The sequence below is a fragment of the Pantoea dispersa genome (assembly GCF_019890955.1).
Classification (GTDB): domain Bacteria; phylum Pseudomonadota; class Gammaproteobacteria; order Enterobacterales; family Enterobacteriaceae; genus Pantoea; species Pantoea dispersa.
On sequence record NZ_CP082346.1, the window covers coordinates 2,174,849 to 2,231,262 of the forward strand.

Here is a 56,414-nt window from a genome sequence, read left to right on the forward strand (position 1 = left end):
TCACCGACGCGAGGGTAAAGATGCTGCACAGCAGCCAGAACAGCGTGGGGGCCAGCGAATTCTGTGCGGTATGCTGTTGCGTGGCTTTTGGTCTGGATGGCGTGCGCGGCGCTGGCAGCGCATACAGGTAAGCCGGCAGCACCGCCAGGCACAGCAGCGCGGCAATGGCCAGACAGGCGCCGCGCCACTCCAGCCAGTGGATCAGCAGCGCGATGCCGGGCCACACCAGCGAGGTGCAGAATCCTGAAATCAGCGTAATACCGGTAATCGCGCCACGCGCCTGGCCGCCATATAAGGTGCCCAGTGTGGCGAACAGCGCGTCATACAGGCCCATCGCCATGCCCGCGCCGATAATCAGCCAGGCGAACAGAAACAGCGGCAAACTGTGACTCAGCGCCATGATCACCAGCCCGAGCGCCATCACCGCCCCGCTCGCCGCCAGCAGCCGGCGACCGTGTGCGCGGGCAATCAGCCGGCCGCACAGCGGTGCCAGCAGGCCGGAGACCAGAATGCCGAGCGAAAGTGCGCCATACACCCACTGCTGCGACCAGCCGGTTTCCGCGATGATCGGGTTAGCCATCACGGCCATCAGATAAAACGATCCGCCCCATGACAGGATCTGCACGGCGCCGAGCGTGACGATAGCGGGCGCGCCCGGTTTTGGCTGATACTCCACAGCTAATATCCGTTAACAGGTAAATCACGGTTATAACATGTTCATCCGACAGGAAAAATGCCCGCGCGCCCTGTTGAGCCGAATTCCACGCCGGGGTTTCAGCGATTGGATGGATAAACCTTATAATAGTATGTTGTAACTAGTATGCCTGCTTGCCCGCCGCATCATTAAGTGCCACCCTTAGGTATGTTGTAACTATGGAGAACCGCGATGGCTCGCTATGATTTGGTGGCTGATTTACACGAATGCGTGAATACGCTGGAGCGAGAACTCACTGCACTGCGCGCGTCGGTTGAACAGCAGCCGCTGTTGCTGGCGCGCGTATTCAGCCTGCCGGAGATCGAGAAAGGCAAAGAGCATGATGAAATCAACCGCATCGCGGTGACCCAGCATCTCGGTAAACGCGCGCGCGAAATGGCCCTCGCCCACTATTGTCGCCTGTTTATGCAGCATCAGTCAGAAAAACTCAGCACCAAAGCGGCGGTGCGTCTGCCTGGCGCCCTCTGTATTGAAGCGGATGAGGCGGCCAGCCAGCGACTGGAGCAGCAGGTCACGACCATCAACACCCTTAAACAGCGGCTGGAGCAATTGATTACCGTCGACTCCGGCCTGCCGAGCGAGGCGCGTTTTGAGTTTGTGCACCAGCATCTGCGTGGCCTGCTCACGCTCAACGCCTACCGCAGCGTCACGCTACTGCAGGCGCCGGATACGCTGCGTTTTGGCTGGGCGAATAAAAACATCATCAAGAAAGTGACGCGCGAGGCCATCGTCGAGCAACTGGAGCGCAGCCTGAAGGCGAACCGCGCGCAGGCGCCGTGGACGCGCGAACAGTGGGCAGAGAAAGTGCAGCAGGAGCTGGAGCGGGTGCGGTCATTGCCGGACGGCGCGCAGCTGAAGATCAAGCGGCCGGTCAAAGTGCAACCTATCGCGCGGCTGTGGCGCGCCAGCGAGAAAAAACAGCTGCAGCTGGCCTGCCCTTCGCCGCTGCTGGTGTTGTGCCGCGATCGTACGCAGGTGCCGACGCTGGGTGAACTGCTGGATTACGATGCTGAAAACATCACGCACCGTTACAAGCCGCTGGCGCAGCCGCTGCATCTGATCATCCCGCGGCTGCATTTATGGAGTGACCGTCTGTAAGGCAAAAAAAACAGCGCGACAGGTCGCGCTGTAGTGTCCGGCAGTAAAGCTATTGCTTCATGCTGCCAACCATCTCTTCCGGCCGCACCCATTCGTCAAACTGCGCTTCGGTCAGGTAGCCGAGCTGCAGCGCCGAGGCTTTCAGCGTCAGCCCCTGTTTGTGCGCCTGCTTGGCAATTTCCGCCGCTTTGTCATAGCCGATATGAGTATTCAGCGCGGTAACCAGCATCAGCGACTCGTTGAGCAGCTGATCGATGCGCTCGCGGTTGGGCTCAATGCCCACCGCGCAATGGTGATTGAAGCTGTCCATGCCGTCGGCCAGCAGCCGTACCGACTGCAGGAAGTTGTGGATCACCATTGGCCGGTAGACGTTGAGTTCGAAGTTACCGGATGCACCGCCCATGTTCACCGCCACGTCATTGCCCATCACCTGACAGCACAGCATGGTCAGCGCTTCACACTGGGTAGGATTGACTTTGCCTGGCATGATCGAGCTGCCGGGCTCATTTTCCGGAATGCTGATTTCACCGATGCCGCAGCGCGGACCGGACGACAGCCAGCGCACGTCGTTAGCGATTTTCATCAGCGAGGCGGCCAGGCCTTTCAGCGCGCCGTGCGCATGCACCAGCGCATCGCAGGTCGCCAGCGCTTCAAACTTGTTGGGCGCAGTGACAAAGGGTTGCTGCGTCAGGTCGGCCAGCGCTTTCGCCACGCGCACCGCATATTCCGGATGGGTATTCAGACCGGTACCGACCGCGGTGCCGCCCAGCGCCAGCTCGGCGACGTGCGGAATACTGTGTTCGATGTGCTTCAGATTGTGCTCCAGCATGGCAACCCAGCCGGAAATTTCCTGGCCGAGCGTCAGCGGTGTGGCGTCCTGCAGGTGGGTACGACCAATTTTAACGATGTCTTTAAACGCAGCCGACTTCTCGCTCAGGGTATTTTTCAGCACTTCAATTTGCGGGATCAGCTGTTCGCGCAGCGCAATCACCGCGGCAACGTGCATCGCCGTCGGGAACACATCGTTGGAGCTCTGGCTCTTGTTAACATCATCATTCGGATGCACTTTGCGCGACATGCCGCGCTCGCCGCCCAGCAGTTCGCTGGCGCGGTTCGCCAGCACTTCATTCATGTTCATGTTGGTCTGGGTGCCAGAGCCGGTCTGCCAGATGGCCAGCGGGAACTCGTCGCTGTGCTGGTCGGCCAGCACCTCGTCAGCGGCGTCGATAATCGCCCCGGCCCGTTCAGCCGGCAGCAGCCCCAGATCGCGGTTAACCTGGGCGGCGGCGCGCTTGGTCAGCGCCAGCGCATGCACCAGCGCCACGGGCATCTTCTCGGTGGAGATACGGAAGTGCTCCAGCGAACGCTGCGTTTGTGCGCCCCACAACTTATCTGCCGGAACTTCGATCGGACCCATTGAATCTTTTTCAATGCGGTTGGCTGCCATGACTACGTCTCCTTAGCTCAGATTTTGAGGTTTCCGCCTAAGTCGTCTTCCCGCGACGCCTTAGAGCGAGCAAGATTGTCACATACAAGAAATTAACATTATGCGAGCCCATCGCGTTTATTGCACTTGTTCGTGTATTTTCTATGGCACTTTCTGCTTTAATACGCTTATTTACTTACCGTTATTAAGGGTAAACGATGCAAAAATTGAACAATTCGCTGCAAAATTATGCATGGGGCAGCAAAACCGCGCTGACCGAACTCTACGGCATCGAAAACCCGCAGGGATTGCCGATGGCGGAATTATGGATGGGCGCGCACCCCAAAAGCCCCTCTACCGTTGAAGTGAATGGCATCACCCGTTCGCTGCGTGACGTGATCAATGACGATCAGGTCGCGACGCTGGGTGCCGCGGTAGCGCAGCGTTTCGGTGAGCTGCCGTTTCTGTTTAAAGTGCTGTGCGCCGATCAGCCGTTATCGATTCAGGTGCATCCCAGTAAAACTGCCGCAGAAGCCGGTTTCGCGCGTGAAAACGCGGCGGGCATTCCGCTCAGCGCCGCCGAGCGCAACTATAAAGATGCTAACCACAAGCCCGAACTGGTGTATGCCCTGACGCCGTTCCAGGCGATGAACGGCTTTCGCGAACTGCCTGAGATTGTCTCGCTGCTAAAGCCGGTCGCGGGCGCGCATCCGCAGATCGCCCATTTCCTCGAAAACGCCAGCGAAGCCGCGCTGGCTAAACTGTTCGCTACCCTGCTGTCGCTGAAAGACGAAAGCAAAACCCGCGCGCTCGGCGTACTGAAATCCGCGCTGAACGCGCGCGAAGGCGAACCGTGGCAGACCATCAAAACCATCGCCAGCGACTACCCGGACGATAATGGCCTGTTCTCACCGCTGCTGCTGAATGTCATCACCCTGCAACCGGGTGAGGCGATGTTCCTGTTCGCCGAAACGCCGCATGCCTATCTGAAAGGCGTGGCGCTGGAAGTGATGGCCAATTCGGATAACGTGCTGCGCGCCGGCCTGACGCCAAAATTCATTGATATTCCGGAACTGCTGGCCAACCTGAAGTTCGAGGCCAAACCGGCGGCAACGCTGCTCACGCAGCCGCAGACACAGGGTGACAGCCTGAACTTCCCGATTCCGGTAGAGGATTTTGCCTTCGCCATCCATACGCTTTCGGCCACGCCGCAAACGCTGGCACAGCACAGTGCCGCCCTGCTGTTCTGCATCGAAGGCCAGGCGGTGATTGAAAAGGCCGGGCAGCAGCTGGTACTGCAACCGGGCGAATCCTGCTTTGTCGCAGCCAGCGAGTCGCCGGTGAGCGCGGCGGGGACTGGTCGTCTGGCGCGGGTGTACAACGCGCTGACGTGAGGCGGCTGACGCCTGCAGCATTAACTGCTATTATTTCAAACTATTAATTAAAAAACGCCTGCGGGCGTTTTTCTTCACCCGTCGCGCGGCCCAACGGTATGCGCACGCAAGGATAAGGACGACTCAGCGATGAAAAAGACCAAGGTTGCCGTAGGTGTGATTGTGGCGCTCGGCGTAATCTGGACTGGCGCAGCGTGGTTTACCGGTAAACAGCTGGAAAGCCACATGGATGAGATGCTGCAAAATGCCAACAGCCAGATCAACGCGTACGCGCCGAATAGCCGTCTGACGCTCAGCTATCAGGATTACCAGCGTGGCGTATTCAGCAGCAAAACCAAACTGGTGATTCAGGCCAGTTCGCAGACCGAAGACAATCCGCTGCTGAAGCCGGGTCAAAGCATCGTGCTCAACGAAACCATCGACCACGGTCCTTTCCCGTTTGCTCAGCTGAAGCGCGGCAACCTGATCCCCAGCATGGCCTCGGTGCACACCGAACTGGAAAACACCGATGCGGTGAAGAAACTGTTTGAACTGACTCAGGGCAAATCGCTGGTTAATGCCGATACCCGCGTCGGGTACAGCGGCGCGACCGATACCGCGCTGCACCTGCTGCCGGTGGATTACAGCAATGCGCAGACCGGTGATCGCCTCGCCACTAACGGCGGCACGCTCAACGTCAGCGCGGACAGCAAAGGCGACAAAGTGAGTCTGCAGGGCGACTTCTCCAGCATCGCCGTCACCAGCAAAAACCAGCTGCAGCAACCGGTGCTGTTTACCCTTAACGGTCTGAAGCTGGGCGGTGACACCCACCTGAGTCCGGAAGGCGTGCGCGTCGGCGACCAGACCATCACGCTGGATAAGCTCGACGCCAGCATCAACGGTCAGGAAGGCCTGACGCTGGAGAAGCTGGACGGGAAGTCCTCGTTCGACAACAAAGACGGTAAGATTGGCGGCCAGATTGATTATCAGGTTGATAGCATCAGCCTGCAAAAACAGCCGTTCGGCGAAGCCAAACTGGCGATGAAATTTGCGCAGCTTGATGCTCAGGCGGTGAAAACCTTCTCTGACCAGTACAACGCGCAGATGCAGGATCTGCTGAACCAGCCTGGCGTGGTGGACGATCCTATCCGCTACCAGGCCAGCGTGCAGACCATTTTGAGAAATAACCTGCCGACCCTGCTGAAAGGCTCGCCGACCGTAAGCGTGGCGCCGCTGAGCTGGAAAAATGACAAAGGCGAGAGCACGTTCAACCTTAACGTCGGTTTTAACGATCCGGCGACCGTCACCGGTGAACCGCAGAGTCTGGGTGCCGCCGTGGATCGCGTGCTGAAAACGCTCGACGGCAAGCTGAGCATCAATATGCCGATGGCGACGGAAGTGATGCGTCACGTCGGGCTGGCGGAAGGTTATCAGGGTGATGATGCGCAGAAGCTGGCCGATCAGCAGGTGAAAGGTCTGGCGGCGATGGGCCAGATGTTCCGTCTGACCCAGCAGCAGGACGATAACATCACCACCAGCCTGCAATACGCTAACGGTCAGGTCACCATGAATGGCGACAAAATGACGCTGGAGCAGTTCCTGTCGCGCTACATGTTAGGCGCACCAACCAGCGAAGGCATGCCAGAGTAATCCCCGCGGCAGCCCGCTCCGGGCTGCCGTTTTTCCCCGGCAAATAAATTTCACCCTTTTCTGCATCCGTTCAGCCGCACCGTACGTATATCCCTTTGTGAGCACCCTTCTGCTCCTTCAATGAGGATATATGATGAAAAAGTTAATCAGTTATGCCGTCCTGTCTGCCGCCCTGCTTGGCGCGAACGCTGCGATGGCGGCCATGCACGCCAATTCGGTGATGGTAGGCGGCGCGGCAATGTATCCACAAAAAAACATTATTGAAAATGCCCTGAACTCGAAGGATCACACTACGCTGGTCGCCGCCGTTAAAGCCGCGGGTCTGGTCGATACCTTACAGGGCAAAGGCCCGTTTACGGTGTTTGCGCCGACTAACGCCGCCTTTGCCAAACTGCCTGCCGGCACCGTTGATGCACTACTCAAACCAGAAAACAAAGCCAAACTCACCAGCGTGCTGACCTACCATGTGGTCGCCGGTAAATATGATATGAAAGCGCTGGAGCAAAAAATTAAACAGGGTGGCGGTAAAGCCCAATTGAAAACGGTTAACGGTCAGCCGCTGTGGATTATGAGCAATGGGCCACATAATATTCAGCTGAAAGATGGTCAGGGTAATGTGGCAAATATCAGCACTTATGATGTAAACCAGAAAAATGGCGTCATTGACGTTATTGATACCGTCTTAATGCCTGAATAACTGTCTATACTCGGTAAGGTTAAACAAACCGGCCAGGAGTATTATGGACGCCTCTCAGGCTGAGCAACAAATAGCCTTAATACAGGCGGTCGCGAAGCGCGATCGCCTGGCTTTTGAACAGCTGTACCGGCTGACTTCCCCGCATCTGTTTGCGGTAGCGCTGCGCATGTTACGCCAGCGGGCGTGGGCGGAAGAGATTCTGCATGAATGCTACATCACGGTCTGGCACAACGCCGCGTCATTTAATAGCGCGCTCAGTTCTCCCCTGACCTGGATGACGCACATTGTACGCAACCGCTGTATTGACTGGCTGCGCAGCGGCTATGCCAGACAATTCCATGCCGATGAGGCCTGGCTCGACGATTTGAGCAGCACGCCGGGTGACGTCAGTCTGGATGAGCAGCACGATCGCCAGGTTGCCCGCCTGCACCACTGTCTGCAGCATTTGAGCAGTGAACAGCGCCAGTCGATCGCGCTGGCCTATTATCAGGGCTTATCACATAGCGACATTGCCGGGTGGCTGCAGCAGCCGGTCGGCTCGGTTAAAAGCTGGATTCGACGTGGCCTGGACCATCTGCGGGAGTGTGTTGGACGATGAGTGACAAGGTGCAGCGGGATGACGCCCTGGCGGCGGAGTACGCCCTCGGCACGCTGCGCGGCAGCGCGCGATTGCGCTTTCAGCGCAGACTGCAGGCCGAGCCGGTGCTGGCGGCGCAGGTCGCCCGCTGGCAGACGCTGCTGGCGGGTCTCGATCAGGCTCAGCCGCCCGTCACGCCGCCGGAAACGCTGTGGAAAAAAATTGCCCTTTCTCTGCCGCCCGACAAGCGCGTCGCCCCCGCACGCCGGACGCTGCCGTGGCTGGCTGCCGCCTGCGTCGCGCTGGGCTTAGCGCTGTCGGCTTACTGGCTGCGCGAGCCGGTTATGACACCGCTGGCGGTGCTGACCGATGCGCAACACAGTCAGCAATGGGTGGTGAGCGCCAGCCGCCGGCAGGACGTGATCAGTCTGGCGCCGCTGCAGGTTAGCGCGGTCAGGGCGGATCAGAGTCTGGAACTGTGGCTGATTCCGCCTGGCCGGGCGCCCGTTTCACTCGGTCTGGTCACCGGAAGTGCGCCGCAGCAGTATCCGATTGAGAAACAGCAGTCGCTGGTTAAGGCGACGCTGGCGATCAGTCTCGAGCCGCACGGCGGTTCGCCAACCGGACGTCCAACGGGCCCGGTGCTTTACAGTGTGAATTTATAATCGGTGATGGTCACGGGTGAAATTAGCGTTAACACGGCAGCGTTTATTATTTGTTGACGCCCAACGTGTTGCAGGCGGAGTGCTGTTAATCATTGCGGCGTGACTTAAGCTAAATTAACGGGCACTGAACGCTCAATTTCAGCAAACGGCAAAAACAATGAAAGTTTATTTATCCGCCGCCGAGCTTTACTGCCGCGGCCAGGCGAAATAACCCTCTTGTAAATTAATCTGGCATATCTTTGGGAAAGAAATATTTTATCGACGATTCATTTTCTTTTTCAGAATTCCCTGCCATGCTTAAAACGCTAAACCATAGTACGCGATATTATCGCGAACAATAAATAATAACGCTCGACACCATTGTGTCTTAAACGACACCGGGGAAACTCACCATGCAATTTCTTAAAAACTTCACCATTCGCCGGGTTGTGCAGTGCATCCTGGTCGCGGCGCTACTGATTGTGGCGCTGGCCGGGATCTATGGCAGCACGGTGCTGCGCGACATGCATCAGCGCGAACTGCATAACGCCACCCTGACCAGCCAACTGCTGTTTCTCAATCGCGCAAGTTTAGTGATGGCATCGGGAACCACGGCGGCGAAAGCGGCTGTAGCGGCCGATGCCCCGGCCGATAGCGACTGGGCGCCGCTGCGTACCGCCCTCACCGCATCGCCGGCTGACTTTGCGGTGCCTGCGGCTGAGCGCCTGCATTTCCTGCAGCGCGACATCGCAGCGAATAACCATGCCGACCAGTCCGATCGCCAGCGTCTGCAAATGGCCTTTGGCATTGCTGCACTGCTGATGCTCGCGCTGCTGCTGTTCTGTGACCGTTTTCTGGTCACGCATCTGGTACGGCCGCTGGGGGCGCTGCGGGAACATTTCCGCGGCATCGCCGCTGGCGATCTTACGCGGGAACCGCAGGATTTTGGCCGCAACTGTGTGGGTCAGCTGATTCCGCTGGTCAGGCTGATGCAGCAGAGCCTGCTGACCACGGTGCGTGCCGTGCATGACAACACCGACGTGCTACGCAAGGAGTCTGCGGATATCGCCAGCGGCAATGCCGATCTGTCCGACCGCACCACCCGCCAGGCGGCTGCGCTCGAGCAGACCTCGGCCAGCATGGAGCAGCTTAGCGCCACCGTAGAGAAAAATGCCCACAGCGCGGGCGAAGCGCGCGAGCTGGCTGAGGATGCGGCGCGCACCACGCGCGACGGCGAAGCGCTGGTGAAAAGCGTGTCAGCGATGATGGCCGATATCGCCGCCGAGGCCGATAAAATCCGTCAGTTCACCGCCACGGTTAACAGCATCGCATTTCAGACCAATATTCTGGCACTGAACGCGGCTGTTGAAGCCGCCCGCGCCGGCGAGCAGGGACGCGGCTTCGCCGTGGTGGCCGCTGAAGTGCGCACGCTGGCACAACGCAGCGCCAGCGCCGCGAAGGAGATCGAAGGGCTGATTAATGGCACCGTGACGCGCGTTGGCGAGGGCGCGCAGACCGCGCAGCGCGCCGGCGCCATCATGGACAGCGCCACGCAAAGCGTTTCCGCCGTTACGTCGCTGATTGGCCAGATTGCGCTGGCGTCAGACGAACAGAGCAAAGGCATTGCCCAGGTTACGCTGGCCGTGACCGATCTGGATCGCGTCACCCAGCAGAATGCCGCCCTGGTGAAAGAGATTGCCGCCTCGGCCGGCAGCCTGAATGGCCGTACCGGAACGCTGGCTGCGGTGATCAGTCATTTTAACTTTTCTGACAGCCCGCTGGACAGCGCTCAGCCCGCCGGCCAGCGCCCCGTTTCAGCCACCGGCAGCTTCGCGACAGAAAAGCTTGCCGTCTCTGACCCGGCATAGCTCGCAGCCGATAACCATACCGCCAGGGACAGGCCACAGAAAGAGAAGAACTTATGAGCCATCAATCATTGCAGCACATTGTTCCGGTTCAGACTGATGTGCGTGACTTACGCATCGCCACGGGCATGACCCAACTGCACGCGGCTGAACGCTTCGACCTCAGCCTGCGGGTCTGGCAGATGAAGGAGTCCGCAGCTAAACCGTCGCCGCTCAGTCAGGGAGAATATGAGTTTTTGCTGCTGCTGGCAGGAAAACATCCCTATTTTAGTCTGACGGCCAGAGCCCGCTAATGCCGTGCGCGCTGGCCGTTGCGTCAGCGCCACCGGCGATAACCGGGGATCCGCGTCCTCCACCCGGCGTGATTCATGCGTCAAATCTCTTTAGCGCTGACGCCCGGGGCACGATTCACCTGTGCTGTCTGCTGATAAAAGGCGTCGAGACGGGCGCGAAAGCGCGCCGGATCGTGCTGGTCTTTAATTCTTTGCAGCGCCCGCACCGAGCGGGTGCTGATCGCCTCGCGCTGCGCCATTATCTGTGTGATGATCTGTTTGAGCTGCGCAATAATCCTGTCCCTGATCGCCAGTTTCTCCTGCGCTGAAGCGATGTTGATTTCAAACATATCATTCAGCGGACAATCAATAATCCAGCCGGCCGAAGCCGGGTTTATTTCCGGCAGTGCGCGCACATTAGTGGTAATGACCGGACAGCCGCACGCCTGCATTTCCAGCACTGAAAAGCCGTAGGTATCCTGCCAGGTCGGTAATAATCCCACATCGGTCTGTTCGAGCATTTTCATCAGCCGATCATTTTGCAAAAATGTTTCATGCCTGAAGATTGCCTGCTGATTAATCAGGTCTTCAATCCGCTGATGAAATTGCGCGTCATCCTGCTGTGCGCCGTGCGCGATATTATAGCGATGCTTCAGGTTGCCCGTTAAATTCACCTGCACGCTGTCGGGGTGAATGATGCCTTCTGCCAGCAGCTCGCTAAACGCCAGCACCACTTCCGCCCCACCTTTACGATAAAACTCATTGCCGACAAAGCTGAACGTCAGCTTCGCCTGATTCACCAGTCTGGTCCGATCACAGATAATTGCCTGCGGCGGATGCAGTGTATGCAGTTTGGGCAAAATGGCTGCAGCCTGCTGCGGAAACGCCTGTAACAGCTTGATTTGAATCTTTTTCGTCGCGTCGGAAATGGCCAGCAGCGCCGTACACTGCGGTGCCGCGATCAGTTTGAGTTGTTTCTGCAATTGTGGATTATGCAGTTTGGCCATGCCCGGCACCGGCAGCACGCGCGGAATTTCGGTTTCAAATGTCGCTATCCAGCGTTTTTTTGTGCAGGCCACTTCATTAAAAAGATGGATGATTTGTGCATCGTCCGGCACCGAGAACGGTAGCGGCGCGAAAATAAACAACTTATTGGCTTTGCGGATTTTCTGCCTGACGGCGTTACGATAAAACCAGATATTTTTATATTTCAGATTGAGATAATGGTGTGAATCGTTGACGATGATATTTCTCTTTTCCGGATAACCTTTCCCATTTACGATTATTTTCATACGTGCCCCGGCACAGGAAAAATAAGCATAGCTGGCAGTATATTCCTCGCCAGTCACAAATCCAGCGAGCAAGTAAACCCGCGCTAAACAATAAGAAAATACACATTTTGTGACAGGTAATAACATCAGCCAGCCTGAATAAAATACAGGCGCGGCCGGTAAAGAATATTAATCAATACAAAATTCGCGGAATTCAGAAAAATGGCTAACGCGTTGATTTTCATTTAACGCTGGCCATATTATGACAATTTCGTGTCAGGATTTGATGCCGAAGTTTAATCTTTATTTTCTGCTGGCCCGCAATGCATAAGCAGAACGATGATCACAGGCCGGCTGACAAACGGTAAGCAGCGGTAACAGAAACGTGGCGAATAATGACCTGACGCCGGGCGGGCGACAGGCTTAGCAGCCCTGCACCAGCTGCGGCGGCACGATTAACGTCTGCACATCGGCCTGTGGCTGCGCCAGGCGCTGTAATATGCGTTCTGCCGCGCGCCGCCCGACGATGCGCGCTTCACTGCTGACAAACGTCAATGCCGGATCGTTCAGCTCAGGCTGCGGATCGTCGTTGAAGCCGACCAGCGCCAGCTGCTGGGTGTAGTAACTGTCCACGGCATCTTCCCCGAGGGTGCGGCCGCTGCGCAGCGCGCCGAAATAGCAGCCGAGCGTGGTGCTGGCATTGTGGGCCAGGATAGCGGTAATACGCGGATGCTGATGCAGCAGCGCCTGCGTCAGCGCAGAGACGCTCTGCTGGCGATCGTCACATTCAATAATCCAGTCCGGGCGAAACGGCAAACCGTACTGCAGCAGCGTGGCGCAATAGCCGCCGATACGTTCGGCGCGCGTCAGTGAGGACCCCAGACCGCCCACCCAGGCAATGCGCTGATGTCCCTGTTTGATCAGATACTCGGTGGCCATCCGCGCCGCCTGGCTGTTATCCGGACGCAGCGAATCGACTTTCTCCAGACTGCTGGCGCGCGCGGCGCAGATCAGCGCAATATTTTGCTCCTGCGCCTGCAGCCGCAGCGATTCCGCCTGCGCCACCGCGCCGCCCAGCACAATGCCATCGGCACCCTGCGCCGCCAGTGAATCAAAACAGCGCTGCAGATGCTGGCCGTGCTGACCACTCTGCGTCAGCACCAGCACTTTGCCCTGCTGCTCCAGCACCTCACTCAGTCCCGCCGTCATTGCTGCATAAAAGGGCTGGCTGAGATCGCGCACGATCAGGCCAATCACCCCGCTCTCACCACCGCGCAGCATGGAGGCCGAGCGATTACGCACATAGCCGAGTTGCTCAATCGCCTGATTCACCCGCGCGGCGGTGGCGGGTGAAATGCGCCCTTTGCCGGACAGCACCAGCGATACCGTGCTGACCGATACGCCAGCGGCCTGCGCGACATCATGGATGGTGATTTTCTGCTGGGACATAGTGTGACGCTTTTCGTTGCCGGAAAATTCAAAGAGGTAAAACGTTACACTGATTCGCATAAAAATAAAGCCTGATGCTCGTCACGCTTTGTGATTATCACCACAAAAAGCTCTGATAAAACGTTTTATCATCCTCCACCACTTTACCCGCTTGTTACTTTTTAGCCAGGAGAGACTATGCCTCACAGCCAACCCAAAATGTCGCTCTGGGAATTTTTCCAGAGCCTGGGGAAAACCTTCATGCTACCCGTGGCGCTGCTGTCGTTTTGCGGCATCATGCTGGGGATCGGCAGTTCGCTCAGCAGCCATGATGTACTGACGTTGATTCCGCTGCTCGACCAGCCGTTCCTGCAATACCTGTTTATCTGGATGGCGAAAATCGGCTCCTTTGCCTTTAGCTATTTGCCGGTGATGTTTGCCATCGCCATCCCGCTGGGCATGGCGCGGGAAAACAAAGGCGTAGCGGCGTTTGCCGGCTTCGTCGGCTTTGCGGTGCTCAATCTCAGCGTTAACTTCTGGCTGAACATCAACGGGATTCTGCCGACTACCGATGCGGCGGTGCTGAAAGCCAATAACGTGCAGAACATTCTCGGCATTCAGTCCATCGACACCGGTATTCTCGGCGCGGTGATTGTCGGCATTGTGGTGTTCTGGCTGCACGAGCGTTTTCACAATATTCGCCTGCCGGATGCGCTGGCATTCTTCGGCGGCACGCGCTTTGTGCCGATTATCACCACCGTGGTGATGGGCCTGCTGGGGCTGGTGGTACCGCTGATCTGGCCTTTCTTTGCGCGCGCGATCACCGGTCTTGGCTGGATGATCAACAGCGCGGGCGAATTCGGCCCGATGATCTTCGGCACCGGAGAACGTCTGCTGCTGCCGTTTGGCCTGCAGCATATTCTGGTGGCGATTATTCGCTTCACCGATGCCGGTGGCACCATGGAGGTGTGTGGTCACAGCGTCAGCGGCGCGCTGACCATCTTCCAGGCGCAGCTGGCGTGTCCGGAAACTCACGGCTTCGCGGAAAGCGCTACCCGCTTCCTGTCGCAGGGTAAAATGCCGGCATTCCTTGGCGGCCTGCCGGGGGCAGCGCTGGCGATTTATCACTGCGCGCGCCCGGAAAACCGACACAAAATTAAAGGCCTGCTGATTTCGGGCGTGGTTGCCTGCGTGGTCGGCGGCACCACCGAACCGATCGAGTTCCTGTTCCTGTTTGTCGCACCGGTACTGTATCTGATCCACGCGCTGCTGACCGGTCTCGGCTTCACCGTGATGGCGATGCTTGGCGTGACCATCGGTAATACCGACGGTAACGTGATCGACTTCTTCGTGTTTGGCGTGCTGCACGGCCTTTCTACCAAATGGTACTGGGTGCCGGTGATTGCCGCCGTGTGGTTTGTGGGTTACTACGCCATCTTCCGTTTCGCCATCACCCGCTTCAACATCAAAACACCTGGCCGCGAAGCAGAAACCAGCCGCGTTGAGCAGCAGGTCAGCCGCGCCGGCGTGGGCAAATCCGGCTACAACACGCCAGCGATTCTCGCGGCGCTGGGTGGCGTTGACAACATCACCTCGCTGGATAACTGCCTGACGCGCCTGCGCCTGTCGGTGGCCGACATGAGCAAGGTCGACGATGCCGCGCTAAAAGCCAACGGCGCCATCGGCGTGGTGCACCTCAATCAGACCAATCTGCAGGTAGTCATTGGCCCGCAGGTGCAGTCGGTCAAAGATGAAATGGCCCATCTGATGAGCGCGACGGTGTAAACATGCAGGCGTTTAATTTTGATCGGGTAGTGGATCGCCATGGCAGCTGGTGCACGCAGTGGGACTTTGTCGCCGACCGCTTTGGCGTGCCAGATCTGCTGCCCTTCACCATCTCGGACATGGATTTCGCCACCGCTCCCTGCATCATTGACGCGTTGCAGCAGCGGCTGAATCACGGCGTGCTGGGCTACAGCCGCTGGCAGCACGAGGATTTCCTCTCCGCCCTGCAGCACTGGATGCGCAGCCGCTTTGCCAGCGAGATCGCGGCAGAGTCACTGGTGTACGGCCCGTCGGTGATTTATATGGTGGCGCAGCTGCTGCGCCACTGGACGCAGGCGGAGGATGAAGTACTGATTCACACGCCCGCCTATGATGCGTTTTACCAGACAATCATCGGGAATCAGCGCAGGGTGCTGGAACTGCCGTTGCAGCGCACTGGCGACACATGGCGCTGTGATATGGCTGAGCTGGAAACCCTGCTGGCGCGGCCGCGCTGTAAGGCGATGTTACTGTGCAGCCCGCACAATCCCACCGGCAAAGTGTGGCAGCGCGCAGAGCTGCAGCAGATGGCGGCACTGTGCGAACGGCATGGCGTGAGCGTGATCAGCGACGAAATCCATATGGATATGGTGCTGAGCGCGGCGCGCCACACGCCGTGGTGCGAGGTGGCACAAGGCCGCTGGGCGCTGTTTACCTCGGCCTCGAAGAGCTTCAATATTCCGGCGCTGACCGGCGCCTGGGGTATTATCCCGGACGCGGACGACCGCCAGGCGTGGTTTCACGCGCTGAAGCAGCAGGACGGGCTGTCGTCACCGGCAGTGATGGCGCTGGCTGCCACCATTGCCGCCTACCGTCACGGCGCACCCTGGCTCGACGCGCTGCGCGATTATCTGCGTGCCAATATGCAGCACATTGCGCAACGGCTCAACGCGGCGTTTGCCGGGCTTAACTGGCAACCGCCGCAGGCCACTTATCTGGCATGGATTGACACCGCGCCGCTGGCGATTGATGACGTCGCGCTGCAGCAGCGGCTGATCCAGCAGCATAAGGTGGCGATTATGCCAGGCAGCACTTACGGCAGCGCCAGCCGCAGCTATCTGCGTCTCAACGCTGGCTGCCCGCGCAGCAAGCTGGATGACGGGCTGGACCGGCTGATTGCCGCACTGCAATCGTTCTGAACCACAGCGAATGCTGATTAATTCAGCATCCGCTGCCCGCTTTGCGCAAATCACTGGCGCGGTTGCGCAAGATGTTTTTATAATGGTCTGCACTTTACGTTAATTCAGCGAGTGCGACATGATTGATGCGAAACTTCCCCTCACCGACCTTCACCGCCACCTCGATGGCAATATCCGCGCCCAGACCATCCTTGATTTAGGTCGTCAGTTCAATCTTGCGCTGCCCGCCGATACGCTGGATACGCTGCGTCCGCACGTGCAGGTGACCGCCAACCAGCCGGACCTGGTGAGCTTCCTGCAGAAGCTTGACTGGGGCGTCAAAGTGCTGGGCGATCTCGACGCCTGCCGCCGCATTGCGCTGGAAAACGTCGCTGACGCCGCGCAGGCCGGTATCCATTACGCTGAGCTGCGCTTCTCCCCGGGCTATATGGCAATGAACCATCAGCTGCCGATTGCCGGCGTGGTGGAAGCGGTGATTGATGGTGTGCGCGCGGGCGTACAGCAGTATGGCGTTGATGTGAAGCTGATTGGCATCATGAGCCGCACCTTCGGCGAAGAAGCCTGCCTGCGCGAGCTGGAAGGTCTGCTGGCGCACCGCGACGGCATCACTGCCGTCGATCTGGCCGGTGACGAACTGGGCTTCCCGGGCAGCGAATTCCTCAGCCACTTTAACCGCGCCCGCGATGCCGGATTCCGCATCACCGTACATGCCGGTGAAGCCGCCGGACCGGAGAGCATCTGGCAGGCGATCCGCGAGCTGGGCGCTGAGCGCATCGGTCACGGTGTCAAAGCGATTGAAGACCGCGCGCTGATGGATTTCCTCGCCGAACAGCGCATTGGCGTTGAATCCTGCCTGACGTCGAACATTCAGACCAGCACCGTGGCCTCGCTGGCCAGCCATCCGCTGAAGGCGTTCCTGCAGCATGGCATTCTGGCAACCATCAACACTGACGATCCGGCGGTACAGGGCATTGAGCTGGCGCATGAATATGAGGTCGCTGCACCGCAGGCGGGCCTGAGCGCCACCGAGATCCGTCAGGCGCAGGAGAACGGCATTGCCATCGCCTTTTTAACCGAGGCGGAGAAAGCCGCGCTGCGCCAGCGCGTGGCGGCATAAGCCATAAAAAAGGAGCGCAGATTGCGCTCCTTGTTGACCGGCTGGCGATAACGCCGTCCGGTTTACTTCAGTGACAGGGTCTGGCGTTTCTCCGCCGACTGCAGGCCAAGCTCAATCAGCTCCATCACCTGAATCGCCTCTTCCGCCGTAACCGGGTTGGCACCGTTACCGGCAATGGCGTCGCGGATCGCCGCATAATAGGCCGGATAGTTGCCCGGCAGCGTCAGCAGCTCTTTCTCCACCATCACTTCGCCCTCGGCCAGCGTCAGCGTGCCGTTGCGCATGTCGTAGCCCCACTCTTCACGCGGCGGACGTTCACCGGCTTTCAGACGGTCCTCCTGCGGATCGAGCCCGTACTTAACGTAGCTGCCGCGCGTGCCGTGCACCACGAAACGCGCCGATTCCGCGGCCACCAGCATGCTGGCGTGCAGCACCACGCGCCGGGTGGGATAAGTCAGCACCGCGTGGAAGTAATCGGTGGTTTGCGCGCCCGGACGCAGTTCAGCCATGTCGACGTTGATCGCCACCGGCGGTCCAAACAGCTGCAACGCCTGGTCCAGCACGTGCGGTCCAAGATCGAACCAGATCCCGCTGCCCGGGCCTTTCATTTCGCGCCAGCGCTGACGCACTTCCGGACGGAAACGGTCAAAGTGCGACTCCAGATAGCGCACCTCGCCCAGCGTGCCGTCGTTCAGCAGCGTTTTCAGCGTCAGGAAATCGCTGTCCCAGCGGCGGTTGTGGAACACCGACAGCAGCAGCCCTTTGGCTTTGGCCAGCTGATCGAGCTCGCGCGCCTGTGACAGTGTCACGGTAAACGGTTTATCGACCACCACATGCTTGCCGGCATTGAGTGCCGCTTTGGCGAGCGGGAAATGGGTGTCGTTAGGGGTAGGAATTACAATCAGGTGCAGCGTCGGGTCATCCAGCAGCGCCTGAGGATCGGCCACCACCTGCACCGACGGCCAGTCAGCGTGCACTTTACTGGCATCGCTGCTGGAGATCGCCGCCAGCTCAACGTCTGGCGTACCGGCGATCAGCGGCGCATGGAAGGTTTTGCTGGCAAATCCGTAGCCGATCAGGCCGACACGTAGTTTATCGCTCATTCTCATTCCTCTTGTTCGTGACCTGACTGATTTAAGACGAATCAGTCAGTAAGAACAAGGCGGAATCACCTGAAAGCTCAGGAGATCGCACTCCGTGCCGGTTGCCAGCTCTCCTGGGCCACCAGCGCGTCGTGCGCATCCTGACTGCGGCGGCGGAAATCGCTCGGACTGACGCCCACCCGCTTGCGGAACACGCGCGAGAAGTAGAGCTGGTCGTCGTAGCCGACCTCGCGCCCCACCGAGGCGATCGGTTCCTGAGTGGTTTGCAGCAGCAGCTTGGCGCGGATCACCCGCTGATCTTCGCGCCAGCGCAACAGGTTGATCCCCATCTGCTCGCGGAACAGGTGGGCCAGACGCGACGGCGACAGGCAGACGTGGCGCGCCACTTCCTCGATTTTCACCTCGCTGGCCAGATGATTGGTGACGTACTGGCAGGCTTCAATCACGCGCGGATCGCGAATTTGCTGATGGCTGCGCGGATCCTCTTCCACTGCACGCAGCAGCAGGCGCTCCAGCAGATTCATCGCCAGCTCTTCGGCAAAGCGACGTCCGGAGTTGTGCGTCTGTTCGATGCTGGCAAACAGGCGGTCAAATTCGGCGCGCAGCGCATCCGGCAGCCGCAGCCGGCCAACGCCCTGGTTCTGATCCTGCCACTGCAGCCAGTCGGTCCAGTAGGCGCGCGGACGGAAATAGACCCAGCGATGATGCCAGCACGGACTGTCCGGCGCGCGGCCATAATAGTGCGGCGTTTTTGGCTGAAACAGCAGCAGGTCGCCAGGCTCGCAGTCAAACGCTGACGCCCCGTCAAACACCCGACCCTGGCCTTTAATGGTCAGATTGAGGATGTAACCTTTCATGCCGTGCGGGCGATCAATAAAAAAATCGAGCTGATCGCCGGCGTTGATCGGCGTCAGTCCGGCCACCAGCCAGGCGTTAAACGGATAGCCCGGCAGTAACGGATTTTGCTGTTCACTCGGCGCTTCGCGGTGGTACATAAGGATCTCCCGGTTCGCGTGACGTTGGGGCGCAGCGTTGCGGCTGCGCCCGCGGGATCAGGCGGTTCTGCTTTTCTGTTTGTAACGGTCAAAGATCACCGCCGCTAACAGTATCAAACCGCGCACCACATACTGTGAGAATGGCGAGATATTCAATAAATTCATCGCATTCTCGACGGTACCCAGAATCAATACCCCGGCGACCACGTAGGAAATCTTGCCGATACCGCCCTTCAGCGACACGCCACCCAGCACGCAGGCGGAGATGACGATCAGCTCATAGCCGAGCGAGGTCATCGGCTGACCGCTGGTCATGCGTGAAGCCAGGATAATGCCGGCCGCCGCTGATACCAGCCCGGAAAGGATAAAGATGATGATGCGCGTGCGCACCACCGGGACCCCGGCCAACCGCGCCGCTTCCTCGTTGCCACCAATCGCCAGCGTGTTGCGGCCAAAGGTGGTTTTGTTCAGCAGGAAACCGAACACGATCATGGTGGCGATGGTCAGCCAGATCGGTGCCGGCACGCCCAGCCAGTTGGCGTAGCCGAGGGTGAAAAAGCGCTCATCCTCAATCCCCACCGCTTTACCGTCGGAGAAGATATAGGCCAGGCCGCGCACAATCTGCATGGTCGCCAGCGTGGTGATCAGCGCGTTAATTTTGAGACGCGCAATCACGAAGCCGTTAACGAAGCCGGTGGCCATACCGAGCAGCAGGCCGGCGGCGACGCCGATCCACAGGCTTTCGGTCATGTTGATCACCACGGCGGTGACGACGCCAGCGCAGGCAATCACCGACGCCACCGACAGGTCGAAATCGCCGGAGGCGAGGCAGAACAGCATGCCGCACGCCACCATGCCGGACATCGACATCGCCAGACCCAGCCCTTTCATGTTGATAAAGGTGCCAAAATTAGGCACGAAGATGGCGCAGACGATAAACAGCAGCGCAAACACCACCAGCATGCCGAAGTTGTCCCAGATGCGCCCGAGCTGCAGGCCACTGCGCTGCACCGGTGGCGTATTGGACGTGGTAGATGAAGCCATTTTTACTCTCCTTTACCTCAGGCCACGGCGGCCGCTTGAGTGGTTTTCGGCATGGCCAGGCTCAGCGTCAGCTGCTCCGTGGCGGCGTCGTGGGGCAGTTCACCGGCAATCTCACCTTCGCGCATCACCACGATGCGGTCGGCCAGTCCCATCACTTCGGGCAGATCGCTGGAGGCAAACAGCACCGCGATCCCTTTGTTCGCCAGCTGATAAATCAGGTTATAGATTTCATGTTTGGCGCCGACATCAATGCCGCGCGTCGGTTCGTCGAGCAGGATCACGTTCATCTCCTCCGACAGCCAGCGGCCCAGAATCGCCTTCTGCTGGTTGCCACCGGACAGATTCATGATCAGCTGATGCGCGCCCGGCGTTTTGATGTTCAGCGAGCGAATGTGGTGGTCCGCGTTTTTCGCTTCCCAGCCCGGTTTGATCAGACAGCCGGCACTCAGGTTGTGGCGGCGCGCGCTGATATTGATGTTCTCGCGCACCGAGTGCACCGGGATGATGCCTTCGGCTTTGCGATCTTCCGGGCACAGCATGATGCCGGCGCGGATGGCATCAATCGGTTCGCGGATGTTGAGCTGCTTACCGTCCAGCGTGACCGTGCCTGCGCGCAGCCGGGTGGCACCAAACAGCCCTTTCATCAGTTCGCTGCGGCCGGCACCGACCAGTCCAAACAGACCGACAATTTCTCCGGCGCGCACCGTCAGCGATATCGGCATCCGCACGCCTTTCGCTTCCACCTGGTCCAGCTGCAGACGCACGGGGCCCAGCTCACGTGGCGCGTAGCCATAGATATCTCCGAGGTTGCGTCCGACCATCGCCTCCACCAGATCGTCATGGTGGGTATTGGCCATATCCGTGAAGGTGCGCACGTAGCGCCCATCCTTAAACACCGTAATGGCATCGCTCAGCGCGAAAATTTCTTCCATGCGATGCGACACGTACAGCACCACCCGGCCCTGCTCACGCAGCTGGCGAATCACGCGGAACAGATGCTCAATTTCGCGCGCCGACAGCGAACTGGTCGGCTCATCAAAGGCGATGATGCGCGCGTTGCGCGCCAGCGCTTTGGCGATTTCGACCATCTGCCACTGACCGAGCGACAGGTATTTCAGCGGCATGTCGGGGTCGATATCCATGCCAAGATTTTTCAGCTGCAGACCGGCTTCGTAGCGCAGCAGCTTGCGGTTAACCAGCCCGCGCTTGTGCGGCAGCTGGCCAAGATAGATGTTCTCCGCCACGCTCATTTCCGGTACCAGATGCAGCTCCTGGTAAATGATCGCCACGCCGGCATCCAGCGCATCAACGGTATTGCTGAAGCTTTTCGCTGTGCCTTTGATGCGGATTTCGCCGCCGCTGGGCTGATAGCTGCCGCTGAGGATTTTCAGCAGCGTGGATTTGCCCGCGCCGTTTTCTCCCATCAGCGCGTGCACTTCCCCGGCGCGGCACTGAAAAGAGATATCCTGCAGCGCTTTCACGCCAGGGAAGGTTTTGCTGATGCCATGAAATGACAGAAATGCTGGATCCGTGTTCATGGGAACTCCTGAGCCTCTATATTTCGCACCGTAGCGGCGTTGGCTGCGCACATTTACCCCGGTCACTGACCTCAGTAAGCTCCCGGGGATAAACGTGCCTGCCGCCTTGCTACAGCACGAACTATGCCGGCTGACTGTTAATTAACATCACATTGAGGACGGCTTAAAACCGACTTACATCAGCCCTTTCTTCGCCAGCTCGGTTTTGAAATTGTCGCGGGTGATCAGCACCACGTCGGTCACTTCGGTGAATTTCGCTGGCTCCTGTCCTTTGGTCACCCAGTTGTAGAGCATTTCGCTGCTCTTGTAGCCGTGCACGTCCGGGCTTGGCAGCAGGGAACCGTAGAAGCCGGTTGGCGCGCCCTTCGACAGCTCGCTTACCGCATCCACGCCGTTGATGCCGATACCGATCACGTCCGGTGCCTTGAAGCCCTGGCCTTCGGTGGCGCGCACGCCGCCCAGCACGGTGTTGTCGTTCATGCCGACAATCAGCCAGTGCTTCACTTCCGGATGCTGCACCAGCAGCGAGTTACCGGCGTCAAACGCGCCCGGGATATCGTTGGATTTGGTCGGCACCTGATAAATCTGCTTCTCCGGGAAGCCGGCGGCTTTCAGCGCGGCCATCGAACCACCGGTGCGGCGGCGCGCGGTATCCAGTTCGTTAGCGGTAATCGCCATGACGGCGGTTTGCTTCACATCCCAGCCGCGTTTCTGCATCTCTTTGTACAGCTCCTGGCCCTGACGCTCGCCGATTTTGGTCGCTGCCATCATCACCAGCGGTACGGTATCCATCGGCTTGCCTTTGGCGGTGACAAACTGGTCATCCACGGCAATCACTTTCAGGTCATAGCTGCGTGCTTTGGCGACGATGGCTGAGCCCAGCTTAGGATCCGGGGTACAGATGACAAAGCCTTTGGCGCCGCTCGCCGCCAGGCTATCGATAGCGTTCAGGGTTTTTTCACCGTCCGGCACGGCAATTTTGATCACTTCAAAGCCGAGATCTTTGCCGGCCTTATCGGCGAATTTCCACTCGGTCTGGAACCAGGGTTCCTCCGGCTGTTTGACGAGAAAACCGAGCTTCATGGTCTCGGCGATAGCGGATTGTGACATAAGCGCGGCGAGGCCTGCGGCCGCCAGTGCTTTAGTGAATTTATGCATGATGCTCTCCGGCACAATGGTGTTTTATCGCTGTTATCAACGAATCGGTGTAAACGCTACCAATCAGATTTCACGTTCGGGTACAGCGCAAAATCAGCGCGTTAGCTCAAAGGTTGTACAAAGGCTGTGCAAACGCTGGGCTAGTTGTAGCGGGAAAAGCGCGGAAAAATGTAGAGCGGTATCACATCCCAAAACGATGACTAAATTCTCCATATATTCAGCAAAATTAACCGGACATTAACTTTTGCTGTCGATCACACAACCCCGCCGATGACAGAAAAGTGCATATTCTCAGCCGCTGATGACTAACCGCCGCCCGCGCCCCATTCCAGGATAGAGCGAGACAACTCACACAGGAGAATCCCGATGAGCGCGGGTGCCATAACAATTGGGCTGGATTTCGGCAGTGACTCGGTACGGGCGCTGGCCGTGGAGTGCCACAGCGGTAAAGAGCTGGAAAAGGCGGTGGTCAACTATCCGCGCTGGGCTAAGGGTGAATTCTGCGATGCCCACGCCAACCGCTTTCGTCATCATCCTCAGGATTATATTGATGCGCTGGAACAGGCCATCGTCAGCGTGGTGCAGGCGTTAAGTCCGGCGCAGCGCGCCGCGGTGGTGGGTATTGGCGTCGATTCTACCGGCTCGACGCCGGCCCCCATCGATCGCGACGGCAACGTCCTCGCGCTGCGTCCGGAATTCGCCAGCAATCCCAACGCCATGTTTGTGCTGTGGAAAGATCACACCGCCATAGAAGAAGCCGAAGAGATCAACAGCCTGTGCCGCAGCGGCCAGTTCACCGACTTTACCCGCTACATCGGCGGCGTTTACTCCTCCGAATGGTTCTGGGCCAAAATTTTGCACGTGTCGCGTGCCGATGCCGCGGTGCGAGAGGCGGCGGTGTCGTGGGTAGAACTGTGCGACTGGGTGCCCGCGCTGCTGAGCGGTACCACCGCACCGGCCGATCTGCGGCGCGGACGCTGCGCCGCCGGGCACAAATCACTGTGGCATCCGGAATGGCAGGGTTTACCGCCGGCGGCGTTCTTTCGCGCGCTCGACCCCATGCTGGTGGAACAGCTCGATTCGCCGCTGTTCAGCGATACCTTTACCGCCGATGTGCCGGTCGGCACGCTGTCGGGCGAATGGGCGCAGCGTCTTGGCCTGTCAGAACAGGTGGTGCTGTCCGGTGGCGCCTTTGACTGCCACATGGGCGCGGTTGGCGCGGGCGCACAGCCGTACACGCTGGTGAAAGTCATCGGCACCTCGACCTGCGACATCCTGATCGCCGACAGCGAACAGGTGGGCGATCGCGCGATCAAAGGCATCTGCGGTCAGGTCGACGGCAGCGTGATGCCGGGCGCCATCGGCTGTGAAGCCGGACAATCGGCGTTCGGCGACATCTATGCCTGGTTCAGTCGCCTGCTCGGCTGGCCACTACAGCAGGCGGCGCAGCGCCATCCTGAATTACAGCCGCAGCTGGCCGCGCTGCAGCAGGATCTGATCCGCCAGCTGACCGACGCCTGGGCGGCAAATCCGCAACTCGATCACCTGCCGGTGGTGCTGGACTGGTTTAACGGTCGCCGCACGCCGGACGCCAACCAGCGCCTGAAAGGCGTGATTACCGACCTCAACCTCGGCACCGATGCGCCGGCGCTGTTCGGCGGCCTGATTGCCGCCACCGCCTTTGGCGCACGCGCCATCATGGAGTGCTTCGAGCAGCAGCAGATTCCGGTGCAGAACATCCTGACGCTCGGCGGCATTGCGCGCAAATCCCCTGCCATCATGCAGGCCTGCTGCGATGTGATGAACCGGCCGCTGGACATTGTCGCTTCCGATGAGTGCTGTGCGCTGGGCGCGGCGATTTTTGCCGCCGTTGCCGCCGGCGTTTACCCCGATGTGCCGGCGGCGCAGCAGGTGATGGCCAGTCCGATTGCCGTCACCCTGCAGCCGGACAGCGCGCGCGTGGCGACTTATCAGCAGCTTTATCAACGTTATCAACACTGGTGCCAGGCGGCTGAACCGCAGTACGCCGCGCGCGCCGCATCCGCTAAGTAAAGGAGCGATGAATGGAACAGAAAGTCTGGTTTGTGATTGGTACACAGCATCTCTACGGAGCGGAAACCCTGCGCCAGGTTGAGCAGCATGCGCGCCAGGTGATGAACGGCCTCAACCAGGCCGGTACGCTGCCGGTGCCGCTTGAGCTGAAGCCGCTGGTGAAATCACCGGATGAAGCGCTTGCGCTGTGCCGCGAGGCCAATCACGACAGTCAGTGCGTCGGTATCATTACCTGGCTGCACACCTTTTCGCCGGCAAAAATGTGGATTGGCGGACTGAGTATTTTGCATAAACCGCTGCTGCAGTTTCATACCCAGTTCAATGCGGAAATTCCGTGGGACAGCATGGACATGGACTTCATGAACCTGAACCAGACCGCGCACGGCGGCCGTGAGTTCGGCTTCATTGGCGCGCGCATGGGTCTGCAGCACAGCGTAGTGACCGGTCACTGGCAGGATAAAACCAGCCAGCAGCGTATTGCGCGCTGGATCAATGCCGCCCTGGCGAAGCAGGCCAGCCAGCAGCTGAAAGTGGCGCGCTTCGGTGACAATATGCGCGAAGTGGCGGTCACCGAAGGCGATAAAGTGGCAGCGCAGATTCAGTTTGGCTATGCGGTTAACGGCTGGGGCGTCGGCGATCTGGTTGAGGTGGTGAACAGCGTCAGCGACGGTGATGTCAACGCGCTGGTCGACGAATACGAGAGCCAGTATCTGTTCAGCGCAGCGGCGTATGTAAACGGCGACAAGCGGCAGAATGTGCTGGATGCCGCACGCATTGAGCTGGGCCTGAAGCGCTTCCTCGATAGCGAAGGCTGTAAAGCCTTTACCACCAATTTCCAGACGCTGCACGGTATGACCCAGCTGCCCGGTCTGGCGGTTCAGCGCCTGATGGCTCAGGGCTACGGTTTCGCCGGTGAAGGCGACTGGAAAACCGCCGCGCTGCTGCACATCCTGAAAGTACAGGCCGGCACGCGCGCCGGCGGCACCTCGTTTATGGAGGATTACACCTACCACTTCGCGCCGGGCAACGAGCTGGTACTGGGCTCGCACATGCTGGAAGTGTGCCCGTCGATCGCCAAAGAGGAGAAGCCGCTGATTGATGTGCAGTTCCTCGGCATTGGCGGTAAAGCCGATCCGGCGCGTCTGATTTTCTCGACGCCGGCGGGTCGCGCGGTGAACGCCAGCGTCATCGACATGGGCGACCGCTTCCGTCTGCTGGTCAACGTGGTCGATACCATTGAACAGCCGCAGGCGCTGCCGAAGCTGCCGGTGGCACGCGCGCTGTGGCGCGCACAGCCGTCGCTGGCCACCGCTTCTGAAGCGTGGATCCTGGCGGGCGGCGCACACCATACGGTGTTCAGCCAGGCGCTGGACGTTGAGGATATGTACCTGTACGGCGAACTGCACGGCATTGAAGTGCTAGTGATTGATGACGAGACGCGCCTGCCGGCCTTCAAAGATGCGCTGCGCTGGAACGACGCGTACTACCGCCTGAAACGTTAATTGCCTGAAATGTTGAAGTAAGCCGCGAGTGTATCGCGGCTTTTTTTATGGCTTAAAACGTGCGGTCCAGTCAACAACGGCAGGCGTTACGTAAAGCCGGCGTGAATACCTCCCTGTCGCCCCGGTCGCCCTGGTTTCCTTAATGCAGGTTCGTTGCGCTTTTACCGGAGACGAATTTGCATCGACCATCAAGCGTCATACTGACGACAGCAATGGCAGTCTCACTTGCCCCATCAAGGCCAGCCCGAATAGCAAAGCGTCCGCGCCAGGGATGGCGCGGCCGATCGGCATGGATGCGGGGTTTCTTTGCGATCGGGCTGGCCTTGATGGGGCCGGGCACTCAATTAACAGCAACCCCACTAAACATCCACGAAACAGGGCATAAAAAAGGTGCGCCAGTTTGCGCACCTCTTAACACACATGCGATCACGACTAAGACGTTAAACGCTTAACCGGCGCGTTCTGCTGGCGGTCCCACATCACCGTCAGCAGACGCTGCAGCGCAATGAAGGCAAACAGCAGAATACCGATGGCGATTTTGGTCCACCACGAACTCAGCGTGCCGTCGAAGTTAATCCATGTCTGAATCAACCCCTGAATCAGCACCCCAAAGAGCGTGCCCAGCACCGTACCGACGCCACCCGACAGCAGCGTGCCGCCAATCACCACCGAAGCAATGGCATCCAGCTCGACGCCCAGCCCGGCCAGCGCGTAGCCGGCCGAGGTGTAAATGGAAAATACGATGCCTGCCAGCGTCGCCAGCGTGGTCGACAGCATATAAATCTTAATCGTGGTGGCACGCGTTGACACGCCCATCAGCTGAGCCGACGTCAGATTGCCGCCAATGGCGTACACCTGATTACCGAAGCGCGTACGGTGCGCCAGCAGAATGCCCCCCGCCACCACCACCAGCATAATCACCGCCAGCAGGCTGAGACGTCCGCCGCCCGGAATTTTCCACGCCAGGCTCGACAGCGTGGTATACAGCGGATGATCGATAGGAATCGAGTTCTCCGACACCAGATAGCTGCAGCCGCGCAGGAAAAACATCCCGGCGAGCGTGATGATAAAGGCCGGGATTTTTAATGCATCAATCAGCCAGCCCATCATGGCACCAAACAGCGCGCCTGCCGCCAGAATCAGCGCAAAGGCCAGCAGCGGATCGACATGGTAGTCGCCGATGATGCGCGCCAGGAACACGCCGGTGAAGGCGATCACCGCGCCAACGGACAGATCGATGCCGCCGGACAAAATCACAAACGTCATACCGACGGCGATGATGCCGAGAAACGCATTATCCGTGAGGATGTTGCAAATAACCCGCGTTGAGGCAAAGCCGGGGAACTGGCTGAGGCAGAACAGGTAGCCTGCGACAAACACCAGCAGGGTAATCATTAACGGTAAATGACGCTTGATCATGGTTTACGTCTCCCCTTCAGCATGGCGATAAAGCGCGGCGACTGCAGCAGCAGTACGCACATCACCACTACCGCTTTCACCACCTGGTTCAGCTCCGGCGGAAAACCTGACAGCAGGATGCCGGTATTCATTGACTGGATAATCAGCGCACCAACCAGCGACAGCACCAGGTTAAAACGCCCGCCCATCAGCGAGGCGCCACCAATCACCACCGCCAGAATGGCGTCCAGCTCCAGCCACAACCCGGCATTGTTGGCATCGGCACCGCGAATATCAGCGGCGACAATCAGCCCGGCTACCGCCGCACACACGCCGCTGATGGCGTAGGTGGACATCACCACCAGCCAGCCGGTCACCCCGGCATTGCGCGCCGCGCGCAGGTTGATGCCTACCGCTTCGATGAACAGGCCAAGCGCGGTTTTGCGCGTCAGCAGCCATACCGCTACCGCCACCAGCAGGGTAATCCACACCGGTACCGGCATCAGCCACAGCGAACCGCTGCCAAACCACGCGAGGCTGTCACTGTTGAAGGTGACGATCTGTCCCTGGGTGATCAGCTGCGCGATGCCGCGCCCGGCCACCATCAGAATCAGCGTGGCGACAAACGGCTGAATCTTCAGCAGCGCTACCAGCACGCCGTTCCACAGGCCGCACAGCAGCCCGGTACCGAGCGTGGCCAGAATAATAAAACTCAGGCTGTGCCCCGCCACCGTCAGCGTCGCCGCCGTCGCGCCGGCAATCGCCATTACCGCGCCCACCGACAGATCGATCCCGCCGGTGGCGATCACCAGCGTCATACCAATCGCCAGCAACGCCACCGGTGCGGCGCGGTTGAGAATATCAATCGGGCTGCCGAACAGCCGGCCATCCTGAATGTGAATAGCAAAAAAGTTATTCGCCACCAGGCTGTCGATCAGCAGCACCAGAATCAGCGCGACGATCTGCGGCATGCCCGGCGGCAGCTTCGGCTTCCGCCGTTCCGGTTTTTCGTGTGTCATAGGCGATTCAAGCATGTTGTGCTCCTCCGTCCGCGATGGCGTTGACGATCGACGCCACCGACAGCTGCTCCAGCGGAATTTCGGCGACCTGCTTCAGATCGCGCATGATCAGCACGCGATCGGCATAGCCCACCAGCTCTTCCAGTTCAGAGGAGATGACCAGCAGCGCCAGTCCGTCGGCGCACAGGGATTCAATCAGCCGAATGATCTCGGCGTGGGCGCCCACGTCGATACCGCGCGTCGGCTCATCCAGAATCAGAAACTGTGGTTTAGTCACCAGCCAGCGTGACAGCAGCACCTTCTGCTGGTTGCCACCCGACAGCAACTCCACCGGCTGGTCGGCGTGCGGCGTGCGAATACCCAGGCTCTTGATAAAACGCTCGGCTATCGCCTGCTGCTCACGGCGTTTGATCGGCCGCAGCCAGCCACGCTGCGCCTGCAGCGCCAGAATGATGTTTTCCCGCACCGAGGCCGCGCCGATGATGCCGTCAGTTTTACGATCTTCCGGGCAGAAGCCCATGCCGAGACGCGAGGCTTTGGCCGGCGTGCGGATGTGCTGCACTTTGCCTTTGATGGTGGCGGTACCGCGATCGGCGCGGCGGATGCCAAACAGCACCTCGGCGGTCTCGGTGCGCCCGGAGCCGAGCAGCCCGGCCAGCCCCACCACTTCGCCCGGCCGTACCTGCAGGCTAAACGGTTCAATGGTGCCTTTCTTGCCGTAATCCTCAAACGACACCACCGGCTGATTGCTGCGTAACGTGCTGCCCTGGCGCTGCAGTGCGGTTTCCAGCAGCTCTCGCCCCAGCATCAGCTTAATCAGCTCAATCTGCGGCAGCGAGGCGGTGTCCCGCGTGGCGATAAACTGGCCGTTGCGCAGTACGGTAATCCGGTCGGTAATGCGGTACACCTGGTCGAGAAAGTGGGTGACAAAAATCAGGCTCATGCCTTTGGCTTTCAGCTGCGCCATCAGGGTAAACAGCATCTCCACTTCGCTGGCATCGAGGCTGGCAGTCGGTTCATCCAGAATCAGTACCTGCGCGGAGAGATCGACTGCGCGGCAGATCGCAATGATCTGCTGCATCGCCACCGAGTAGTGGCCGAGCGGACGCGTCACATCCAGCGCGAAGCCGTAGTTGCGCATCAGCGCATCGGCGTCGCGCACCATGCGCTTGCGATCGATCATGCCGAAGCGGCGCGGCTCGCGGCCAATGTAGAGGTTATCCGCCACCGACATATTCGGCAGCAGATTCACTTCCTGATAAACGGTGCCAATGCCCATCTGCTGCGCATCGGCGGTACTGTGCGGCGCAATCACCGCGCCGTTGAGGGTAATGGTGCCGGCATCCCGCGTGTAGACGCCGGTCAGCACTTTAATCAGGGTCGATTTCCCCGCGCCGTTCTCACCCAGCAGCGCCATAATTTCGCCCTTGCGGATACTGAACGACACGTTATCCAGCGCTTTGACGCCGGGAAAGCCTTTGCTGATGCCGTTGAGGCTCAGCAGGGGTGTTTCATCGTAGCTGCTCATCAGATTCTGCCTCGCTTACGTCATAAAAACCGCCCCGAAGGGCGGTTGCGGGGATCAGTAACCCATGCCTTTTTTCTTATCCAGCTCCGCCTGAGCGTCAGCCGGTAAGAACAGTTTTGATTCGGTTTTGATAATCTTCGGCGGCAGCGTGCCGTCTTTTTTGAATTTCTCCAGCGCGTCAAACGCCGGGCCGGCCATGTCTGGCGTCAGCTCAACGTTGGCGTTGGCCTCGCCGGCCAGCATCGCTTTATAGATATCCGGCACGCCATCAATCGAACCGGTGAGAATATCTTTGCCCGGTTTCAGGCCGGCTTCTTTAATTGCCTGGATGGCGCCGATCGCCATGTCATCGTTATGCGCATACACCATGCAGATGTTTTTGCCGTTGTTCTCGGCTTTGATGAAGCTCTCCATCACCTCTTTACCCTTACTGCGGGTAAAGTCACCGGACTGCGAGCGAATCACTTTGATGTTGTTGTGGCCGGCGATGGCTTCGGCAAAGCCTTTCTTACGGTCGATCGCTACGCTGGCACCAACGGTACCCTGCAGTTCCACCACGTTACACTGCTTGTCACCGACGGTTTTCACCAGCCAGTCACCAATCAGTTTGCCTTCCAGCACGTTGTCGGCCGTCACCACCGCCATGTACAGCGATTTATCTTTCACCACGATGGCGCGGTCCAGCAGGAACACCGGAATTTTGGCGTCTTTGGCCTCTTCCAGCACCGGTTCCCAGCCAGTCTGTACCACTGGCGCGATAAAGATGGCATCAACGCCCTGAGCGATGAACGAGCGCACCGCTTTGATCTGGTTCTCCTGCTTCTGCTGACCATCGGCAATTTTCAGGGTGATACCGCGCTTTTGCGCTTCACTTTTTGCCACGTTGGTTTCGGCCGAACGCCAGCCGGATTCAGAACCGACCTGTGAGAAGCCCACCGTCATGTCGGCAGCCAGAACCGATGTGCTGAGTGCGGCGCTGACCATGGTGGTCAAGAGTAAACGTTTCCACATAATTTTCATTCCTCTGAAGGGAGTGTGCTGTAGGGGTACAAACGCGCTTCAAGCCTGGCGCAATTGCGCTAAAACAAGCGCGACACACCTCACAAAACAGAATGAATTAAAGGGGTTACGCGTATCAGCGTGTCAGACAGCTGACTCAGCTTATGGACAAAACGCCTGTACTTTATGTCAGCGGAGGTTAAATAACTGTAATAAACAGAAGCGGTTATGACCGCAGGCACTGGAAACGATTACAACGGACGCGTAAAGAATGGTTATTCATGCGGGCGGCAGGCAATGTTCTGTTTTGTGATAATTCGCACACTTGCGATTTGACGTTTCATCACAGCTGCACCCTTGTGCGTCACCCGTTACCGATAAATCGCTTTTTCGCGCCTGCTGCGTTTCAAAATAAGCGCAACAAAAGTGCGAAAAATAGCGTCTGGAATACCGTTTAAGGCAGCTGTTAAATTTTCTCACCAGCCCCCGGTTAACGGGGCCAAAAACGCGCCTGACGCGCAGAAAAATGCGCGTTAAAAATGATAAAAGCGTAAAAAAGTCCCTTTTGATGAGCGAATTAGCGCACGTTGTCTGAATTTTGAATTTTTTTAACCGCGGTGTCTGGACTCTGGCCGCGTGCTCCCTATACTTGAGCACTTCCCCGTTCTCTATCTTTTATGGCAATCATGACTGCGCTCGATTACCTGCTGAAATTTCGTAAAGTGAATAATCTTGAGAGTCTGGAAAAACTCTACGATCACCTCAATTATTCGCTCACTGATGATAACGAGATCATCAATATGTACCGCGCCGCCGATCACCGCCGTGCTGAACTCGCCTCAGGTGGCCGTCTGTATGACCTCGGCTGTGTGCCGAAATCCGTCTGGCGCTACGTGGTGTAAAGCGCGCTTATCTCTGTTTCTGCCCCTGGTGCGCTGTCCGAATCGGGCGTGACCCGTTTGGACATGGTACGCTCTGCCTCGTCTTTTTTCTTACATCAGGATGAACAACATGTCCGAATCGGTAAACCCGCCGCGTATTGCCGGCTGGCTGCTGCTGCCGCTGGCCTGGCTGATTATGACGATGCTGACCAGCGCGCTGGTGGTGGCGCTCTATCTGCGGCCGCTGTTTGACACGGAACTGCGCACCACGCTGTTTTCTCACGCCAGTATTTTAATGACGCAGTGGCTGGTGTCCTTACTCACCGCCGCCGCGGTGTGGCTGTACAGCATCTGGGTGTGCTGGATCTTTTGTCAGCGCTCGCGTCGTCTGCCTCGCCACTACATTCTCTGGCTGCTGATGACCGTATTGCTGGCGCTGAAAACCTTCGCTTTTACGCCGGTAGCCGATGGGAAAGCGATCCAGACATTGCTGCTGGCCCTGCTCTCGGCGGCGGTCTTTGTGCCCTACTTCAAACGCTCACAGCGGGTCAAACAGACCTTTATTCAGCCCTGATGACGCTCTTTTCGTCAGGAATTTAATTCTGAGTGCTCTCAGCCAGCGCACGAATCGCGCAAAGGTTGAGATGCACCTCTCAATTCCGGATAATAAACGCCTTTCGGCTTCCCAGGTTAAAAAATGACCGATTACTTACTGCTCTTTATTGGCACAGTGCTGGTGAACAACTTCGTGTTGGTCAAATTCCTCGGCCTTTGCCCTTTTATGGGCGTGTCAAAAAAACTGGAAACGGCCATTGGCATGGGACTTGCCACCACGTTCGTCATTACGCTGGCGTCGATTTGCGCCTGGCTGGTGAATCACCTGATTCTGCTGCCGCTCGATCTGGTGTACCTGCGTACCATGGCCTATATCCTGGTGATTGCGGTAGTAGTGCAGTTCACCGAAATGGTGGTGCGTAAAACCAGCCCGTCGCTGTATCGCCTGCTCGGTATCTTTTTGCCGCTGATCACCACCAACTGCGCAGTGCTGGGCGTGCCGCTGCTGAGCGTCAACCTCAACCACACGTTCCTGCAGGCGGCGCTGTACGGCTTCAGTGCGTCACTCGGCTTTTCGCTGGTGATGGTGCTGTTCGCTGGCATGCGTGAACGTCTGGTGCTGGCCAACGTGCCGGCACCGTTCAAAGGAAACTCCATTGCCCTGATCACCGCCGGCCTGATGGCGCTGGCGTTCATGGGCTTTACCGGTCTGGTGAAATTCTGATATGACCGCGATTTGGATTGCTATTGCTGTTCTGGCGGCGCTGGCACTGGTGTTTGGTGCCCTGCTGGGCTACGCCTCGCGCCGCTTTGAAGTTGAAGAAGACCCGATTGTTGAGCAGATCGATGCGATTCTGCCGCAGAGCCAGTGCGGCCAGTGTGGCTATCCCGGCTGCCGTCCGTACGCCGATGCGGTGGGCAATAACGGTGAAGCCATTAATAAATGTGCGCCGGGCGGCGAACAGACCATGCTGAAGCTGGCCGAACTGCTCAACGTTGAACCGCAGCCGCTGGACGGCGGCGCGGAGGTGCTGACGCCGGTTCGCACCGTGGCGTGGATTGACGAAGCCAACTGCATTGGCTGCACCAAATGTATTCAGGCCTGCCCGGTTGACGCCATCGTCGGTGCGACGCGCGCCATGCACACCGTGCTGAGCGATGTCTGCACCGGCTGCGACCTGTGCGTCGCGCCCTGTCCCACCGACTGTATTGAGATGCGCCCGGTTGCCACCACCACGGCCAACTGGAAGTGGGATCTCGACACCATACCTGTACGGGTGATCCCGGTAGAACATCATGCTTAATCTGTTATCGCTGCTGCGCAAAGAGAAGCTGTGGGATTTCGAAGGCGGGATTCACCCGCCGGAAATGAAAACCCAGTCCAGCGGCACGCCGCTCAGCCAGCTCCCGCTGCCTGAACAGTTCATTATTCCGTTGAAACAGCATATCGGCCACGAAGGCGAAATCTGTGTGGCGCCGGGCGATAAGGTACTGCGCGGCCAGCCGCTGACCTTTGGCAGCGGCCGGATGCTGCCGGTGCACGCGCCCACTTCCGGCACCATTGAAGCCATCGCGCCACACATGACGGCGCACCCTTCCGGCCTGTCCGAGCTGTGCGTTTTCCTGCGCGCCGATGGCGAAGACCGCTGGATGCCGCTCGATCCGCAGCCGGACTATCGCGCGCTGGGTCGGGACGCGGTAGTGAAACGCATCCACGAAGCCGGTATTGCAGGCCTCGGCGGCGCGGGCTTCCCGACCGCCACCAAACTGCGTGGCGGACTGCGCGGCGTCAACACGCTGATCATCAACGCCGCCGAGTGCGAACCTTACATCACGGCGGACGATCGCCTGATGCAGGATTGTGCGGCGGAAGTGCTGGAGGGCTGCCGCATCCTCGCCTGGGTGCTGCAGGCGGAGCGCGTGCTGATTGGCATTGAAGACAATAAGCCGGAGGCGATTGCCGCGCTGAAACAGGCGCTGGCCGGTGACCGCGAGCTGCAGCTGCGGGTGATCCCAACCAAATACCCTTCCGGCGGTGCCAAACAGCTGACCAAAATTCTCACCGGGCGGGAAGTGCCGCACGGCGGACGCTCCACAGACATTGGCGTGCTGATGCAGAACGTCGGCACCGCCTGGGCGGTGAAGCGCGCCATTATCGATGGCGAACCGATTACGGAGCGCGTGGTGACGCTGACCGGCGAGGCCATTGCCCGGCCGCGTAATGTCTGGGGTCGTCTCGGTACCCCGGTAAGCCATCTGTTGCAACAGGTCGGTTTCACGCCGGGTGCGCGCCAGATGGTGATCATGGGCGGGCCGCTGATGGGCTTTACCCTGCCGTCCCTCAACGTGCCGGTGGTGAAGATCACCAACTGTATTCTGGCACCGTCGGCCAGCGAGATGGGGCAACCGCAGGAAGAACAGTCCTGCATCCGCTGCAGCGCCTGCGCTGACGCCTGCCCGGCAAAACTGCTGCCGCAGCAGCTGTACTGGTACAGCCAGGGTGGCGATCATGACAAAGCGCGCGCCCATCACATTGATGACTGCATTGAGTGCGGTGCCTGTGCGTATGTCTGTCCCAGCAATATTCCGCTGGTGCAGTATTATCGTCAGGAAAAAGCCGAACTGCGCGCCATCGATCTGGAGGCCAAACGCACCGCCGAAGCCAAAGCACGCTTTGAAGCGCGTCAGGCACGCCTTGAGCGGGAAAAACTGGCGCGGGAAGCGCGCCACGAGCAGGCCAAACAGCGGGTTGCGCGCAGCGATAAAGCCGAGCTGGAAGCGGCAATCGGGCGCGTGAAAGCGCGTCAGGCCAAAACGCCGGAACAGGAAGCCGCCGAACGTGAAGCGCGCCATGCCCAGGCGCTGGCGCAGCAGGCCGAGAAGCAGGCTGAAACCGAACCGCTAAGCCGCCAGGCCATTGACCCGCGCAAGGCCGCCGTGGAAGCCGCCATTGCGCGTGCCAAAGCGAAAAAAGTGGCCGCGCCGGCACAGCCAGCCGCTGACACCACGACCGCAGATAGCGATCCGCGCAAAGCGGCGGTTGAAGCGGCTATTGCGCGTGCCAAAGCGAAGAAAGCTGCGGCGGCGCAGACGCCGGCCGACGCTGAGCCGGCAGCGGAAACGCCAGCGGCTGAGGTCGATCCGCGCAAAGCCGCAGTCGAAGCCGCTATTGCGCGCGCCAAAGCGAAGAAAGCCGCGGCCGCACAGACTCCGGCCGACGCTGAGCCGGCAGCGGAAACGCCAGCGGCTGAAGTCGATCCGCGCAAAGCCGCAGTCGAAGCCGCTATTGCGCGTGCTAAAGCGAAGAAAGCTGCGGCAGCGCAGACTCCGGCCGATGCTGAGCCGGCAGCCGAAGCGCCAGCAGCTGAGGTCGATCCGCGCAAAGCGGCAGTCGAAGCCGCTATTGCGCGCGCCAAAGCGAAGAAAGCCGCGGCCGCAGCGCAGCAGACAGCCGACGCGCCCGCCGCATCCCCTGAAGTGGAGGCTGCTGCCTCTCCTGACTCCGCCGACCCACGCAAAGCGGCGATTGCCGCAGCGGTCGCCCGTGCCAAAGCGCGTAAAGCGCAGCAGCAGCCTTCGACGACTGAGGACTAAATGGCTTTTCGTATTGCAAGTTCGCCTTATACCCATAACCGCCGCAGCACCGGCAACATCATGCTGCTGGTGGTACTGGCCGCGCTGCCCGGCATGGCGGCACAGTGGTATTTCTTCGGCATCGGTTTCCTGATTCAGGTGCTGCTGGCGGTCGCTACCGCATGGATCACTGAAGGCGCGATTCTGCGCCTGCGCCGCGCACCGGTGGTGCCGACGCTGGCGGATAACTCAGCCCTGCTCACGGCGCTGCTGCTGGGAATCAGCCTGCCGCCGCTGGCGCCGTGGTGGCTGGTGGTGCTCGGTACCGTATTTGCCGTGGTTATCGCCAAGCAACTGTACGGCGGCCTTGGCCAGAACCCGTTCAATCCGGCGATGGTCGGTTATGTGGTACTGCTGATCTCCTTCCCGGTGCAGATGACCAGCTGGCTGCCGCCGGATGTGCTGCAGGCCATTAAACCTGGCCTGATGGACTCACTCAGTATGATTTTTACCGGCCACACGCTGGCCGGTGACACAATGCAGCAGCTACAGCTGGGTGTGGATGGCGTGAGCCAGGCCACGCCGCTGGATACCTTTAAAACCGGCCTGCGCGCCGGACACAGCGCCGAACAGCTGCTGGCCCAGCCGATTTACGGCGGCGTACTGGCCGGCCTCGGCTGGCAGTGGGTCAATCTCGGCTATCTGCTCGGCGGCATGCTGCTGCTGGCGAATAACGCCATTCGCTGGCATATCCCGTTCAGCTTCCTGCTGTCGCTGGCGCTGTGCGCCACGCTCGGCTGGCTGTTCGCGCCGCAGTCGCTGAACTCGCCGCTGGTGCATCTGTTCTCCGGGGCGACCATGCTCGGTGCCTTCTTTATTGCCACCGATCCGGTCACCGCTTCTACCACCAACCGTGGCCGGCTGATTTACGGTGCGCTGATTGGCCTGCTGGTGTGGCTGATTCGCAGCTTCGGTGGCTATCCGGATGGCGTCGCCTTTGCGGTGCTGCTCGCCAACATCTGCGTGCCGCTGATTGACTACTACACGCAGCCGCGCGTGTATGGACATCGCAGGGATTGATGATGATCGAAACCATTCGTAAAAACGCGTTCACGCTGGGCATGTTTGCCGTGATCACCACCGGCGTGACGGCGGTGGTCAACTACGTCACCAAACCGACGGTCGATCACCAGACTGCGCTGCAGCAGAAAAACCTGCTCGACCAGGTGGTGCCCACCGATTTGTACGACAACAATATTCAGCAGGAGTGTCTGCTGGTGACCGATGCCCGCGCGCTCGGCAACGACAAACCGCATCATCTGTATGTGGCGCGCAAAGGGGATCAACCGGTGGCCGCCGCACTTGAGACCACCGCCCCTGACGGCTATTCTGGCGCGATACAGATGCTGGTCGGCGCCGATTTTCACGGCAAAGTGCTGGGCGTACGCGTAATTGAACATCATGAGACGCCGGGTCTGGGTGATAAAATCGAGCTGCGAATTTCCGACTGGATCAACAGTTTTAACGGCAAAGTGGTGCACGGTGCCGACGATAAAGCCTTTGCCGTGAAAAAAGACGGTGGCGAATTTGACCAGTTTACCGGCGCGACCATTACGCCGCGCGCGGTGGTCAACGCCACCAAACGCACGGCGCTGCTGATTGAAACGCTGCCAGCGAAGCTCGCTTCGCTGCCTGAATGTGGAGATGCACCATGAGTGAAGCGAAAAATTTACTGATTGGCGGATTGTGGAAGAACAACTCGGCGCTGGTGCAGCTGCTGGGGCTCTGTCCGCTGCTGGCGGTGACCTCAACCGCCACTAACGCACTGGGCCTTGGACTGGCGACCACGCTGGTACTGACCATCACCAACAGTGCGATTTCCGCTTCGCGCCGCTGGGTGCCGGGTGAAATTCGTATTCCGATCTACGTGATGATCATCGCCTCGGTGGTGAGCTGCGTGCAGATGCTGATCAACGCCTATGCCTATGGCCTGTATCAGTCGCTGGGCATCTTTATCCCGCTGATCGTCACCAACTGCATTGTGGTGGGACGTGCGGAAGCGGTGGCATCGAAAAGCAGTATTCCCCTCTCCGCGCTGGATGGCTTTGCCATCGGTATGGGCGCTACCTGCGCAATGGTGACGCTGGGTTCGATTCGTGAACTGATTGGTAACGGCACGCTGTTCAATGGCGCTGACCAGCTGCTGGGGCCGTGGGCTAAAGCGCTGCGCATTGAAGTGGTGCATTTTGATTCACCGATGCTGCTGGCGATGCTGCCGCCGGGTGCATTTATCGGCCTCGGTATGCTGCTGGCCGGCAAATACCTGATCGATCAGAAAATGAAGCAGCGCGCCGCACGTCAGCTGGACGCTGCTGCCGCCGCGCCGCAGGGCGAAACCGGGAAGGCTGTGTGAATAAGGATAAACGCCTGCAGATCCTCACGCGACTGCGTGACGCCAATCCCCATCCGACCACCGAACTGAATTTCAGCTCACCGTTTGAGCTGCTGATCGCTGTGCTGTTGTCGGCACAGGCAACCGATGTCAGCGTCAATAAAGCCACCGCCCGACTCTATCCGGTGGCCAATACGCCAGCGGCAATGCTGGCGCTCGGCGTGGAAGGCGTTAAAGAGTACATCAAGACCATTGGCCTGTTTAACAGCAAAGCGGAAAACGTCATCAAAACCTGCCGCATCCTGCTGGAGCAGCACGGCGGTGTGGTGCCGGAAGACCGCGCGGCACTGGAAGCCCTGCCCGGCGTCGGGCGCAAAACCGCCAACGTGGTGCTCAATACCGCCTTTGGCTGGCCCACCATTGCCGTGGATACCCACATTTTCCGCGTCAGCAATCGCACCCGCTTTGCGCCGGGTAAAAACGTTGAGGAAGTAGAACAGAAGCTGCTCAAGGTGGTGCCGGCCGACTTTAAGGTTGACTGCCATCACTGGCTGATTCTGCACGGTCGCTACACCTGCGTGGCGCGTAAACCGCGCTGCGGCTCCTGCCTGATTGAAGATTTGTGTGAGTTCACGGAAAAGACCGACTGATCGGTAACGGCGCGACCCTGCGCGCCGTAGACCGCTTATTAACCGTTAATGCGCCGCCTGCAGCCACGCCACGACCAGCGGTGACAGCCGGTTTTGTAACGCGGCGCGTTCAGACTGGAACAGCGTGGCGACAAAGAACGGATGATCGGTCAGCTCTACCCCGCGCACATCCCCCTCCAGATCCCATGAGGTAATACGCAGATTGCGCGTGGCCAGCGCCTCGCTGAACTCAGCGTTAACGCCAAAGTTGCAGTGATAGCCTTCGTTACTCTGCAGCGCGCCGTAGGCCTGAGCAATACGCGAACCCGGCTCAAACGTGACCTCACCGCGCTGCTCGACCAGCGAGCAGGCCAGTGGCGCAATCACCCAGCGCGCGTCAGGGTCGGTCTCGGCATGACCAGCATCCTCCCAGCCCAGCACGTTGCGCGCGTACTCCACCACCGCATACTGAAAGCCGGCGCACGAGCCTAAAAAGGGTTTACCGCTTTCGCGCGCCCAGCGAATGACGTCAAACACGCCGGCATCATTCAGGAAGGGACTGCCAGGCACCACCCAGACGGCATCATAGTCGTGCAGACGCGACAGATCGATTTCCGGCGTCGCGATCCAGTCGGCGGTTACGTTAAGTGAGAGAGAGGTTGCGGCAAGCTGAACAGCGGGAGGAATAGCCTGGTGCGCGACAGCACTGGCACGGTAATCGCCCACGAGAGCGACACGAACGGACAGCTTCATGATGAGTTCCTTGCAGGGAAAAAACGAGGTTACAGCAATTTCTTCAGGCTGTCTAAGGGCTGGTGATCGGCTATCCCTCCTCCCCCTGCCTGGCGCAACAGGTCACTGCCGCCGGGGGCATTGCAGAGCTTATACAATGAAAGCCGCGATTAAGTGGTGAAATTGTCGGCAAACGGGAGAGCAGCAATCGTTTTCTTTTTTTACATTTCTAATTAATTGATAATTTTGTGCGCAGGATCAACAAATTAGCCTGCGGCGAACTGTCAGCCGCGTATTGTGCTCAACAATCAGACAATTGCGCTTACTTCTTCGGCAAAAATCAGGGGATTCATCCATCTGAATGGGCTGGATAATATTATGTCCTGCCCGGAGCAGGAAAAGCAGTTTATCTCAGGAAAATCCATCAACCGATCTGCAACAAGAACAATTATCCTGCTATAATGTCACACAGTGATATTTAACACTGATTTACAAGTTATTATCCTGGTTATAACCCTGCCTGTAACAAGTATTTCAGCGTGCAGAAAATGCTTGCCCTGTTGGCCTGATTCAGCCAAATTAGGCGCCGTTTTTCCTTTCTAATAACAATGTTGCGCGGGATTACCCAGCCCGACGCAGACTTAATTCCTGTTGTAAAACAGGCGATGTATAAACTGAGGTATACGTGTCAACTGCAAACAAACACACTGATGAGGCGGTAAGCCTTAACGCCTTCCGTCAGCCGAAAGCGTTCTATTTGATCTTCTCCATCGAACTGTGGGAGCGTTTTGGCTACTACGGTCTGCAAGCCATCATGGCGGTCTATCTGGTGAAACAGCTGGGGATGTCCGAAGCGGACTCCATCACCCTGTTCACTTCGTTCAGCGCACTGGTTTACGGCCTGGTTGCCATTGGCGGCTGGCTGGGCGACAAAGTGCTCGGCACCAAACGCGTGATTATTCTCGGCGTCATTGTGCTGGCGCTGGGCTATGCGATGATTGCCTTCTCCGGTCATGACACCACCATGGTGTATGTCGGCATGGCGACCATCGCCGTGGGTAGCGGGCTGTTCAAGGCTAACCCTTCTTCACTGCTGTCGACCTGCTACGAGAAAGACGATCCGCGCATCGACGGTGCCTTCACCATGTTCTACATGTCGATCAACATCGGTTCGCTGTTCTCGATGATGCTGACTCCGTGGCTGGCGGCCAAATATGGCTGGGGCGCGGCGTTTTCGCTGTCGGTGGTGGGCCTGGTGATCACCCTGCTGAACTTCCTGTTCTGCCAGCGCCTGGTGAAGAATTACGGCTCCAAACCAGACTTTGCGCCGCTGCAGGTCGGTAAGCTGCTGATGACCCTTGTCGGCGTGGTTGCGCTGATCGCGCTGGCCACCTGGCTGCTGCATCATCAGAGCATTGCCCGCATGACGCTGGGCGTGATCGCGATCGGTATCGTGCTGGTGTTTGCCAAAGAAGCCTTTGCGCTGCACGGTGCGGCACGCCGCAAAATGATCGTTGCATTCCTGCTGATGGTCGAAGCTATTGTGTTCTTCGTGCTGTATATGCAGATGCCAACCTCGCTGAACTTCTTCGCCATCCGTAACGTCGAGCACGCGATTCTCGGTATCACCTTTGAGCCGGAACAGTTCCAGGCGCTCAATCCATTCTGGATCATGGTGGCCAGCCCGATTCTGGCGGCAGTCTATAACAAGCTTGGCGATAAGCTACCGATGCCGCACAAGTTTGCCATTGGCATGGTGCTGTGCTCTGCAGCGTTCCTGGTGCTGCCGTTTGGCGCGAAATTCGCAAACCAGGCGGGTATCGTTTCGGTAAACTGGCTGATTCTGAGCTACGCGCTGCAGAGTATCGGTGAGCTGATGATCTCCGGTCTCGGCCTGGCGATGGTGGCGCAGCTGGTGCCGCAACGTCTGATGGGCTTCATTATGGGCTCCTGGTTCCTCACCACCGCTGGCGCCGCGATGATTGCCGGTAAGGTAGCGAACCTGATGGCGGTGCCGGAAAACGTCACCGATCCTCACGCCTCACTGGCCGTGTATAGCCAGGTGTTCCAGCAGATTGGTATCGCCACTGGCGTAATCGCCCTGCTGATGCTGATTACCGCCCCGCTGCTCAACCGCATGACGCAGGATGATGCGCAGGCAGAACTGAAGCGCGCCAGCGCTAACCAGTAATCGTTTCTGAGCCGGGCTAAGCCCGGCTTTTTTTATCCCCCTTCACAACCCCTGCTTTCCGCTGTAGTTTAAGCAACACGCTTTTTATGCTCGCCTTGCACGGCTGAGATCGGGAATGGCTCATGGACAGATTTGACGAGCTGCAGGTGTTTGTTGCGGTGATTCAGCAGGGCAGCCTGGCTGGCGCGGCGCGCGTATTGCAGCGTTCGCCGCCGGTCATTACCCGCACGCTGAATGCGCTGGAAGCACGTTTCGGCACCACCCTGATTGAACGCACCACGCGCCAGCTGGCGCCCACCGAGAGCGGCTGGCAGCTGTTTGAGCAGGCGCAGCGCTTGCTTAACGATTACCAGAGCGCGCTCGACAGCGCCCACCACAGCGGACTGCACGGCCTGCTGCGCATCACCGCCCCGGTGATGTGTGGCCGTCGCCACGTGATGCCGCTGGTCAATGCCTTTCTGCAACAGCATCCGGAAATGCAAATCGAACTGATCCTTAGCGACAGCTATCAGGACCTGATTGAAAACGGGCTGGATATTGCGGTGCGCATTGGCGAGTTGCAGGATTCGTCGATGGTGGCGCGCAACGTCGGTAGCGTACGCTCGATGCTGGTCGCCAGCCCGGACTACCTTCGCCACGCCGGAATCCCGGCCCATCCGGCTGAGCTCAGCATGCATGCGCTGGTGGCAGGCGTACGCCATACCCGTGAGTGGCGCTTCGCGCACGACCTGCGTGTGCGCATCACCCCACGCCTGCGCGTCAATGATATCGCCAGCCAGCTGGATGCATTGCGCAGTGGCCAGGGCATTGGCCGTCTGTTGTCTTATCAGGTGATAGATGAACTGCAGGCTGGCACGCTGATCCGCCTGCTGAGCGAGTGGGAGCCGGCACCGCTGCCGGTGCATCTGGTGGCGCAGCGGGTGAAAAACATGGCGCCCAAGGTACGCTGTTTCTGGGATTTCGCGCTCACGGCACTGCCGCCGCGACTGCAGGCGGCCGCTGAATTTCCCGCGCCCGCCCGCAATTCCTGATCGCTGTCACTGGTAAAAATTTCTGGCAGTTTTATGCTGCTGTCATCACAACAACTCATCAGGAGAGGCCATGATGAAACTCTATTGTAAGCCCGGTGCCTGTTCGCTCTCGCCGCATATCGTTGCGCGCGAATGCGGGCTGGATTTTACGCAGGTCAATGTCGATCTGCAGAAGAAAGTCACCGAGCGCGGAGAAGATTACTGGCAGATAAACCCCAAAGGACAGGTTCCCGCGCTGCAGTTTGATGACGGCAGCATACTGACGGAAGGCGTGGCGATTGTGCAGTATCTGGCGGATCTCAAGCCGGATCGCAACCTGCTGGCACCGACCGGCAGCCTGACGCGCTACCACACGCTGGAGTGGCTGAGCTACATCAGCAGCGAATTGCACAAAACCTTTTCCCCGCTGTTCCGTCCGGATACGCCGGAAGAGTACAAAGCCATAGTGCGTGCACAGCTGGAGCAGAAATTTCAGCGCGTTAACGACGCGCTGCAGGATAAACAGTGGCTGATGGGGTTACGCTTTACCGTCGCCGATGTCTATCTGTTTGTGGTTACGCGCTGGGCAAAAGCCATCAAACTGAATCTGGAAGGTTTGAGCGCGCTGGAAGCATGGTTTGCGCGGGTGGCTGCGCGGCCGGCGGTTCAGGCCGCACTGAAGGCTGAAGGTCTGGTCTGACGCCACAGGCCGGCATGCTGGCCGGCCTGTTAATTAACAGCGATTACAGCTGTTCTGCCGCAAAGTGCTGCGTGGGTTGCGCAATTGCATCCTGCGCCGCCACCAGTTGCAGTTCATACTCGCCCATCTCGTGGGTTTTCAGCATCACTTCATATACTGCCGCCGTCACATGTTCCAGCGCATCCTGCAGCGATTTGCCGTGCAGCAGGTCAACCAGCAGCAGGCCACTGGTCAGATCGCCAACCCCCACCGGCTGACGCACACCAAAATCCACCAGCGGACGGCTGATGTGCCAGCACTGATCGGCGGTGGCCAGCAGCATTTCAAAGCGATCGCTACGGCGTCCGGCGCGCGCCAGATGTTTCACCAGCACCGCGCGCGGCCCCTGCGCAATCAATGCGCGAGCGGCAACCACCGCCTGCTCCACGTTAGCGACCGTCTGGCCACTGAGCATCTCCAGCTCCAGCAGGTTCGGCGCGATAAGATCGCTGGCCGGCATCGCCTGCTTGCAGTGAAACTCCGCTACGCCGGGCGCGACGATGCAGCCTTTTTCCGGATGGCCCATCACCGGGTCACAGAAATACCAGGCGTCAGGATTAGCCGCCTTCACCATACGCACGATTTCCAGGATCTGTTCGCCCTGCTCCGCCGAGCCGAGATAGCCGCTCAGCACCGCATCGCAGGTTTTCAGACGATCGATGGCGGCGATCCCGCTGACGATATCGGTCAGATGGGTGGCGGGCATCACGGTGCCGGTCCAGTGACCATACTGGGTGTGATTGGAAAACTGCACGGTGTTTAACGGCCAGACGTTGGCGCCCATGCGTCGCATCGGGAATTCGGCCGCGCTGTTACCGGCGTGGCCATAAACCACGTGAGACTGAATTGCGAGGATATTTTTCATTATTGCCCTGTACTGCTTGCCATAAAAAAGGGCCGGAGACCGGCCCTTGCACCTTACTGCCAGCTAATCAGGCAGTAGTGTTTTTTGCCGCGACGCAGCAGCGTGTAACGACCAAACAGTTTGTCGCTGTCGCTGAAACGATACTCGGCATCAGATTGTTTCTCACCGTTGACAGACACCGCGTTGGAGCCAATCATGGTGCGCGCCTGGCCGCGTGACGGCACCAGTTCCGCCGCCACGAGCGCCTGTTGCAGATCGTCGTCCGCCTTCAGGCTAATGGTCGGCATGCCATCCTGAGCAAGCTGCTCAAAGTCCGCTTCGGTCATGTCGCTCAGACTGCCGGAGAACAGGCTGTCGGTGATGCGCTTCGCCGCGCTCAGACCGCTTTCGCCGTGCACCAGACGCGTCACCTGCTCTGCCAGCACATACTGCGCGCGCGGCGCTTTGCCACTGGTTTTGTCTTCTTCTTCCAGCGCATTGATCTCTTCAATGCTCATAAAGGTGAAGAACTTCAGGAAACGATAGACGTCGGCGTCGGCGGTGTTGATCCAGAACTGGTAGAACTTGTACGGACTGGTTTTCTTCGCATCCAGCCATACCGCGCCACCTTCGGTTTTACCAAATTTGGTGCCGTCCGACTTGGTGATCAGCGGCACCGTCAGTCCCCACGCCTGCTGCTGATGCAGACGACGCGTCAGATCGATGCCGGAGGTGATGTTACCCCACTGGTCGGAGCCGCCAATCTGCAGCACCACGTCGTAGCGCTTGTTCAGTTCGGCAAAGTCGTAACCCTGCAGCAGGTTGTAGGAAAACTCGGTGTAGGAGATGCCCTGATCTTCACGGTTCAGGCGCATCTTCACCGCTTCACGGTTGATCATCTGGTTGACCGAGAAGTGCTTACCGATATCGCGCAGGAAGGTCAGCACGTTCATGCCGCCAAACCAGTCATAGTTGTTGGCCGCGATGGCGCTGTTGTCGCCGCAGTCAAAATCGAGGAAAGGCGCAACCTGTTTGCGGATCTTCTCTACCCACTCGTTGACAGTTTCCGTGGTATTGAGTTTACGTTCGGCCGCTTTAAAGCTGGGATCGCCGATCAGGCCGGTGGCACCGCCGACCAGGGCCACCGGCTTGTGGCCGGCATCCTGGAAACGTTTCAGGCACAGCAGCGGCACCAGATGGCCCAAGTGCAAGCTATCAGCGGTGGGATCAAAGCCGCAATAGAGTGCAATTGGCCCTTGCGCCAGCCGCTCTGCTAACGCTTCCTCGTCCGTTACCTGGGCTACTAAGCCTCTCTCTTGCAATTGTTGTATCAGGTTACTGCTGGTCATCACTGACTCCAAATTGATCAGACTGCACCTATGCTGGTACACAGCTGTCCGCTGACGTGCGGATACGAAAAAAATGAGGGCTATAGCATAAAGCGCTGACGAGCCGTGCGCCAGCGCTGAAAGGGGATAAAACGCAGTTTTACGGTGCTAAACGGTCGATTGTCCAGCCGCTGCCATCACGCTGATAAAGGAAGCGGTCATGCAGGCGATGTTCGCCGCCCTGCCAGAACTCCATGGTGTGGAATCTGACACGGAATCCGCCCCAGAAACTCGGCAGCGGCACTTCCCCCTGCTGAAACTTCTGCTTGAGCTCAAGGAATTTGCCCTCGAGCACGCCGCGCGCGGAAATCCGGCTCGACTGTTTCGATACCCAGGCGCCAATCTGGCTGTCTCGCGGACGGCTGTGGAAGTACTTCAGCACTTCCAGCGGCGACAGTTTCTCCACTTCGCCCAGCACCATTACCTGACGCTCAAGGAAGTGCCAGGGAAAATGCAGGGAAATACGCGGATTGTCCGCCAGCTGCAGCGCTTTACGGCTGCCGAGGTTGGTGTAAAACACCATGCCCTGCTCATCGTAGTGTTTAAGCAGGACGATGCGCTGATAGGGCTGGCCGCTGCTATCCACCGTCGCCACCGTCATGGCGGTGGGATCGGGCAGCTGCGCGGCGCACGCCTGCTGCAGCCACTGCTCAAACAGCGCCAGAGGCGTATCTGGCAAATCTTTGCGCCGCAGCCCGCCGCGCGTGTACTCCCGACGCAGGTGGGCAATGTGTTGCAAGCTGTCACTGTCGCTCATGCTGGTATCCCGGTTCTCTCTTACTGTGCGGAGGCATCCGCGTTCTGCAGTTCACAATCATTAATCACGATTTTATCGTTGCGTTCAACAAAGGCGCCATTGCCTTTTGACCAGAAAACGTAGGTCCCATCGCTGTAACGCGCGCCGGAGGCAGACACCGTCTGGGTCAGCGTGAGCGGTTTGCCGTCCAGAATAAAGCTTACCTGCTGCTTCGCGTTGTCCAGAGTGACCGTCAGCGGCAGCGTGCCACACTGGTAATGTAACGTCTCTGGCGCGGGTGCGGGTTTATGCCAGATACCACAGCCGCTGAGTAAGGTCAGGGTGCCGGCCAGCACGATCATCTTTTTCATGTTTGCTCCTTAACGTATTGCGTGGGGATTGGCGGGATAGATGGCACCCAGCACGCTCATTTCGCGCGCGCCGGTTACCGCCGGCAGATTGCCCGGCAGCCCGGACAGGGTGCGGAACGCCAGCCAGGCAAAGGCCAGCGCCTCCATATCATCACCGCTGATACCGGCCTGATCGGTGGTGCCCACTTCAGTGCCAGACAAATGCGCGGCCAGCCGCGCCATCAGCAGCGGATTGCGACTGCCGCCGCCGCACACCAGCAGACGATCGCAGCCATCGTTGAGCTGTACCTGATGGGCGATGGTCAGCGCGGTCAGCTCGCACAGCGTTGCCTGCACATCCTGCGGGGCCAGCGCCGGGAAGCGCTGCAGCTGCTGTTCCACCCAGCCCAGGTTGAAGTATTCCCGACCGGTGCTTTTGGGTGGCGGCAGCGCAAACCACGGATCGCCGAGCATCTGCTCCAGCAGCGCGGGCACGACCTGGCCACTGCGCGCCCAGCCGGCATCTTTATCAAACGGCAGGCCTTTGTGGCGCCAGATCCACGCATCCATCAGCATATTACCTGGTCCGGTATCAAAGCCACGCACCGGCTGACCGGGTATCAGCAGCGACAGATTGGCGATGCCGCCAATATTCAGCACCATGCGCCGTTCAACGCTGTCCATCAGCAACGCCTGGTGAAAAGCCGGTACCAGCGGCGCGCCCTGGCCGCCCAGCGCCATGTCGCGGCGGCGAAAATCGCCCACCACCGTGACGCCGGTCGCGGCAGCGATCTGGTTATTGTCGCCAATTTGCAGCGTATTCGGTGCCGCCGACTGCGGCTCGTGCCACACCGTCTGGCCGTGGCAGCCAATCGCCATGATATCGCTGGCCTCCAGCGCCTGCTGCTGCATCAGCGTCAGTACGGCTTCCGCAAATAGCTGGCCGAGCCGGGTATCAAGCTGACCGAGCTGCGACAGCGTCAGCGTCTGTCCCTGACAAATTTCCAGCACCTGCTGACGCAGCGCCAGCGGGATGGGATGGCAGTAGCTGGCCTGTTGCGCCACCATATGCTGGTCGATCGCGGCCAGCACGACGTCTACGCCGTCCAGGCTGGTGCCGGACATCACGCCGATATAGCGTCCTGATTTCATAGCGCTTCCTTACCCGTTTGCGGGCCTGCAATGCATCTGTGTTTAGCCTGGCAAATTACCGGGGCTAATTCTATGATAAATTTCCGCTTTTCAACTGCGCTGCGACACGCATTCCGGCAGCAAACTATTTTCATCCGGCAATTGAATTTTTGTTGATGGGCGGTGGTCTATGCTTCGGCCCAGCCGCATATTGTTCGGACATCGCGTCAATTGACCATTTTCTGACTTATACTGTTGCAGTACAGGACGAGAATATGGCGTTTTTTTGCATTAAGGAGCTTTCTCATGATTAAGCGTTTCGTAGCCGTAGCCCTGGCGGGTATTACGCTGGCTGGCTGTGTTAATAACGATACCCTTTCCGGCGATGTTTACAGCGCCAGCGAAGCCAAGCAGGTTCAAAGCGTTTCATACGGTACGCTGGTCTCCGTGCGTCCGGTAAAAATTCAGGGCGGCGATGACAGTAATGTGATCGGTGCTATTGGTGGTGCGGTGCTGGGTGGTTTCCTCGGTAACACCATCGGCGGCGGCGCGGGGCGCAGTCTGGCAACAGCCGGCGGTGCGGTACTGGGCGGCGTAGCCGGTCAGGGCGTGCAGGGTGCGCTCAACAAATCTGACGGCGTAGAGCTGGAGATCCGTAAGGATGACGGCAATACCATTATGGTGGTGCAGAAGCAGTCCGCCAGCCGTTACTCGGTCGGCCAGCGCGTGGTGATGGCCTCCAACGGCAGCCAGGTCACCGTCTCTCCGCGCTAAGCGCACAGATAAAAAAAACCGACGCCAGTGCGTCGGTTTTTTTATTTCTCGCGGTTCTGCAACTCGAGAATGTTTTTTTCCAGCCGGGCAATCAGCGTCACCATCTGATTGATCTCTTCGAGACTGATGCCGGAGAGGATGTCGTCACGCGTCGCGTCGATCACGTTTTCGACCTGCTCAATGATCGGCTCAGCCTGACGGGTCAGCTTGATGCGCTTGGCGCGGCGATCGTTAGCGCAGGTGGCGCGGGTGATGAGCCCCTTCTCTTCCAGCTGATCCAGCGTACGCACCAGCGACGGCTGCTCAATACCGATGGCTTTCGCCAGCTGAATCTGCGACTGCTCTGGCGGGAGTTGATGAATATTGTGCAACGTCACCCAGTGGGTTTGTGTCAACTCAAGCGGCTTCAGACGCTGGTCGATCAACGCGCGCCAGATGCGCACCAGGCGAGACAGATCTGTTCCAAGCGGCGTATCCATTTCATCTCCTTATAATTAGCTTGCTAGCTATCAAGCCAGATTTTACACTATTCTGCGAGTTTACAGGACAAATTACAAATCCCGGGCCAGACGGCACGCCCGCTGTCTACACTTGATTTAACCGTGCCCGGGTAAAAAGGATGATGCCACGTGTCAATCTTCGCGCTCACCGCGACGGCGCCGCTGACCGATCTGGTGTTCGGTGCCTCACTGTTCTTCCCGCCGCTGTTCAAAGCGGTGCTGCTGGGCTTCTTTTTCTGGCTGCTGATTCATCCGCTGCTGCGCGGCTGGATCTACTCCGGCGATGTCTGGCACCCCACCTTAATGGATCTCTCACTGTTTGTTCTGTGCGTGAGCGGCGCACTGTGGATACTGAGCCTCGGATAAATCACCATGAAATTCAACCCCTTTAAGTACTTTTCTACCCTTGTGGTGTTTACCCTGGCGCTGCTCGCAGGCTGGTGGATGTGGAACTACTACATGCAGGCCCCGTGGACGCGCGATGGCAAAGTGCGCGCTGAACTGGTGGACGTGACGCCCGAGGTCTCCGGCCGTATCAGCACGCTGGCCGTGCGCGACAATCAGTTCGTGCATAAAGGCGAGGTGCTGCTGACGCTCGATCCGGTGCCGTGGCAGATTGCGCTGGCCAATGCGCAGGCCCAGCTGGCGAAGGCGCAGGCCGACCTCGCCAAAGCGCAGCATGAGGCGGATCGCCGTGCCAGCCTGCCGCGTAACGTGATCTCCGCTGAAGATATGGACGCGGCGCGCCTCAACGCGAATGCGGCGGCCGCCACAGCGAAAGCCGCACAGGCGATGCTCGATCAGGCGCGCTGGAACCTGCAGCAAACCACGGTGACGGCACCGACCGACGGCTGGGTCAGTAACCTGACGCTGCGTGCCGGCAATTACGCGACCGCTGGTACGCCACTGTTCGCGCTGGTCGACAGCCACTCTTACTATGTGATGGGCTATTTCGAAGAGACCAAACTGCGCCATATCCAGCCCGGCGCGGCGGCGCAAATCGTGCTGTATAGCAACGGCGCACGACTGCAGGGCCAGGTGGAGAGCATCGGGCGCGCCATTTACGATCAAAGCATCGCCAGCGACGGCGGTCTGGTGCCTGATATCAAACCCAACGTGCCCTGGGTCAGGCTGGCGCAGCGCGTCCCGGTGCGTATCCGGCTAAACGCGGTACCGGAAAATGTGCCGCTGGTGGCCGGTACCACCTGCACCATCTCTGTCGCGCACTGAGGCCGGCATGAATCTGCAGTGGCTGGCCTGGCACAATCTGCCGTGGATAAAGGCAACCGGCGGCGAGTGGCGCTATGCGTTGCGTAATGCAATCGCGATGTGTCTGGCGCTCACCCTGGCGTATGCGCTGCAGCTGGATCAGCCTTACTGGGCCATGACGTCCGCCGCGGTGGTGAGTTTTCCCACCGTCGGCGGCGCCATCAGCAAAAGCCTGGGCCGCATCGTCGGCAGCCTGCTCGGTGCCAGCGCCGCGCTGCTGATTGCCGGCCATACGCTCAACGAACCGTGGCTGTTTGCCTTTTTCATGGCCGGCTGGCTGGCGCTCTGCACCTGGGTCGCCAGCCATTTTCAAAACAATGTGGCCTACGCCTTTTCACTGGCCGGTTACACCGCCGCGATTATCGCCTTCAGCAGCGTCAACGTTAGCGACGTCAGCCAGCTGTGGGACATCACCCAGGCGCGCGTGTGCGAAGTGATCGTCGGGATTCTCTGTGCCGGACTGATGATGATGATCCTGCCCAGCACCTCGGACGGCAGCGCGCTGATGCTATCGCTGCGCCAGATGCACACCCGCCTGCTTGACCACGCGGTGCTGCTGTTGCAGCAGAGCAGCACGGAAAATGTGCGCACCGCCCACGAAACGGTGATCAGCCAAATCCTTACCATGAATCTGCTGCGCATTCAGGCCTTCTGGAGCCACTATCGCTTCCGCCGGCAAAATAACGTGCTTAACTACGTGCTGCATCAGCAGCTGCGCCTGACCAGCGTGCTCTCCAGCCTGCGTCGCATGCTGCTTAACTGGCCCGACGCGCCGCCGGCGCTGTACAGCGCAATGCAACAGCTGCTGCACGAACTGGCGCAGCCGCAGTGTGATAAATACCGGCTGGCGCAGATTCTGCGCAGCATCACGCCGGACGTGCACGGTGATTTCCGCCAGCGTGCTTTTGTCCAGCGGCTGCGCTACTTCTGCTGGGTGTGGCTGAATGTGGAGCGCTGGATTCGCCTGATCGAGCGCGCCGACGCTGACACCCGTTTCCAGCCGCCGTACGCCCCGGCACTGGCACGTGCCAGCGATAGTGCCGAAGCTGGCTGGAGTGCGCTGCGCACGTTTAGCGTGATCATGCTGGGCTGCGCGTTCTGGATTGGGACCCAGTGGGACGCTGGCGCTGCCGCGCTGACGCTTACCGCTATTGCCTGCGTGCTCTACTCGTCATCGCCTTCGCCCGGCGGCAGCGTGTCGCTGCTGCTGAAAACGCTGCTGTGGCTGTCGCTGTTCAGCTTTGTGCTGCAGTTTGGTCTGATGGTACAAATCAGCGCGCTGTGGCAGTTTTTGCTGCTGCTGTTCCCGCTGCTGCTGACGCTGCAACTGTTTAAGCTGCAACAGAAGCAACGCGCCGCGCTGTGGGGCCAGTTTATTGTGTTTATGGGATCATTTATCGCGGTAAGTAATCCGCCAGACTGGGATTTCCAGAGCTTCCTTAACGATAACCTGGCAAAAGTGTGTGGTGTCCTGCTGGCGTGGCTGGCGTTTCAGGTGTTACAGCCGGGTTCTGATGCGCGCCGCAGCCGGCGCCATATCCGGGCGCTGCGCCACGCTTTTCTCGATCAGCTACGTCGCCAGCCGCGCCTGAGTGAAAGCCGGTTTGAATCGCAGATTTATCATCACATCAGCCAGCTGAGCCACAGCCGTGATGAGCAGGCGCGCCTGTGGCTGCTGCGCTGGGGCGTGGTGCTGCTGAACTGTTCGCACATTGTCTGGCAGCTGCGCGCCTGGCAACCCCGCTCACCGGCGCTGGCGCAGCTGCGCGACAGTAGTCTGCAGGACTTGCAGCGCATTATGAGTTTGCGCGGTGTGCGTCACGACTCGCTGCAGACCGCGCTGGATACGCTGCAGCAGGCCATTGATCAGCTTCAGGGGCAGCCGGAGAGCGACGCGAATACCCTGGCGGGTATTTTGTGGCGCCTGCGCTGTTCGCTGGCGCAGCTGCGTCAGGCGGTGCCGGATTGATCATTCACAGTACTGGGTAAACTGCCGATTAAAGTCATCGTGCAGCTGTTGCAGGGTCTTCTGCCCTTCAAAGCGGGTTTTATCCTGCTCGGACATCGGTTCGATCACCAGCGCTTTCTCGTCCGACGAGTAGATAAAGCGCCGTGCCAGCGTGCTGCCGGTAAAACTGGTGCCCTGAATGCCGCCGCACACCACGGTGATGCTGTGACGGCGGATTTCGGTATGGGTGAAATTGGTTTCGGTGGCGCTGCGCAGGACGTTCTGACAGCCTTTGGCTTGCAGCCGCTGCAGGGTATGCTGCGTCAGCCATTCGCGGCCGCGGGCAATATTTTCACAACTGGCGCGCAGCGGATTGGTATCTATATCGCGCTGCAGCTGACGGCTGGCCTCCAGTCGCAGCTGGGTATCATTCGGGCGATCGCAGCCCACCAGCGCTAAACACAACAGCAAAATCCCATGCGTTTTCATGCCTGCCCCTGAGCGGTTCTGTTCCTGAATCAACATCATAGGATGGAATGTTGCCGCTGAGTAGCAGGAAAATGGGTCAGAATTTTTCTGCGCGGCGGCGGCGGGTCAGGCCCGTCGCCGCCCGGTACTCAGATCACGCCGCAGGCCAGACGTGCCCCGCCACCGCCAAGCGGTTGCGGATGGTCAGCATGATTATCGCCGCCGACGTGCACCATCAACGCTTTGCCTTTGATCTCGCTTAGCGATTTCAGACGAGGCGCCACCACGGGATAGCTGGCTTTGCCGTCGTCGGTGACATACAGCGCGGGCAAATCGCCGAGGTGACCGTCAGCGTACGGACCGAGGTGCTTGCCGCTGTTGTGCGGATCGAGGTGACCGCCCGCCGCGCCGGCCGCCACGGTTTTGCCGGCGGATTCGCCGGGCTCACAGCTGCCTTTGGCGTGGACGTGGAAGCCGTGAATGCCGGGTTTCAGCCCGCTCAGCGCCGGCGCGAACTGCAGGCCATACGGGGTTTCGCTGATGGTCACCTTACCGATCGACTCACCGATACCCTGCGCCGTCACCTGATGCAGCGTCACGTCTTCTGACGCCGCGTGTGCACCGGCAGCACACACCAGCGTCAGCACGGCCATAATGGTTTTTTTCATAACGTCTCCTTACGGTTCAGATTCCCTCTAAGCCTGGACCGCTTTTGCCCAGGCTGCCGTAGTTTGACGCAGATTTACGCTTCAGGGCACATCGTAGCCGAGTGCCGCCTTGCGAATGCGGAACCACTGCTGGCGATCCAGCGTCAGTTCACAGGCTTTCACCGCGTCGCTCACGCGCGCAGTTTTACCGGAACCGATAATCGGCAGCGGACGACTGGGCAGCTTCATTACCCAGGCATAGACCACCTGCTCGATATTGCTGGCACCGATCTCCTGACGCACCTGTTCCAGCTCATCGCGCAGCGGCTGGTAGTGCGGATCGTTAAACAGGCGGCCGCCACCGAGGCACGACCACGCCATCGGGCGCATACGCGTCTGCTGGCACTGGTCGAGCGTGCCGTCGAGCAGCGCCGACTGCTCCAGCGGTGAGATTTCCAGCTGATTGGTGACCAGGCTAAACGGCAGACGGGATTGCAACAGCGTGAACTGCGCAGCGGTAAAGTTGGACACGCCAAAATAACGCACCTTGCCACTCTGATGCAGCTGCAGGAAGGCGTCGGCGATTTCATCCGCATCCATTAACGGATCCGGACGGTGAATCAACAGCAGATCGAGATAATCGGTGGCAAAGTGGCGCAGCGAATTTTCCGCACTGTGCAGGATGTGGCTGGCTTCGGTGATGTAGTGACCGATTTTATGCTCGGGTTTCGCGCGGGTGGCAATGCCGCACTTGGTGACGATTTGCAACTGCTGGCGCAGCTGCGGTGCCAGGCGCAGCGCTTCGCCGAACGCGGCTTCACAGCGATAGTCGCCATAGATGTCGGCGTGGTCAACGGTGGTGATGCCCAATGCCAGATGATGCTCAATAAACTGCACCAGCTGCTGCGGCGTCATGCCCCACTCCATCAGCCGCCAGTAACCGGCAATCAGCGGCGAAAAAGCGGGTCCCTGCGGGGCAATAGCGTGCGGTTGTAACATGGTTAAACTCCCTTCTGCGCAATAGTGAAAGCGCGAGTATAACCAAATGCGCACGGCGCGTTTTCTTAAAACAGCTCCGGTTGCTGTGGATCAGGATTTTCATCCACTTTTTGCTGACGCTGCAGGCGCAACAGGCGCTGACGACACAGGCGCAGCACCTCGCGTTTTTGCGCATCGCTGAATTTCATCCAGTTGAAACGCTCCTCCCGGCTGCGCAGACAGCCACGGCAATAGCCGCGCGCATCGCTCTGGCAGATACCGCGACAGGGGCTCGGAACCGGAAAAAACTCTAATTGCTCAGCCACATCACCTCCGCAATGAACCTATCCACTCTTATTGATAACAGCTTAGTGACATAGTGCAAGGCATAAACCGTTATTACTGGTACTGTACACGGCGACAACCACGCCAGCTTCCGTCACCGTGGCAATAGTCAGGGAATCAATCAGGTAAGGAGACGCGGTTAAGGTTTTCCTCATCTTCAATTCATACGATTGTCATATTCCGTTATTCCGATGAGTCTCCATGAAACTGATCTCTAAGTTACAGTGTCACGACAACAGTTTTAATTTACTGGCCGCGTTGTTCTTTGCCTTTGTCCTCAATGCCCTGTTTTTACTGCGCGCGTGGGAAATTATCCCCTACATCCGCGTGCATGATTATCTGTTCGCCGCCAGCATGCCGGTGGTGCTGGTCGCGGCGTTTTATCTGCTCTTCTCGCTACTGGCCTGGCCGTGGATACGCAAACCACTGCTGATTGTGCTGATTCTCGCCAGCGCCGCCGCCAACTACTTTATGCACAGCTTTGGTACGGTCATCGACACCAACATGATCGAAAACGTGTTTGAGTCGAATGCGCAGGAAACCGGCGCGCTGATGAGCCGCAACTATGTCATCTGGATGTTGCTGATGGGCATTCTTCCGGTCGCGCTGGTGTGCAGCGTCCGTATCAGCAATCGCCAGCGCTGGTGGTGGAACCTGCTGCAGCGCCTCGCCAGTGCGCTCGGTGCCGTACTGGTGATTCTGCTGATGGCCGTGCTGTTCTACAAAGACTACGCTTCGCTGATCCGCAATAACAAAGGCCTGGTGAAGATGATCACCCCTGCCAATATTGTCAGTAGCACCGGCCATTATGTCGATCAGCGTTATCTGCAGGGCAGCCAGGCGCTGGTAAAGATTGGCGAAGATGCGAAGAAAGGACCGCTAATCACCGCCGAGCCGAAGAA

At 59.0% G+C, this 56,414-nt stretch carries 54 protein-coding genes (2 of these 54 running past the window's edge); 30 read left to right on the forward strand and 24 right to left on the reverse strand.

The window, feature by feature from the left end:
- Positions 1–676, reverse strand: partial view of an MFS transporter gene (locus tag K7H94_RS10030; protein WP_222950983.1) — the 5' portion only. Its footprint begins 512 nt before the window's first position; only the first 676 of its 1,188 coding nucleotides appear in the window; the start codon lies at positions 674–676; the stop codon falls past the left edge of the window.
- A gap of 210 nt (positions 677–886) precedes the next feature.
- On the opposite strand from K7H94_RS10030, the gene tus reads away from it, so the two are divergent.
- On the forward strand, positions 887–1,813 hold the full coding sequence (gene tus / locus K7H94_RS10035) for a DNA replication terminus site-binding protein (protein WP_222950984.1): 927 nt from the start codon (positions 887–889) through the stop codon (positions 1,811–1,813).
- Between the two features lie 49 nt (positions 1,814–1,862).
- Here the strand turns inward: tus and fumC are convergent, their stop codons facing one another.
- Positions 1,863–3,260, reverse strand: coding sequence for a class II fumarate hydratase (gene fumC, locus K7H94_RS10040; RefSeq protein ID WP_021506162.1), 1,398 nt, complete (start codon positions 3,258–3,260; stop codon positions 1,863–1,865).
- Positions 3,261–3,457: 197 nt separating this feature from the next.
- Between fumC and manA the strand changes: the two genes are divergently transcribed.
- From manA to K7H94_RS10075, 7 genes are all read left to right on the forward strand, one after another.
- On the forward strand, positions 3,458–4,633 hold the full coding sequence (gene manA / locus K7H94_RS10045; RefSeq protein WP_222950985.1) for a mannose-6-phosphate isomerase: 1,176 nt from the start codon (positions 3,458–3,460) through the stop codon (positions 4,631–4,633).
- 129 nt (positions 4,634–4,762) lie between these two features.
- On the forward strand, positions 4,763–6,262 hold the full coding sequence (locus tag K7H94_RS10050) for a YdgA family protein (RefSeq protein ID WP_222950986.1): 1,500 nt from the start codon (positions 4,763–4,765) through the stop codon (positions 6,260–6,262).
- A gap of 133 nt (positions 6,263–6,395) precedes the next feature.
- Positions 6,396–6,959: a fasciclin domain-containing protein gene (locus K7H94_RS10055; protein ID WP_150058560.1), complete on the forward strand. Its 564-nt coding sequence runs from the start codon at positions 6,396–6,398 to the stop codon at positions 6,957–6,959.
- Between the two features lie 43 nt (positions 6,960–7,002).
- On the forward strand, positions 7,003–7,557 hold the full coding sequence (locus tag K7H94_RS10060; RefSeq protein WP_222950987.1) for a sigma-70 family RNA polymerase sigma factor: 555 nt from the start codon (positions 7,003–7,005) through the stop codon (positions 7,555–7,557).
- Positions 7,554–8,201: an anti-sigma factor gene (locus K7H94_RS10065; protein WP_222950988.1), complete on the forward strand. Its 648-nt coding sequence runs from the start codon at positions 7,554–7,556 to the stop codon at positions 8,199–8,201. The genes K7H94_RS10060 and K7H94_RS10065 overlap by 4 nt, the downstream gene beginning before the upstream one ends.
- Positions 8,202–8,593: 392 nt before the next feature.
- Positions 8,594–10,048: a methyl-accepting chemotaxis protein gene (locus K7H94_RS10070; protein WP_223815618.1), complete on the forward strand. Its 1,455-nt coding sequence runs from the start codon at positions 8,594–8,596 to the stop codon at positions 10,046–10,048.
- A gap of 53 nt (positions 10,049–10,101) precedes the next feature.
- Positions 10,102–10,338, forward strand: a complete 237-nt coding sequence (locus tag K7H94_RS10075) for a hypothetical protein (RefSeq protein ID WP_021506169.1) — start codon at positions 10,102–10,104, stop codon at positions 10,336–10,338.
- An 80-nt stretch (positions 10,339–10,418) separates the two neighbouring features.
- On the opposite strand, the gene K7H94_RS10080 is transcribed toward K7H94_RS10075, so the two are convergent.
- Positions 10,419–11,609 carry a glycosyltransferase gene (locus tag K7H94_RS10080; protein WP_222950989.1) on the reverse strand — a complete coding sequence of 397 codons (1,191 nt, stop codon included), beginning with the start codon at positions 11,607–11,609 and terminating at the stop codon, positions 10,419–10,421.
- Between the two features lie 402 nt (positions 11,610–12,011).
- Entirely contained in the window at positions 12,012–13,037 is a 1,026-nt protein-coding gene (malI, locus tag K7H94_RS10085; RefSeq protein WP_222950990.1) for a Mal regulon transcriptional regulator MalI, read from the reverse strand.
- A gap of 177 nt (positions 13,038–13,214) precedes the next feature.
- Here malI and malX point away from each other — a divergent pair, with 177 nt between their 5' ends.
- The 3 genes from malX (at position 13,215) to add (ending at position 17,096) form a co-directional block, all read left to right on the forward strand.
- Positions 13,215–14,801, forward strand: a complete 1,587-nt coding sequence (gene malX, locus K7H94_RS10090) for a maltose/glucose-specific PTS transporter subunit IIBC (protein ID WP_031279154.1) — start codon at positions 13,215–13,217, stop codon at positions 14,799–14,801.
- Between the two features lie 2 nt (positions 14,802–14,803).
- On the forward strand, positions 14,804–15,979 hold the full coding sequence (locus K7H94_RS10095; protein ID WP_222950991.1) for a MalY/PatB family protein: 1,176 nt from the start codon (positions 14,804–14,806) through the stop codon (positions 15,977–15,979).
- Between the two features lie 118 nt (positions 15,980–16,097).
- Positions 16,098–17,096, forward strand: coding sequence for an adenosine deaminase (add, locus tag K7H94_RS10100; RefSeq protein WP_088515841.1), 999 nt, complete (start codon positions 16,098–16,100; stop codon positions 17,094–17,096).
- A 62-nt stretch (positions 17,097–17,158) separates the two neighbouring features.
- Here the strand turns inward: add and K7H94_RS10105 are convergent, their stop codons facing one another.
- The 5 genes from K7H94_RS10105 to K7H94_RS10125 form a co-directional block, all read right to left on the reverse strand.
- Positions 17,159–18,199, reverse strand: coding sequence for an oxidoreductase (locus K7H94_RS10105; protein ID WP_058780626.1), 1,041 nt, complete (start codon positions 18,197–18,199; stop codon positions 17,159–17,161).
- A gap of 77 nt (positions 18,200–18,276) precedes the next feature.
- Positions 18,277–19,194 (reverse strand): arabinose operon transcriptional regulator AraC, encoded by a 918-nt coding sequence (araC, locus tag K7H94_RS10110; RefSeq protein ID WP_021506176.1) that lies wholly within the window; start codon positions 19,192–19,194, stop codon positions 18,277–18,279.
- Between the two features lie 57 nt (positions 19,195–19,251).
- The gene (araH, locus tag K7H94_RS10115; RefSeq protein ID WP_021506177.1) at positions 19,252–20,238 is read right to left on the reverse strand and encodes an L-arabinose ABC transporter permease AraH; all 987 of its coding nucleotides are present in this window, start codon (positions 20,236–20,238) and stop codon (positions 19,252–19,254) included.
- A gap of 17 nt (positions 20,239–20,255) precedes the next feature.
- Positions 20,256–21,776 (reverse strand): L-arabinose ABC transporter ATP-binding protein AraG, encoded by a 1,521-nt coding sequence (araG, locus tag K7H94_RS10120; protein WP_021506178.1) that lies wholly within the window; start codon positions 21,774–21,776, stop codon positions 20,256–20,258.
- Between the two features lie 174 nt (positions 21,777–21,950).
- Positions 21,951–22,934, reverse strand: coding sequence for an arabinose ABC transporter substrate-binding protein (locus tag K7H94_RS10125; protein ID WP_021506179.1), 984 nt, complete (start codon positions 22,932–22,934; stop codon positions 21,951–21,953).
- Positions 22,935–23,300: 366 nt separating this feature from the next.
- On the opposite strand from K7H94_RS10125, the gene K7H94_RS10130 reads away from it, so the two are divergent.
- Both K7H94_RS10130 and araA read left to right on the forward strand, forming a co-directional pair.
- Complete coding sequence (locus K7H94_RS10130; RefSeq protein WP_222950992.1) at positions 23,301–24,986, forward strand: ribulokinase; 1,686 nt, start codon at positions 23,301–23,303, stop codon at positions 24,984–24,986.
- An 11-nt stretch (positions 24,987–24,997) separates the two neighbouring features.
- Positions 24,998–26,488, forward strand: coding sequence for an L-arabinose isomerase (araA, locus tag K7H94_RS10135; protein ID WP_222950993.1), 1,491 nt, complete (start codon positions 24,998–25,000; stop codon positions 26,486–26,488).
- A 432-nt stretch (positions 26,489–26,920) separates the two neighbouring features.
- Here the strand turns inward: araA and yjfF are convergent, their stop codons facing one another.
- The 4 genes from yjfF to ytfQ are packed head-to-tail and all read right to left on the reverse strand — an operon-like array spanning position 26,921 to position 31,444.
- Positions 26,921–27,907 carry a galactofuranose ABC transporter, permease protein YjfF gene (gene yjfF / locus K7H94_RS10140; RefSeq protein WP_021506182.1) on the reverse strand — a complete coding sequence of 329 codons (987 nt, stop codon included), beginning with the start codon at positions 27,905–27,907 and terminating at the stop codon, positions 26,921–26,923.
- Entirely contained in the window at positions 27,904–28,920 is a 1,017-nt protein-coding gene (gene ytfT / locus K7H94_RS10145; RefSeq protein WP_222950994.1) for a galactofuranose ABC transporter, ATP-binding protein YtfT, read from the reverse strand. Before ytfT ends, yjfF begins: the two co-directional genes overlap by 4 nt.
- On the reverse strand, positions 28,913–30,433 hold the full coding sequence (locus K7H94_RS10150; protein WP_021506184.1) for a sugar ABC transporter ATP-binding protein: 1,521 nt from the start codon (positions 30,431–30,433) through the stop codon (positions 28,913–28,915). Before K7H94_RS10150 ends, ytfT begins: the two co-directional genes overlap by 8 nt.
- Before the next feature lie 54 nt (positions 30,434–30,487).
- Complete coding sequence (gene ytfQ, locus K7H94_RS10155) at positions 30,488–31,444, reverse strand: galactofuranose ABC transporter, galactofuranose-binding protein YtfQ (protein WP_021506185.1); 957 nt, start codon at positions 31,442–31,444, stop codon at positions 30,488–30,490.
- A 674-nt stretch (positions 31,445–32,118) separates the two neighbouring features.
- Between ytfQ and ydgT the strand changes: the two genes are divergently transcribed.
- The 9 genes from ydgT (at position 32,119) to nth (ending at position 39,483) form a co-directional block, all read left to right on the forward strand.
- Positions 32,119–32,334, forward strand: a complete 216-nt coding sequence (ydgT, locus tag K7H94_RS10160; protein ID WP_010618950.1) for a transcription modulator YdgT — start codon at positions 32,119–32,121, stop codon at positions 32,332–32,334.
- A 109-nt stretch (positions 32,335–32,443) separates the two neighbouring features.
- Positions 32,444–32,887 carry a DUF2569 domain-containing protein gene (locus tag K7H94_RS10165; protein ID WP_058758460.1) on the forward strand — a complete coding sequence of 148 codons (444 nt, stop codon included), beginning with the start codon at positions 32,444–32,446 and terminating at the stop codon, positions 32,885–32,887.
- A gap of 123 nt (positions 32,888–33,010) precedes the next feature.
- On the forward strand, positions 33,011–33,592 hold the full coding sequence (gene rsxA, locus K7H94_RS10170; protein WP_010618951.1) for an electron transport complex subunit RsxA: 582 nt from the start codon (positions 33,011–33,013) through the stop codon (positions 33,590–33,592).
- Position 33,593: 1 nt separating this feature from the next.
- Positions 33,594–34,172, forward strand: coding sequence for an electron transport complex subunit RsxB (gene rsxB / locus K7H94_RS10175; RefSeq protein ID WP_021506189.1), 579 nt, complete (start codon positions 33,594–33,596; stop codon positions 34,170–34,172).
- A complete protein-coding gene (rsxC, locus tag K7H94_RS10180; protein ID WP_222950995.1) occupies positions 34,165–36,462 on the forward strand; it encodes an electron transport complex subunit RsxC in 2,298 nt (765 codons plus the stop codon). The genes rsxB and rsxC overlap by 8 nt, the downstream gene beginning before the upstream one ends.
- On the forward strand, positions 36,463–37,521 hold the full coding sequence (gene rsxD / locus K7H94_RS10185; RefSeq protein WP_222950996.1) for an electron transport complex subunit RsxD: 1,059 nt from the start codon (positions 36,463–36,465) through the stop codon (positions 37,519–37,521).
- A gap of 2 nt (positions 37,522–37,523) precedes the next feature.
- Entirely contained in the window at positions 37,524–38,156 is a 633-nt protein-coding gene (gene rsxG / locus K7H94_RS10190; protein WP_031279157.1) for an electron transport complex subunit RsxG, read from the forward strand.
- Positions 38,153–38,854 carry an electron transport complex subunit E gene (locus K7H94_RS10195; protein ID WP_058757701.1) on the forward strand — a complete coding sequence of 234 codons (702 nt, stop codon included), beginning with the start codon at positions 38,153–38,155 and terminating at the stop codon, positions 38,852–38,854. Before rsxG ends, K7H94_RS10195 begins: the two co-directional genes overlap by 4 nt.
- Positions 38,851–39,483 (forward strand): endonuclease III, encoded by a 633-nt coding sequence (gene nth / locus K7H94_RS10200; protein WP_021506194.1) that lies wholly within the window; start codon positions 38,851–38,853, stop codon positions 39,481–39,483. Before K7H94_RS10195 ends, nth begins: the two co-directional genes overlap by 4 nt.
- A gap of 45 nt (positions 39,484–39,528) precedes the next feature.
- Here the strand turns inward: nth and K7H94_RS10205 are convergent, their stop codons facing one another.
- The gene (locus K7H94_RS10205; RefSeq protein ID WP_222950997.1) at positions 39,529–40,215 is read right to left on the reverse strand and encodes a CTP synthase C-terminal region-related (seleno)protein; all 687 of its coding nucleotides are present in this window, start codon (positions 40,213–40,215) and stop codon (positions 39,529–39,531) included.
- 664 nt (positions 40,216–40,879) lie between these two features.
- Between K7H94_RS10205 and dtpA the strand changes: the two genes are divergently transcribed.
- The 3 genes from dtpA to gstA all read left to right on the forward strand — a co-directional run bounded on the left by dtpA (position 40,880) and on the right by gstA (position 44,095).
- Positions 40,880–42,385 (forward strand): dipeptide/tripeptide permease DtpA, encoded by a 1,506-nt coding sequence (gene dtpA / locus K7H94_RS10210; protein ID WP_058757699.1) that lies wholly within the window; start codon positions 40,880–40,882, stop codon positions 42,383–42,385.
- Between the two features lie 122 nt (positions 42,386–42,507).
- Positions 42,508–43,416 (forward strand): LysR family transcriptional regulator, encoded by a 909-nt coding sequence (locus K7H94_RS10215; RefSeq protein WP_088515849.1) that lies wholly within the window; start codon positions 42,508–42,510, stop codon positions 43,414–43,416.
- Between the two features lie 73 nt (positions 43,417–43,489).
- On the forward strand, positions 43,490–44,095 hold the full coding sequence (gene gstA, locus K7H94_RS10220) for a glutathione transferase GstA (protein ID WP_031279159.1): 606 nt from the start codon (positions 43,490–43,492) through the stop codon (positions 44,093–44,095).
- Positions 44,096–44,138: 43 nt separating this feature from the next.
- On the opposite strand, the gene pdxY is transcribed toward gstA, so the two are convergent.
- The 5 genes from pdxY to anmK all read right to left on the reverse strand — a co-directional run bounded on the left by pdxY (position 44,139) and on the right by anmK (position 48,604).
- Positions 44,139–44,999, reverse strand: coding sequence for a pyridoxal kinase PdxY (gene pdxY, locus K7H94_RS10225; RefSeq protein WP_222950998.1), 861 nt, complete (start codon positions 44,997–44,999; stop codon positions 44,139–44,141).
- A 53-nt stretch (positions 45,000–45,052) separates the two neighbouring features.
- Positions 45,053–46,327, reverse strand: a complete 1,275-nt coding sequence (tyrS, locus tag K7H94_RS10230; protein WP_059011053.1) for a tyrosine--tRNA ligase — start codon at positions 46,325–46,327, stop codon at positions 45,053–45,055.
- Between the two features lie 139 nt (positions 46,328–46,466).
- Positions 46,467–47,123 (reverse strand): pyridoxamine 5'-phosphate oxidase, encoded by a 657-nt coding sequence (gene pdxH, locus K7H94_RS10235; protein ID WP_021506201.1) that lies wholly within the window; start codon positions 47,121–47,123, stop codon positions 46,467–46,469.
- A 20-nt stretch (positions 47,124–47,143) separates the two neighbouring features.
- Positions 47,144–47,473: an MliC family protein gene (locus tag K7H94_RS10240; RefSeq protein WP_021506202.1), complete on the reverse strand. Its 330-nt coding sequence runs from the start codon at positions 47,471–47,473 to the stop codon at positions 47,144–47,146.
- A 9-nt stretch (positions 47,474–47,482) separates the two neighbouring features.
- Positions 47,483–48,604 carry an anhydro-N-acetylmuramic acid kinase gene (gene anmK, locus K7H94_RS10245; RefSeq protein ID WP_088515851.1) on the reverse strand — a complete coding sequence of 374 codons (1,122 nt, stop codon included), beginning with the start codon at positions 48,602–48,604 and terminating at the stop codon, positions 47,483–47,485.
- Positions 48,605–48,889: 285 nt separating this feature from the next.
- On the opposite strand from anmK, the gene slyB reads away from it, so the two are divergent.
- Entirely contained in the window at positions 48,890–49,357 is a 468-nt protein-coding gene (gene slyB, locus K7H94_RS10250) for an outer membrane lipoprotein SlyB (protein ID WP_021506204.1), read from the forward strand.
- A 41-nt stretch (positions 49,358–49,398) separates the two neighbouring features.
- Here slyB and slyA read toward each other — a convergent pair whose 3' ends face one another.
- Positions 49,399–49,836, reverse strand: a complete 438-nt coding sequence (gene slyA / locus K7H94_RS10255) for a transcriptional regulator SlyA (RefSeq protein ID WP_010618966.1) — start codon at positions 49,834–49,836, stop codon at positions 49,399–49,401.
- A gap of 150 nt (positions 49,837–49,986) precedes the next feature.
- On the opposite strand from slyA, the gene K7H94_RS10260 reads away from it, so the two are divergent.
- From K7H94_RS10260 to K7H94_RS10270, 3 genes are read left to right on the forward strand one after another with little or no spacing between them, the layout of a single operon-like run.
- Positions 49,987–50,223, forward strand: a complete 237-nt coding sequence (locus K7H94_RS10260) for a DUF1656 domain-containing protein (protein ID WP_021506205.1) — start codon at positions 49,987–49,989, stop codon at positions 50,221–50,223.
- A 6-nt stretch (positions 50,224–50,229) separates the two neighbouring features.
- Entirely contained in the window at positions 50,230–51,087 is an 858-nt protein-coding gene (locus tag K7H94_RS10265) for an efflux RND transporter periplasmic adaptor subunit (RefSeq protein ID WP_031279163.1), read from the forward strand.
- A 7-nt stretch (positions 51,088–51,094) separates the two neighbouring features.
- Positions 51,095–53,095: an FUSC family protein gene (locus K7H94_RS10270; protein WP_215480252.1), complete on the forward strand. Its 2,001-nt coding sequence runs from the start codon at positions 51,095–51,097 to the stop codon at positions 53,093–53,095.
- Here the strand turns inward: K7H94_RS10270 and K7H94_RS10275 are convergent, their stop codons facing one another.
- From K7H94_RS10275 to K7H94_RS10290, 4 genes are all read right to left on the reverse strand, one after another.
- Positions 53,096–53,563 (reverse strand): hypothetical protein, encoded by a 468-nt coding sequence (locus K7H94_RS10275; protein ID WP_222950999.1) that lies wholly within the window; start codon positions 53,561–53,563, stop codon positions 53,096–53,098.
- A gap of 128 nt (positions 53,564–53,691) precedes the next feature.
- Positions 53,692–54,210 (reverse strand): superoxide dismutase family protein, encoded by a 519-nt coding sequence (gene sodC, locus K7H94_RS10280; protein WP_021506209.1) that lies wholly within the window; start codon positions 54,208–54,210, stop codon positions 53,692–53,694.
- A gap of 81 nt (positions 54,211–54,291) precedes the next feature.
- Positions 54,292–55,188 (reverse strand): aldo/keto reductase, encoded by an 897-nt coding sequence (locus K7H94_RS10285; protein WP_021506210.1) that lies wholly within the window; start codon positions 55,186–55,188, stop codon positions 54,292–54,294.
- 65 nt (positions 55,189–55,253) lie between these two features.
- Positions 55,254–55,493, reverse strand: a complete 240-nt coding sequence (locus K7H94_RS10290) for a DUF1289 domain-containing protein (protein WP_021506211.1) — start codon at positions 55,491–55,493, stop codon at positions 55,254–55,256.
- Positions 55,494–55,713: 220 nt separating this feature from the next.
- Here K7H94_RS10290 and eptA point away from each other — a divergent pair, with 220 nt between their 5' ends.
- On the forward strand, positions 55,714–56,414 hold the start of the coding sequence (eptA, locus tag K7H94_RS10295; protein ID WP_222951000.1) for a phosphoethanolamine transferase EptA. Its footprint extends 937 nt past the window's final position; 701 of the gene's 1,638 nt are visible here — the first part of the coding sequence; the start codon lies at positions 55,714–55,716; the stop codon falls past the right edge of the window.

What these genes read in the sequence shown, in the direction of transcription:
- tus (WP_222950984.1), top strand. Translation starts at nt 887, where the DNA reads ATGGCTCGCTATGATTTGGTGGCTGATTTACACGAATGCGTGAATACG.
- fumC (WP_021506162.1), bottom strand. Translation starts at nt 3,260, where the DNA reads ATGGCAGCCAACCGCATTGAAAAAGATTCAATGGGTCCGATCGAAGTT.
- manA (WP_222950985.1), top strand. Translation starts at nt 3,458, where the DNA reads ATGCAAAAATTGAACAATTCGCTGCAAAATTATGCATGGGGCAGCAAA.
- K7H94_RS10050 (WP_222950986.1), top strand. Translation starts at nt 4,763, where the DNA reads ATGAAAAAGACCAAGGTTGCCGTAGGTGTGATTGTGGCGCTCGGCGTA.
- K7H94_RS10055 (WP_150058560.1), top strand. Translation starts at nt 6,396, where the DNA reads ATGAAAAAGTTAATCAGTTATGCCGTCCTGTCTGCCGCCCTGCTTGGC.
- K7H94_RS10060 (WP_222950987.1), top strand. Translation starts at nt 7,003, where the DNA reads ATGGACGCCTCTCAGGCTGAGCAACAAATAGCCTTAATACAGGCGGTC.
- K7H94_RS10065 (WP_222950988.1), top strand. Translation starts at nt 7,554, where the DNA reads ATGAGTGACAAGGTGCAGCGGGATGACGCCCTGGCGGCGGAGTACGCC.
- K7H94_RS10070 (WP_223815618.1), top strand. Translation starts at nt 8,594, where the DNA reads ATGCAATTTCTTAAAAACTTCACCATTCGCCGGGTTGTGCAGTGCATC.
- K7H94_RS10075 (WP_021506169.1), top strand. Translation starts at nt 10,102, where the DNA reads ATGAGCCATCAATCATTGCAGCACATTGTTCCGGTTCAGACTGATGTG.
- K7H94_RS10080 (WP_222950989.1), bottom strand. Translation starts at nt 11,609, where the DNA reads ATGAAAATAATCGTAAATGGGAAAGGTTATCCGGAAAAGAGAAATATC.
- malI (WP_222950990.1), bottom strand. Translation starts at nt 13,037, where the DNA reads ATGTCCCAGCAGAAAATCACCATCCATGATGTCGCGCAGGCCGCTGGC.
- malX (WP_031279154.1), top strand. Translation starts at nt 13,215, where the DNA reads ATGCCTCACAGCCAACCCAAAATGTCGCTCTGGGAATTTTTCCAGAGC.
- K7H94_RS10095 (WP_222950991.1), top strand. Translation starts at nt 14,804, where the DNA reads ATGCAGGCGTTTAATTTTGATCGGGTAGTGGATCGCCATGGCAGCTGG.
- add (WP_088515841.1), top strand. Translation starts at nt 16,098, where the DNA reads ATGATTGATGCGAAACTTCCCCTCACCGACCTTCACCGCCACCTCGAT.
- K7H94_RS10105 (WP_058780626.1), bottom strand. Translation starts at nt 18,199, where the DNA reads ATGAGCGATAAACTACGTGTCGGCCTGATCGGCTACGGATTTGCCAGC.
- araC (WP_021506176.1), bottom strand. Translation starts at nt 19,194, where the DNA reads ATGTACCACCGCGAAGCGCCGAGTGAACAGCAAAATCCGTTACTGCCG.
- araH (WP_021506177.1), bottom strand. Translation starts at nt 20,238, where the DNA reads ATGGCTTCATCTACCACGTCCAATACGCCACCGGTGCAGCGCAGTGGC.
- araG (WP_021506178.1), bottom strand. Translation starts at nt 21,776, where the DNA reads ATGAACACGGATCCAGCATTTCTGTCATTTCATGGCATCAGCAAAACC.
- K7H94_RS10125 (WP_021506179.1), bottom strand. Translation starts at nt 22,934, where the DNA reads ATGCATAAATTCACTAAAGCACTGGCGGCCGCAGGCCTCGCCGCGCTT.
- K7H94_RS10130 (WP_222950992.1), top strand. Translation starts at nt 23,301, where the DNA reads ATGAGCGCGGGTGCCATAACAATTGGGCTGGATTTCGGCAGTGACTCG.
- araA (WP_222950993.1), top strand. Translation starts at nt 24,998, where the DNA reads ATGGAACAGAAAGTCTGGTTTGTGATTGGTACACAGCATCTCTACGGA.
- yjfF (WP_021506182.1), bottom strand. Translation starts at nt 27,907, where the DNA reads ATGATCAAGCGTCATTTACCGTTAATGATTACCCTGCTGGTGTTTGTC.
- ytfT (WP_222950994.1), bottom strand. Translation starts at nt 28,920, where the DNA reads ATGCTTGAATCGCCTATGACACACGAAAAACCGGAACGGCGGAAGCCG.
- K7H94_RS10150 (WP_021506184.1), bottom strand. Translation starts at nt 30,433, where the DNA reads ATGAGCAGCTACGATGAAACACCCCTGCTGAGCCTCAACGGCATCAGC.
- ytfQ (WP_021506185.1), bottom strand. Translation starts at nt 31,444, where the DNA reads ATGTGGAAACGTTTACTCTTGACCACCATGGTCAGCGCCGCACTCAGC.
- ydgT (WP_010618950.1), top strand. Translation starts at nt 32,119, where the DNA reads ATGACTGCGCTCGATTACCTGCTGAAATTTCGTAAAGTGAATAATCTT.
- K7H94_RS10165 (WP_058758460.1), top strand. Translation starts at nt 32,444, where the DNA reads ATGTCCGAATCGGTAAACCCGCCGCGTATTGCCGGCTGGCTGCTGCTG.
- rsxA (WP_010618951.1), top strand. Translation starts at nt 33,011, where the DNA reads ATGACCGATTACTTACTGCTCTTTATTGGCACAGTGCTGGTGAACAAC.
- rsxB (WP_021506189.1), top strand. Translation starts at nt 33,594, where the DNA reads ATGACCGCGATTTGGATTGCTATTGCTGTTCTGGCGGCGCTGGCACTG.
- rsxC (WP_222950995.1), top strand. Translation starts at nt 34,165, where the DNA reads ATGCTTAATCTGTTATCGCTGCTGCGCAAAGAGAAGCTGTGGGATTTC.
- rsxD (WP_222950996.1), top strand. Translation starts at nt 36,463, where the DNA reads ATGGCTTTTCGTATTGCAAGTTCGCCTTATACCCATAACCGCCGCAGC.
- rsxG (WP_031279157.1), top strand. Translation starts at nt 37,524, where the DNA reads ATGATCGAAACCATTCGTAAAAACGCGTTCACGCTGGGCATGTTTGCC.
- K7H94_RS10195 (WP_058757701.1), top strand. Translation starts at nt 38,153, where the DNA reads ATGAGTGAAGCGAAAAATTTACTGATTGGCGGATTGTGGAAGAACAAC.
- K7H94_RS10205 (WP_222950997.1), bottom strand. Translation starts at nt 40,215, where the DNA reads ATGAAGCTGTCCGTTCGTGTCGCTCTCGTGGGCGATTACCGTGCCAGT.
- K7H94_RS10215 (WP_088515849.1), top strand. Translation starts at nt 42,508, where the DNA reads ATGGACAGATTTGACGAGCTGCAGGTGTTTGTTGCGGTGATTCAGCAG.
- gstA (WP_031279159.1), top strand. Translation starts at nt 43,490, where the DNA reads ATGAAACTCTATTGTAAGCCCGGTGCCTGTTCGCTCTCGCCGCATATC.
- pdxY (WP_222950998.1), bottom strand. Translation starts at nt 44,999, where the DNA reads ATGAAAAATATCCTCGCAATTCAGTCTCACGTGGTTTATGGCCACGCC.
- tyrS (WP_059011053.1), bottom strand. Translation starts at nt 46,327, where the DNA reads ATGACCAGCAGTAACCTGATACAACAATTGCAAGAGAGAGGCTTAGTA.
- pdxH (WP_021506201.1), bottom strand. Translation starts at nt 47,123, where the DNA reads ATGAGCGACAGTGACAGCTTGCAACACATTGCCCACCTGCGTCGGGAG.
- K7H94_RS10240 (WP_021506202.1), bottom strand. Translation starts at nt 47,473, where the DNA reads ATGAAAAAGATGATCGTGCTGGCCGGCACCCTGACCTTACTCAGCGGC.
- anmK (WP_088515851.1), bottom strand. Translation starts at nt 48,604, where the DNA reads ATGAAATCAGGACGCTATATCGGCGTGATGTCCGGCACCAGCCTGGAC.
- slyB (WP_021506204.1), top strand. Translation starts at nt 48,890, where the DNA reads ATGATTAAGCGTTTCGTAGCCGTAGCCCTGGCGGGTATTACGCTGGCT.
- slyA (WP_010618966.1), bottom strand. Translation starts at nt 49,836, where the DNA reads ATGGATACGCCGCTTGGAACAGATCTGTCTCGCCTGGTGCGCATCTGG.
- K7H94_RS10265 (WP_031279163.1), top strand. Translation starts at nt 50,230, where the DNA reads ATGAAATTCAACCCCTTTAAGTACTTTTCTACCCTTGTGGTGTTTACC.
- K7H94_RS10270 (WP_215480252.1), top strand. Translation starts at nt 51,095, where the DNA reads ATGAATCTGCAGTGGCTGGCCTGGCACAATCTGCCGTGGATAAAGGCA.
- K7H94_RS10275 (WP_222950999.1), bottom strand. Translation starts at nt 53,563, where the DNA reads ATGAAAACGCATGGGATTTTGCTGTTGTGTTTAGCGCTGGTGGGCTGC.
- sodC (WP_021506209.1), bottom strand. Translation starts at nt 54,210, where the DNA reads ATGAAAAAAACCATTATGGCCGTGCTGACGCTGGTGTGTGCTGCCGGT.
- K7H94_RS10285 (WP_021506210.1), bottom strand. Translation starts at nt 55,188, where the DNA reads ATGTTACAACCGCACGCTATTGCCCCGCAGGGACCCGCTTTTTCGCCG.